The sequence below is a fragment of the Ruegeria sp. Alg231-54 genome, assembly GCF_900143525.1.
Lineage (GTDB): Bacteria > Pseudomonadota > Alphaproteobacteria > Rhodobacterales > Rhodobacteraceae > Ruegeria.
Map to the genome: position 1 here is coordinate 56,609 of NZ_FREZ01000014.1, position 54,391 is coordinate 110,999.

The 54,391-nt window shown below is 57.9% G+C and carries 59 protein-coding genes (2 of these 59 cut by a window edge); 34 read left to right on the forward strand and 25 right to left on the reverse strand.

The features are described 5' to 3' along the window. A protein-coding gene (locus tag DHN12_RS19960; protein WP_108861810.1) for a pyridoxal phosphate-dependent aminotransferase crosses the window boundary here: on the reverse strand, nt 1-367 show its start. 734 nt of this gene lie to the left of the window's left edge; 367 of the gene's 1,101 nt are visible here — the first part of the coding sequence; the start codon lies at nt 365-367; the stop codon falls past the left edge of the window. A gap of 95 nt (nt 368-462) precedes the next feature. On the opposite strand from DHN12_RS19960, the gene DHN12_RS19965 reads away from it, so the two are divergent. The 3 genes from DHN12_RS19965 to DHN12_RS19975 all read left to right on the forward strand — a co-directional run bounded on the left by DHN12_RS19965 (nt 463) and on the right by DHN12_RS19975 (nt 2,749). Continuing rightward, complete coding sequence (locus DHN12_RS19965; RefSeq protein WP_108861753.1) at nt 463-1,533, forward strand: SMP-30/gluconolactonase/LRE family protein; 1,071 nt, start codon at nt 463-465, stop codon at nt 1,531-1,533. A gap of 65 nt (nt 1,534-1,598) precedes the next feature. Continuing rightward, nucleotides 1,599-2,381: a crotonase/enoyl-CoA hydratase family protein gene (locus DHN12_RS19970; protein ID WP_108861754.1), complete on the forward strand. Its 783-nt coding sequence runs from the start codon at nt 1,599-1,601 to the stop codon at nt 2,379-2,381. Next, nucleotides 2,378-2,749, forward strand: coding sequence for a VOC family protein (locus DHN12_RS19975; RefSeq protein WP_108861755.1), 372 nt, complete (start codon nt 2,378-2,380; stop codon nt 2,747-2,749). The genes DHN12_RS19970 and DHN12_RS19975 overlap by 4 nt, the downstream gene beginning before the upstream one ends. Here the strand turns inward: DHN12_RS19975 and DHN12_RS19980 are convergent. From DHN12_RS19980 to DHN12_RS19995, 4 genes are all read right to left on the reverse strand, one after another. Beyond that, the gene (locus tag DHN12_RS19980; protein ID WP_108861756.1) at nt 2,746-3,078 is read right to left on the reverse strand and encodes a DUF1992 domain-containing protein; all 333 of its coding nucleotides are present in this window, start codon (nt 3,076-3,078) and stop codon (nt 2,746-2,748) included. The two genes, DHN12_RS19975 and DHN12_RS19980, sit on opposite strands and share 4 nt — an antisense overlap. A gap of 39 nt (nt 3,079-3,117) precedes the next feature. Then, the gene (locus tag DHN12_RS19985; RefSeq protein ID WP_199913559.1) at nt 3,118-4,281 is read right to left on the reverse strand and encodes a benzoate/H(+) symporter BenE family transporter; all 1,164 of its coding nucleotides are present in this window, start codon (nt 4,279-4,281) and stop codon (nt 3,118-3,120) included. Nucleotides 4,282-4,418: 137 nt separating this feature from the next. Further along, the gene (locus tag DHN12_RS19990) at nt 4,419-7,580 is read right to left on the reverse strand and encodes a valine--tRNA ligase (protein ID WP_108861757.1); all 3,162 of its coding nucleotides are present in this window, start codon (nt 7,578-7,580) and stop codon (nt 4,419-4,421) included. After that, nucleotides 7,543-7,974 carry a hypothetical protein gene (locus tag DHN12_RS19995; RefSeq protein ID WP_108861758.1) on the reverse strand — a complete coding sequence of 144 codons (432 nt, stop codon included), beginning with the start codon at nt 7,972-7,974 and terminating at the stop codon, nt 7,543-7,545. Before DHN12_RS19995 ends, DHN12_RS19990 begins: the two co-directional genes overlap by 38 nt. 108 nt (nt 7,975-8,082) lie before the next feature. Between DHN12_RS19995 and DHN12_RS20000 the strand changes: the two genes are divergently transcribed. Then, complete coding sequence (locus DHN12_RS20000; protein ID WP_108861759.1) at nt 8,083-10,374, forward strand: xanthine dehydrogenase family protein molybdopterin-binding subunit; 2,292 nt, start codon at nt 8,083-8,085, stop codon at nt 10,372-10,374. Beyond that, nucleotides 10,352-11,428, forward strand: coding sequence for a DUF2235 domain-containing protein (locus tag DHN12_RS20005; protein ID WP_108861812.1), 1,077 nt, complete (start codon nt 10,352-10,354; stop codon nt 11,426-11,428). Before DHN12_RS20000 ends, DHN12_RS20005 begins: the two co-directional genes overlap by 23 nt. 3 nt (nt 11,429-11,431) lie before the next feature. On the opposite strand, the gene DHN12_RS20010 is transcribed toward DHN12_RS20005, so the two are convergent. Together DHN12_RS20010 and DHN12_RS20015 are read right to left on the reverse strand one after the other, a co-directional pair. Further along, entirely contained in the window at nt 11,432-11,932 is a 501-nt protein-coding gene (locus DHN12_RS20010; RefSeq protein ID WP_234416707.1) for a hypothetical protein, read from the reverse strand. 368 nt (nt 11,933-12,300) lie between these two features. After that, a complete protein-coding gene (locus DHN12_RS20015; RefSeq protein WP_108861813.1) occupies nt 12,301-12,876 on the reverse strand; it encodes a GcrA family cell cycle regulator in 576 nt (191 codons plus the stop codon). Nucleotides 12,877-13,002: 126 nt separating this feature from the next. On the opposite strand from DHN12_RS20015, the gene DHN12_RS20020 reads away from it, so the two are divergent. Beyond that, entirely contained in the window at nt 13,003-13,806 is an 804-nt protein-coding gene (locus DHN12_RS20020; protein ID WP_108861761.1) for an ABC transporter permease, read from the forward strand. Here DHN12_RS20020 and DHN12_RS20025 read toward each other — a convergent pair. Both DHN12_RS20025 and DHN12_RS20030 read right to left on the reverse strand, forming a co-directional pair. Continuing rightward, complete coding sequence (locus tag DHN12_RS20025) at nt 13,803-15,038, reverse strand: MFS transporter (RefSeq protein ID WP_108861762.1); 1,236 nt, start codon at nt 15,036-15,038, stop codon at nt 13,803-13,805. The two genes, DHN12_RS20020 and DHN12_RS20025, sit on opposite strands and share 4 nt — an antisense overlap. 112 nt (nt 15,039-15,150) lie before the next feature. Further along, the gene (locus tag DHN12_RS20030) at nt 15,151-16,035 is read right to left on the reverse strand and encodes a DMT family transporter (protein WP_108861763.1); all 885 of its coding nucleotides are present in this window, start codon (nt 16,033-16,035) and stop codon (nt 15,151-15,153) included. A gap of 293 nt (nt 16,036-16,328) precedes the next feature. Here DHN12_RS20030 and DHN12_RS20035 point away from each other — a divergent pair, with 293 nt between their 5' ends. The 3 genes from DHN12_RS20035 to DHN12_RS20045 are packed head-to-tail and all read left to right on the forward strand — an operon-like array spanning nt 16,329 to nt 18,831. Next, complete coding sequence (locus tag DHN12_RS20035; protein WP_108861764.1) at nt 16,329-17,516, forward strand: aspartate aminotransferase family protein; 1,188 nt, start codon at nt 16,329-16,331, stop codon at nt 17,514-17,516. Between the two features lie 28 nt (nt 17,517-17,544). Further along, the gene (gene argF / locus DHN12_RS20040) at nt 17,545-18,471 is read left to right on the forward strand and encodes an ornithine carbamoyltransferase (RefSeq protein ID WP_058272227.1); all 927 of its coding nucleotides are present in this window, start codon (nt 17,545-17,547) and stop codon (nt 18,469-18,471) included. A gap of 12 nt (nt 18,472-18,483) precedes the next feature. Continuing rightward, the gene (locus tag DHN12_RS20045) at nt 18,484-18,831 is read left to right on the forward strand and encodes a 5-carboxymethyl-2-hydroxymuconate Delta-isomerase (protein ID WP_108861765.1); all 348 of its coding nucleotides are present in this window, start codon (nt 18,484-18,486) and stop codon (nt 18,829-18,831) included. Nucleotides 18,832-18,863: 32 nt separating this feature from the next. Here DHN12_RS20045 and DHN12_RS20050 read toward each other — a convergent pair whose 3' ends face one another. Both DHN12_RS20050 and DHN12_RS20055 read right to left on the reverse strand, forming a co-directional pair. Beyond that, the gene (locus DHN12_RS20050; RefSeq protein WP_108861766.1) at nt 18,864-19,421 is read right to left on the reverse strand and encodes a ferric reductase-like transmembrane domain-containing protein; all 558 of its coding nucleotides are present in this window, start codon (nt 19,419-19,421) and stop codon (nt 18,864-18,866) included. Nucleotides 19,422-19,468: 47 nt separating this feature from the next. Continuing rightward, nucleotides 19,469-19,957, reverse strand: a complete 489-nt coding sequence (locus tag DHN12_RS20055) for a twin-arginine translocation pathway signal (protein ID WP_108861767.1) — start codon at nt 19,955-19,957, stop codon at nt 19,469-19,471. A gap of 187 nt (nt 19,958-20,144) precedes the next feature. On the opposite strand from DHN12_RS20055, the gene DHN12_RS20060 reads away from it, so the two are divergent. The 3 genes from DHN12_RS20060 to DHN12_RS20070 all read left to right on the forward strand — a co-directional run bounded on the left by DHN12_RS20060 (nt 20,145) and on the right by DHN12_RS20070 (nt 23,097). Beyond that, nucleotides 20,145-20,993, forward strand: a complete 849-nt coding sequence (locus DHN12_RS20060; protein WP_108861768.1) for a phytanoyl-CoA dioxygenase family protein — start codon at nt 20,145-20,147, stop codon at nt 20,991-20,993. Between the two features lie 111 nt (nt 20,994-21,104). Next, entirely contained in the window at nt 21,105-22,055 is a 951-nt protein-coding gene (locus DHN12_RS20065) for a pirin family protein (protein WP_108861769.1), read from the forward strand. Nucleotides 22,056-22,122: 67 nt separating this feature from the next. Then, nucleotides 22,123-23,097, forward strand: a complete 975-nt coding sequence (locus tag DHN12_RS20070; RefSeq protein ID WP_108861770.1) for a 2-dehydropantoate 2-reductase — start codon at nt 22,123-22,125, stop codon at nt 23,095-23,097. 11 nt (nt 23,098-23,108) lie between these two features. On the opposite strand, the gene DHN12_RS20075 is transcribed toward DHN12_RS20070, so the two are convergent. The 3 genes from DHN12_RS20075 to hrpB all read right to left on the reverse strand — a co-directional run bounded on the left by DHN12_RS20075 (nt 23,109) and on the right by hrpB (nt 27,684). Beyond that, a complete protein-coding gene (locus DHN12_RS20075) occupies nt 23,109-24,587 on the reverse strand; it encodes an inorganic phosphate transporter (protein WP_108861771.1) in 1,479 nt (492 codons plus the stop codon). A 92-nt stretch (nt 24,588-24,679) separates the two neighbouring features. Beyond that, complete coding sequence (locus tag DHN12_RS20080) at nt 24,680-25,138, reverse strand: NUDIX hydrolase (protein WP_108861772.1); 459 nt, start codon at nt 25,136-25,138, stop codon at nt 24,680-24,682. Nucleotides 25,139-25,248: 110 nt separating this feature from the next. Further along, nucleotides 25,249-27,684 carry an ATP-dependent helicase HrpB gene (hrpB, locus tag DHN12_RS20085; protein WP_108861814.1) on the reverse strand — a complete coding sequence of 812 codons (2,436 nt, stop codon included), beginning with the start codon at nt 27,682-27,684 and terminating at the stop codon, nt 25,249-25,251. Nucleotides 27,685-27,909: 225 nt separating this feature from the next. On the opposite strand from hrpB, the gene meaB reads away from it, so the two are divergent. The 6 genes from meaB (at nt 27,910) to DHN12_RS20120 (ending at nt 32,304) form a co-directional block, all read left to right on the forward strand. Continuing rightward, nucleotides 27,910-28,887 carry a methylmalonyl Co-A mutase-associated GTPase MeaB gene (meaB, locus tag DHN12_RS20090; RefSeq protein ID WP_108861773.1) on the forward strand — a complete coding sequence of 326 codons (978 nt, stop codon included), beginning with the start codon at nt 27,910-27,912 and terminating at the stop codon, nt 28,885-28,887. Nucleotides 28,888-29,033: 146 nt separating this feature from the next. After that, a complete protein-coding gene (locus DHN12_RS20095; protein WP_108861774.1) occupies nt 29,034-30,176 on the forward strand; it encodes a Hint domain-containing protein in 1,143 nt (380 codons plus the stop codon). A 123-nt stretch (nt 30,177-30,299) separates the two neighbouring features. Next, complete coding sequence (locus DHN12_RS20100) at nt 30,300-30,599, forward strand: hypothetical protein (protein WP_108861775.1); 300 nt, start codon at nt 30,300-30,302, stop codon at nt 30,597-30,599. Between the two features lie 139 nt (nt 30,600-30,738). Continuing rightward, nucleotides 30,739-31,026, forward strand: coding sequence for a 50S ribosomal protein L28 (gene rpmB, locus DHN12_RS20105; protein WP_058272217.1), 288 nt, complete (start codon nt 30,739-30,741; stop codon nt 31,024-31,026). Between the two features lie 408 nt (nt 31,027-31,434). Continuing rightward, on the forward strand, nt 31,435-31,785 hold the full coding sequence (locus DHN12_RS20115; protein WP_108861776.1) for a hypothetical protein: 351 nt from the start codon (nt 31,435-31,437) through the stop codon (nt 31,783-31,785). 45 nt (nt 31,786-31,830) lie between these two features. Further along, nucleotides 31,831-32,304: a copper chaperone PCu(A)C gene (locus tag DHN12_RS20120; RefSeq protein ID WP_108861777.1), complete on the forward strand. Its 474-nt coding sequence runs from the start codon at nt 31,831-31,833 to the stop codon at nt 32,302-32,304. A gap of 87 nt (nt 32,305-32,391) precedes the next feature. On the opposite strand, the gene DHN12_RS20125 is transcribed toward DHN12_RS20120, so the two are convergent. Both DHN12_RS20125 and DHN12_RS20130 read right to left on the reverse strand, forming a co-directional pair. Further along, the gene (locus DHN12_RS20125; RefSeq protein ID WP_108861778.1) at nt 32,392-33,000 is read right to left on the reverse strand and encodes an HdeD family acid-resistance protein; all 609 of its coding nucleotides are present in this window, start codon (nt 32,998-33,000) and stop codon (nt 32,392-32,394) included. 68 nt (nt 33,001-33,068) lie between these two features. Continuing rightward, nucleotides 33,069-33,764 carry an NAD-dependent deacylase gene (locus DHN12_RS20130; RefSeq protein ID WP_108861779.1) on the reverse strand — a complete coding sequence of 232 codons (696 nt, stop codon included), beginning with the start codon at nt 33,762-33,764 and terminating at the stop codon, nt 33,069-33,071. Between the two features lie 28 nt (nt 33,765-33,792). Between DHN12_RS20130 and DHN12_RS20135 the strand changes: the two genes are divergently transcribed. Continuing rightward, nucleotides 33,793-34,236 (forward strand): low molecular weight protein-tyrosine-phosphatase, encoded by a 444-nt coding sequence (locus DHN12_RS20135; RefSeq protein WP_108861815.1) that lies wholly within the window; start codon nt 33,793-33,795, stop codon nt 34,234-34,236. Here DHN12_RS20135 and DHN12_RS20140 read toward each other — a convergent pair. Together DHN12_RS20140 and DHN12_RS20145 are read right to left on the reverse strand one after the other, a co-directional pair. Next, complete coding sequence (locus tag DHN12_RS20140; protein ID WP_108861780.1) at nt 34,233-35,174, reverse strand: LysR family transcriptional regulator; 942 nt, start codon at nt 35,172-35,174, stop codon at nt 34,233-34,235. The two genes, DHN12_RS20135 and DHN12_RS20140, sit on opposite strands and share 4 nt — an antisense overlap. A gap of 63 nt (nt 35,175-35,237) precedes the next feature. After that, nucleotides 35,238-35,546 carry a hypothetical protein gene (locus tag DHN12_RS20145; RefSeq protein WP_108861816.1) on the reverse strand — a complete coding sequence of 103 codons (309 nt, stop codon included), beginning with the start codon at nt 35,544-35,546 and terminating at the stop codon, nt 35,238-35,240. Between the two features lie 177 nt (nt 35,547-35,723). Between DHN12_RS20145 and DHN12_RS25170 the strand changes: the two genes are divergently transcribed. The 3 genes from DHN12_RS25170 (at nt 35,724) to lepA (ending at nt 38,233) form a co-directional block, all read left to right on the forward strand. Beyond that, on the forward strand, nt 35,724-35,879 hold the full coding sequence (locus tag DHN12_RS25170; RefSeq protein ID WP_306418418.1) for an RNA ligase family protein: 156 nt from the start codon (nt 35,724-35,726) through the stop codon (nt 35,877-35,879). Between the two features lie 18 nt (nt 35,880-35,897). After that, entirely contained in the window at nt 35,898-36,347 is a 450-nt protein-coding gene (locus DHN12_RS20150; protein ID WP_306418419.1) for an RNA ligase family protein, read from the forward strand. An 86-nt stretch (nt 36,348-36,433) separates the two neighbouring features. After that, nucleotides 36,434-38,233 (forward strand): translation elongation factor 4, encoded by a 1,800-nt coding sequence (gene lepA, locus DHN12_RS20155; RefSeq protein WP_108861781.1) that lies wholly within the window; start codon nt 36,434-36,436, stop codon nt 38,231-38,233. Between the two features lie 91 nt (nt 38,234-38,324). Here the strand turns inward: lepA and DHN12_RS20160 are convergent, their stop codons facing one another. Further along, nucleotides 38,325-39,530 (reverse strand): DUF4062 domain-containing protein, encoded by a 1,206-nt coding sequence (locus DHN12_RS20160; RefSeq protein WP_108861782.1) that lies wholly within the window; start codon nt 39,528-39,530, stop codon nt 38,325-38,327. Nucleotides 39,531-39,844: 314 nt separating this feature from the next. On the opposite strand from DHN12_RS20160, the gene DHN12_RS20165 reads away from it, so the two are divergent. Both DHN12_RS20165 and DHN12_RS20170 read left to right on the forward strand, forming a co-directional pair. Next, on the forward strand, nt 39,845-40,165 hold the full coding sequence (locus tag DHN12_RS20165; protein WP_108861783.1) for a hypothetical protein: 321 nt from the start codon (nt 39,845-39,847) through the stop codon (nt 40,163-40,165). Between the two features lie 110 nt (nt 40,166-40,275). Continuing rightward, entirely contained in the window at nt 40,276-40,728 is a 453-nt protein-coding gene (locus DHN12_RS20170; protein WP_234416708.1) for a hypothetical protein, read from the forward strand. A gap of 1,088 nt (nt 40,729-41,816) precedes the next feature. Here DHN12_RS20170 and DHN12_RS20175 read toward each other — a convergent pair. Beyond that, nucleotides 41,817-41,954, reverse strand: a complete 138-nt coding sequence (locus DHN12_RS20175) for an entericidin A/B family lipoprotein (protein WP_199913560.1) — start codon at nt 41,952-41,954, stop codon at nt 41,817-41,819. A 216-nt stretch (nt 41,955-42,170) separates the two neighbouring features. Next, nucleotides 42,171-42,512 carry a helix-turn-helix transcriptional regulator gene (locus DHN12_RS20180; RefSeq protein WP_108861784.1) on the reverse strand — a complete coding sequence of 114 codons (342 nt, stop codon included), beginning with the start codon at nt 42,510-42,512 and terminating at the stop codon, nt 42,171-42,173. Between the two features lie 344 nt (nt 42,513-42,856). On the opposite strand from DHN12_RS20180, the gene DHN12_RS20185 reads away from it, so the two are divergent. The 6 genes from DHN12_RS20185 to DHN12_RS20210 all read left to right on the forward strand — a co-directional run bounded on the left by DHN12_RS20185 (nt 42,857) and on the right by DHN12_RS20210 (nt 46,621). Continuing rightward, on the forward strand, nt 42,857-43,489 hold the full coding sequence (locus DHN12_RS20185) for an ATP-dependent Clp protease proteolytic subunit (RefSeq protein WP_108861785.1): 633 nt from the start codon (nt 42,857-42,859) through the stop codon (nt 43,487-43,489). A gap of 134 nt (nt 43,490-43,623) precedes the next feature. Then, complete coding sequence (gene clpX, locus DHN12_RS20190) at nt 43,624-44,889, forward strand: ATP-dependent Clp protease ATP-binding subunit ClpX (RefSeq protein WP_058272201.1); 1,266 nt, start codon at nt 43,624-43,626, stop codon at nt 44,887-44,889. A 63-nt stretch (nt 44,890-44,952) separates the two neighbouring features. After that, the gene (locus DHN12_RS20195) at nt 44,953-45,327 is read left to right on the forward strand and encodes a Rid family hydrolase (protein ID WP_108861786.1); all 375 of its coding nucleotides are present in this window, start codon (nt 44,953-44,955) and stop codon (nt 45,325-45,327) included. Between the two features lie 79 nt (nt 45,328-45,406). Beyond that, nucleotides 45,407-45,790, forward strand: coding sequence for an NADH:ubiquinone oxidoreductase subunit NDUFA12 (locus tag DHN12_RS20200; protein WP_108861787.1), 384 nt, complete (start codon nt 45,407-45,409; stop codon nt 45,788-45,790). 13 nt (nt 45,791-45,803) lie between these two features. Beyond that, entirely contained in the window at nt 45,804-46,256 is a 453-nt protein-coding gene (gene mlaD, locus DHN12_RS20205) for an outer membrane lipid asymmetry maintenance protein MlaD (protein ID WP_108861788.1), read from the forward strand. Beyond that, entirely contained in the window at nt 46,253-46,621 is a 369-nt protein-coding gene (locus DHN12_RS20210; protein ID WP_108861789.1) for a DUF2155 domain-containing protein, read from the forward strand. Before mlaD ends, DHN12_RS20210 begins: the two co-directional genes overlap by 4 nt. On the opposite strand, the gene aat is transcribed toward DHN12_RS20210, so the two are convergent. The 4 genes from aat to DHN12_RS20230 all read right to left on the reverse strand — a co-directional run bounded on the left by aat (nt 46,576) and on the right by DHN12_RS20230 (nt 49,794). Then, a complete protein-coding gene (aat, locus tag DHN12_RS20215; protein WP_108861790.1) occupies nt 46,576-47,208 on the reverse strand; it encodes a leucyl/phenylalanyl-tRNA--protein transferase in 633 nt (210 codons plus the stop codon). The two genes, DHN12_RS20210 and aat, sit on opposite strands and share 46 nt — an antisense overlap. A gap of 48 nt (nt 47,209-47,256) precedes the next feature. Further along, the gene (gene accC, locus DHN12_RS20220) at nt 47,257-48,606 is read right to left on the reverse strand and encodes an acetyl-CoA carboxylase biotin carboxylase subunit (RefSeq protein WP_108861791.1); all 1,350 of its coding nucleotides are present in this window, start codon (nt 48,604-48,606) and stop codon (nt 47,257-47,259) included. A 9-nt stretch (nt 48,607-48,615) separates the two neighbouring features. Continuing rightward, nucleotides 48,616-49,107, reverse strand: coding sequence for an acetyl-CoA carboxylase biotin carboxyl carrier protein (accB, locus tag DHN12_RS20225; RefSeq protein WP_058272194.1), 492 nt, complete (start codon nt 49,105-49,107; stop codon nt 48,616-48,618). A 150-nt stretch (nt 49,108-49,257) separates the two neighbouring features. Next, nucleotides 49,258-49,794 carry a LuxR C-terminal-related transcriptional regulator gene (locus DHN12_RS20230; RefSeq protein ID WP_058272193.1) on the reverse strand — a complete coding sequence of 179 codons (537 nt, stop codon included), beginning with the start codon at nt 49,792-49,794 and terminating at the stop codon, nt 49,258-49,260. A gap of 204 nt (nt 49,795-49,998) precedes the next feature. On the opposite strand from DHN12_RS20230, the gene DHN12_RS20235 reads away from it, so the two are divergent. The 4 genes from DHN12_RS20235 to DHN12_RS20250 form a co-directional block, all read left to right on the forward strand. Beyond that, a complete protein-coding gene (locus DHN12_RS20235) occupies nt 49,999-51,294 on the forward strand; it encodes a helix-turn-helix domain-containing protein (RefSeq protein WP_108861792.1) in 1,296 nt (431 codons plus the stop codon). 76 nt (nt 51,295-51,370) lie between these two features. Beyond that, nucleotides 51,371-51,751 (forward strand): response regulator transcription factor, encoded by a 381-nt coding sequence (locus DHN12_RS20240; protein WP_108861793.1) that lies wholly within the window; start codon nt 51,371-51,373, stop codon nt 51,749-51,751. After that, nucleotides 51,748-52,050: a hypothetical protein gene (locus DHN12_RS20245; RefSeq protein WP_108861794.1), complete on the forward strand. Its 303-nt coding sequence runs from the start codon at nt 51,748-51,750 to the stop codon at nt 52,048-52,050. The genes DHN12_RS20240 and DHN12_RS20245 overlap by 4 nt, the downstream gene beginning before the upstream one ends. Further along, nucleotides 52,050-54,391: the 5' portion of a sensor histidine kinase gene (locus DHN12_RS20250; RefSeq protein WP_108861795.1), read on the forward strand. It continues 337 nt past the right edge of the window; the window shows 2,342 of its 2,679 coding nt (coding positions 1-2,342); the start codon lies at nt 52,050-52,052; the stop codon falls past the right edge of the window. The genes DHN12_RS20245 and DHN12_RS20250 overlap by 1 nt, the downstream gene beginning before the upstream one ends.

Consider the following 54,391-nt stretch of genomic DNA (forward strand, 5'->3'; position numbering starts at 1 on the left):
CATGGTAGTTGAAGGTTGGGTATGCCCCATCTGAGGTGACGACCGCGTCTCCGGATCCGACCAGTAGCCGCACCAGGTAACCCAACAGCCCGTCAATGCCTTCGCCAACCACGATGTTTTCCGACCCGACTCCATGGTGATCCGCCAATGCAGCGCGCAGATCGTGGTTTTCCGGATCGCCATACATCCAGATCCCCGTTTCTGCCATTGCCGCTATGGCGTGCGGAGAGGGTCCAAACACGCTTTCATTTGCGCCCAGCCGCGCCACAAATGGCGCGCCACGCTGGCGTTCCTGCGTTTCGGGGCCAACAAACGGCACGGTTGCAGGCAGGGATTGGGCAAGCGGGGTATAGCGTGGCTCTGTCATGGGGGCAGATAAACGTAAGGTCATACGACAGGCAAGCTTGCGTTGCAGGATGCTGCTCCGCATTGTTCGCGTAACGATTAAAGGGAGGAGCGCGCATGCGCATAGTTTTGGGCTTGTTGATTGTCGGCCTCGCCTATCTGGTTTTCTGGCCGGTCCCGGTTCAACCGGTGGCATGGACCCCACCCGAAGCACCGGGTTTCACTGGTGACTTTGCGGAGAACAATGCGTTGGACCAGCTGAAGCTGATCTCGTTGCCTGACGGTGAGAAAGGCCCCGAAGACATTGCCATCATGCCCGACGGGTCCGTCTACACGACCAGCCTGTCCGGGGCTCTATACCGGATAGACGGCGAGGTCCCGGTGAAAGTTGACGACCTCGGTGGTCGTCCCTTGGGCCTGACGGTCGGTCCGGATGGGGTGCTTTACATCGCCGACAGCTTCCGCGGCATCATGCGATGGACCGGCCCCGGTACGCTGCAGTCAGTCGTGTCCGAGATAAACGGCACGCCGGTGATCTATGCAAATCAATTGGACGTGGCGAAGGATGGGACGATCTATTTCTCAAACTCGTCCGATCGGTTCGATCCCGAAACGATGGGCGGGACCAAGCCGACCTCGGTCCTGACCATCTGGGAGCAATCGGACACCGGTTACGTTGCCCGCCACGCGCCCGATGGCACGACCGAGAAACTGGCCGAAGGTTTTGTCTATACAAACGGCGTTGCGGTGTCGCCGGATGAGGATTTTCTGCTAATTGCCGAAACCGGGCGCGCTCGGGTGCACAAGCTTTGGCTGACGGGCCCGAAGACAGGGCAGCAAGAGGTGCTGATGGACAATCTGCCCGGCTACCCTGACAACATCGAGGCACAGGGCGATGGTACTTATTGGATGGCCTTTGCCAGCCCGCGCGTGCCGAGCGAGGCGCTGATGCCATACCCGTTCTTGCGCAAGGTGATCTGGCGCCTGGGGCCGACGGTGCGGCCTGCGCCGATCCATCGCGGGATGATGGTGCAGTTTGATGGCGACGGGAACATCCTGCAAACCTTGCAGGATCCTGACGGCCGGTTGGGCATCACCACGGGTGGCAAGGTGGCCGGGGGACATTTCTACGTCATGACATTGGATTCGCCCTGGTTCGGGCGCATGCCTGCGTCAAATCTGCCCTAACGTTGAGGTGGAACTGCCTGAACCATCGGGGCATTGTACCCCTAACCTGAATTGAGAGGCCTGAGATGTCACGCGTATCCGTCGAATACAAAAATCACATCGCGCACGTAACTCTGACGCGCGGCGACAAGATGAATGCTCTGGATGATGCGATGATAAAGGCCATCATTTCTGCGGGGCAGGAGGTGGCAGCCTCGGATGCGCGCGCGGTGGTGCTGTCGGGTGAAGGCAAAAGCTTTTGTGCGGGACTGGACATGGCCAGCTTTGCGAGCCTGGCCCAAACGGACCCGACCGAATGGTTGATGGCCCGCAGCCACAAAGACGCCAATGAGGTGCAGGAGGTTGCCTTGGTTTGGCAGCGCGTACCCGTTCCCGTCATTTGCGCCATTCAGGGGGCTGCCTATGGCGGCGGTTTGCAACTTGCGTTGGGCGCAGACATTCGTATTGCCCACCCCGATTCAAAACTCGCCGTGATGGAGATGAAGTGGGGCCTGATCCCCGACATGGGCGGGATGGTTCTGCTGCCCAAGCTGGTCCGGTCGGACGTCTTACGCCTGTTGACCTATACGGCCCGCCCTATCGGTGCCGCGCAGGCCGCGGACTGGGGGCTGGTCACCAAGCTGTCGGATGATCCACTGACCGAGGCATTGGCCTTGGCCGAAGACATCGCCGGCCAAAGCCCATCGGCCATCCGCGCGGCCAAACGCCTGATTGAGTTCGCCGAAGCCAAACCCCGCGCCGAGGTGCTGCTGGAGGAATCCGCGGAGCAGGCCGAACTGATTGGCAAACCGGATCAGATGGAGGTCATTGCGGCGAATTTGCAAGGTCGCAAACCAGAGTTCAAATGATCTCGGCACCTGTCACACGATTGATCCTTTACGCCAAGGATATCGAGAAGATGGCGCGTTTCTATGAGACACATTTTGGCTATGCAGCGCGCCAACTGGAAGGGGACTGGATTGTTGAGCTTGTACCTGTCGAAGACGGGTTGCGCCTGTTGTTGAATCCGGCCAGCAAGGCCGCCCCGCAGGGGCAAGCAGCGGTCAAAATCGTTTTTGATGTCGTGGACGTTGCCGGGTTTTGCAAACAAGCCGCGCAGCACGGGCTGAAATTTGGTTCGATCCACACGGCGGATGGTTACAGTTTCGCAAATGCCAAGGATCCATCGGGAAACTCGATTTCCGTGTCAAGCAGGGCATTTGCGCCCGGCAATTAACGCATAAAAGCCCGTCGTGCATCACGGGCCATATTGTATCGCATCTCAAGCTCAGCGATCTTAGCCATAGTCACCTTACGCTTGTCAGCGTCGGACTGCGACGCATAGGTTTTGCGCGCGGCATCTAATTCTTTCTTGATGCTGAACTCTTCGGGCAGAACGCCTGCTTGCGCCATGATCCGATGACCGGCGGCGACGGCCGGATCGGTCTGAGCCTCGGACGAACGGTCTGGCAGCGGCTGGCCTTCGCCTTCCAGCCCCTCTAGCTGACCTTCGGCTTGCGCCTTTTTGATCTGGCGTTCCACCAGTTTTCCGAGCGATCCAAACATAGGTTCATAGTACCCGACCAGCACAGCGGGGGAAAGCTGTCATCTGGATCGGTTGGTAACCAGATAGGCGATACCACCTGCGGCCAAACCCCAGACTGCAGCGCCCAGGCCGAAGACGGTGATTCCTGATGCGGTGATGGCGAATGTCAGAATCGCCGCTTCGCGCTCGGCGGAAACCTCTAATGCTGCAAAGGTCGCGTTTGCCATCACACCGATCAGGGCAATGCCGGTCAGTGTACCCATGAGCAATGGGTCGGCGTGGGCCGCGAACCCGGTGATCGCCACGGCAAAGACGCCAAAGACGCAGTAAAACAGACCCGCCATAACCGCTGACCAGTAACGCTGGTTCGGGTCCGGGTAGCTGTCTTCGTTTGAACACATCGCAGCGGTAATTGCGGCAAGGCACGTGGCCGGAGCGCCAAAGGGGGCAGACAGAATACTGGCACCTCCGACGGCTGAGAACAGCTTGCCAGCAATTGGCGCATACCCAAAGCTGCGCATGACGGCGATGCCGGGGATGTTTTGCGTAGCCATGGTGACGATGAACAGGGGGATGCCGATCCCGATCACCGATGCGACAGAGAATGTCGGCATGGTCAAGACGGGCGCGGCGACCAGATGCTCGGGCCGGACCGAACCGTCACCGGCGTTCAATACAACGACGATTGCCGAGGCAACCACTGCGGCAGGAACTGCGATCAACCGATTGATCCGCCCGGCGATAAACCACGTCAGAATGACCGGCAGCGCTTGCCAGGGCAGCTCAACTGCCGCCTTGAACGGAATGATGCACAAGGGCAGCAAAACCCCGCCCAGCATGGCCTGTGCAAGTGTTGTCGGGATTGCGGCCGCAAGCCGTCCAAGCGGACGCCACAATCCGGCAACAACAGTCAGGGCTCCGGCGCAAAGAAATGCACCAACTGCATCAGAAAATCCGACCAATGGGGTCGCTGAGACCGCCAGCAGGGCGGCACCAGGTGTTGACCATGCCACGCTGATCGGCTGCCGGTACAAAAGGCTGACCACAATCGCCGTTAACCCCATTGCAACCGCGGCCATCATCAAACCAGAGGCCGCCTCAGCCTCCGAGGCACCCATTGCAATAAGGCCCTGCAGCACGATCGGGAAGGAGCTGAAAAACCCTACGACCGCTACCACAAGCCCGGTCGAAATTGTCTGCACGGGAGGGAAAGGGCGCGCCATGACTTCCTCGGAGTTGTCTGCAGAGATTGCTAACAATCGCAAGCGGATAGAAACAAGGTGAAATGCGACACCGCACAAAAAAACCCGCCGGGTGACCGGCGGGTGTTAGGTTTTGAGTATTTGCGAAAAGACGAAAATCAGGCGATTTCGGCCAAACGGGCGAGGGCCTCGTTCAGTTTCGCCTCTTCCTCTTCGCGGGCGGCAAGGTTGGCTTTGGCTTCCGCGACAACCTCTTCCGGGGCCGAAGCCACGAATTTCGGGTTGTTCAGACGCCCGCGCAGACCGCCCAGTTCCTTGGCCAGTTTGCCCTTGGCTTTCTCCAGCCGTTCCTTTTCCGCGCCAATGTCGATGATATCCGCCAATGGCAGGCCGAAAGATGCGCCGGGGGCAGCAATCGAGATCGTACCTTTGGGCAGCTCATCCGCCTTGGTCAGGCTATCGATCCGCGCCAGACGTTTGATCAGCGCCTCGTTGCGGTCCCATGCGGCTTGGCCATTGGCGTCGATCTCGGTCACCAGCATCGGCACATAGAGGCCGGCAGGTACTCGCATCTGCGCACGGGCCGAGCGGGTGTTTTCGATCACCGATATCACCCAGTTCATCTCACGATCCGCTTCGGCGTCGATCAGATCAGCGGCGGCATAGGTCGGCCAATCGGCGTGGACGGCCATTTTGGCACGGTCGCTGGTCAGACCCCAGAGTTCTTCGGTGATGAAGGGCATGATCGGATGCAGCAAGACCATGCACTGATCCAGAACCCAACGCATGGTGGCGCGGGTCTCGGCCTGCGCCTCGGCATCGTCGCCTTGCAGCAGCGGTTTGGAGAGTTCCACGTACCAGTCACAAACCTTGCCCCAGACAAAGGCATAAAGTCCGTTGGCGGCGTCATTGAAGCGATAGCTTTCCAGCGCTGCGTCGACTTCTTCGCGCACGCGGGCGGTTTCGCCGATGATCCAGCGATTCACGGCGGCTTTGGGTTTAAGGTCGGCCACATCCAGTTGCGGGACAGCGTCGGTGAAGACCTCGTTCATCTCGGCAAAGCGGACGGCATTCCACAGTTTGGTGCCGAAGTTGCGATAGCCGGTGATGCGTTCGCGGGATAGCTTCAGCACACCGCCGATCGCCGCCATCGAGGCGTTGGTAAAGCGCAGCGCGTCGGCGCCGAATTCGTCCACGATTTCCAGCGGGTCGATGACGTTGCCGGTGGTCTTGGACATCTTCTTGCCCTTCTCGTCGCGGACGAGCTGGTGCAGGTAGACGGTATGGAACGGTATCTCGTTTACCACGGCCAGTTGCATCATCATCATCCGGGCGACCCAGAAGAACAGGATATCTGCGCCGGTGATGAGCACATCAGTCGGGAAATAGCGCTCCATCTCTTCGGTCTGCTCGGGCCAGCCCAGGGTGCCGATTGGCCAGAGGCCGGAGGAGAACCATGTGTCGAGGACGTCGGGGTCGCGCCAGACTGGATAGATCAGTTTGGTTGGGTCTTGTTCGACCGCATACTGGGCGAGACTTTCGGCAAACCGATGGATTGCCTCATGTTTGTCTGCAACTTCCACAACGGTTGCGTGGCTCAGCGGGCTGGGAATGTTGGCGTTGTCGTCCAGGAACTTCTCAGTGGCTGCATCCAAGCTGGTTGCGCATTCCATGACATTGCCACGCTGCAGCATGCCACCTTCATTCAGCAGACGACCCAATTCGACCAAATCAAGGTCTCCGTCGTTCTCGTCATCGATGAAGTCTTCCGCAGACAGATCGAGACCATACCAAACCGGAATCTGGTGCCCCCACCAAAGCTGTCGCGAAATGCACCAGGGCTCGATGTTTTCCAGCCAGTGGTAATAGGTCTTTTCGCCCGACTCAGGGATGATCTTGACCGTGCCGTCCTTCACCGCATCCAGCGCGGGGCCGACGATCTTTTCCGCGTCCACAAACCATTGGTCGGTGAACATCGGCTCGATCACAACTTTGGAACGGTCGCCGAAGGGCTGCATGATCGGTTTGCTCTCGACCAGAGGGACCAGCTCATCGGCGCCCTCAGCGTCAGGCTTCAGAGCGGCAGAGCCCAGACGCGGATCATCCGCGCGGGTCATGACGGCCAGACCATCGTTGTTGATCTCTTCCACGACCTTCGCGCGCGCCTCAAAACGGTCAAGCCCGCGCAGGTGATCGGGAACGAGGTTGATCGCGTCAATCTCATTCTCGGTGAACGCGCGCCCACGCGCGTATTCCTGCGCCTTGCCCGCCTCTTCGGCGTAGGGCGCACCATCAGCCCGCATCGCGCCTTTGGTATCCATCAGGCGGTACATCGGAATGCCGCCGCGCTTGGCGACCATGTTGTCGTTGAAGTCATGCGCGCCTGTGATCTTCACCGCGCCCGAGCCGAAATCGGGATCGGGGTAGTCATCGGTGATGATCGGGATCTGACGGCGATGCTCTTTCGGTCCAACCGGGATTTCGCAGAGCTTTCCGACAATTGACGCATAACGCTCATCCGACGGATGAACGGCCACCGCACCGTCGCCCAGCATCGTTTCGGGGCGGGTGGTGGCAATCGAAATGTAATCCCGCTCTTCACGGAAGGTTACATTCCCATCTTCATCTTTTTCCAAATACTCATATGTCTCGCCGCCCGCCAGCGGGTACTTGAAGTGCCACATATGACCGGGCGTCTCAATATTCTCGACCTCAAGATCCGAGATCGCGGTCTCGAAATGGGGGTCCCAATTGACCAAACGCTTGCCGCGATAGATCAGGCCCTTTTCATACATGTCGACGAAGACCTTGATGACCGCGTCGTGGAAGTTGGCCGAGTTTTCATGCCCGGTGCGCGGATCGCGTGGTGCGCCCGCCATGGTGAAGGCATTGCGCGACCAGTCACAGGAGGAGCCGAGACGTTTCAGCTGCTCGATGATCGTGCCGCCGTATTCGCCCTTCCATTCCCAGACCTTGTCCAGAAAAGCCTCGCGACCCAGCTCGTTTCGGCTGGGCTGTTGGGTGGCGGCCAGCATCTTTTCGACCTGCATCTGGGTGGCGATACCGGCATGGTCTTGACCGGGCTGCCAAAGCGTGTCGAAGCCGCGCATCCGGTGCCAGCGGGTCAGGATATCCTGCAAGGTGTTGTTGAACGCGTGGCCCACATGCAATGCGCCCGTCACGTTGGGAGGCGGGATCATTATGGTAAAGCTTTCGTCGCGCGATCTGTTCGCGCCTGCCTTGAAGGCCCCGGCCTGTTCCCAGGCCTCATAAATGCGGGCCTCAGCCTCGGCCGCGTTGAATGTCTTTTCCATCGCCATTGGATGCGTCCTGCGTCAACAAATTCGGGTCAGCGCCTGCAATAGCGAATGCGTAAGGGAAGGGGAAGGGTTGTATGCTATTCGGCCTGGGCAAAGCGCGCGCGAAAATAGTCCTGAACACGCTGGTAGGCCGGTTCGTGGAAATCCAGAGTCTGCAATGAGTGGTCGTTACCGTCAATTCCACCGTCTCAAGATGATCACCGAAAGCATCCTTCAGGGCGCCCATATGCCGTTCTGAGGCAAGTTTGTCATCGGCGTAGCGCATGACGAGGCCGGGGCCCTTCCGTGCCATGCCCGCGCGGGCGCTGCCATCGACATACACGTCGTGGGTGGCTTCGCCTCCGCTGGTCAGCAGGGCAGTGAATGGAAAAACGCTGTTATGTGCCCATGTCATGGCCTGTAGGTTAACCAAAAAAAGACTGGCAAAACACGGGGAAGCTGCCTCTTCGACTGGACATCGTCTTGGGCTGGGCTACGGTCGCCATCGCAGGAGGATCATCGCATGGAAAAGTTCGGCAAAAGCCAGCCCGTAAAACGGACAGAAGATCAGCGGTTTCTGACCGGGCATGGACGATACATGGATGATGATGTGCCCGAAGGGGCTCTGTTTGCGGCCTTTTTCCGCAGCCCGGTTGCCCATGGTCGGATCACGGCGCTGGATCTGGATGCCGCGCGCGAGGCGGAAGGGGTGCGCCTTGTCATGACGCTGGATGATCTCTCGACGGCGGGGATCGACACTGTGATGAACGCAGCAACTGTGCAGAACCGCGATGGCTCTCAGACCCTTGCGCCCGACAGGCATATGCTGGCCCAAGACCGCGTCCGGTTTGTTGGCGAACCTGTGGCCGTCGTGATCGCAGACACGCTGTTGCAGGCGCGCGATGCGGTTGAGATGATCTGGATGGACACGGATGATCTGCCGGCAAAACTGGATGTCGAAGCCGGTGGCGAACCGCTGCATGATCAGGTGGCTGACAATCGTGCTTTTGATTGGGGGTTGGGCGATGAAGCAGCAACCGATGCCGCCTTTCAGGCTGCCTCGCATACCGTTTCGCTGGATGTGGCCGACAACCGCGTGATCATCACCTCAATCGAGCCACGGGGATGTCAGGCCAATTGGATCGATGGACGTTTGCACTTTGCCTATGGTGGGCAAGGCGTCTGGGCGATGCGGGGGCAGTTGGCGCAAAAGCTGAAGCTGGAACCCGAGGCGATCCGTGTCACCACGCCGGATGTGGGTGGCGGATTCGGCATGAAGGTCATGCCGTACCCTGAGTACTTTTGCGTCTCAGTTGCCGCGATGAAACTCGGGCAGCCAGTTCATTGGATGTCTGACCGATCCGAGGCGATGCTGTCGGATCATCACGGTCGCGACCTGACCTCATTGGCTGAGCTCGCCTTTGACGAGGACCTGAAAATCACGGCCTACCGTGTGCAAAGCAAGGTAAATCTGGGTGCGTATAGCAGTCATTTCGGGCAAGCGATCCAGACTAGTCTTTTTAGCAAGGTGTTGATGGGGGTTTACGACGTTCAAACGACGTATCTGCGGGTTGAGGGGTTCTATACCAACACCACGCAAGTCGACGCCTATCGGGGGGCAGGGCGGCCCGAGGCGATCTATGTTCTGGAGCGTGTAATGGATCGCGCCGCGCGCCAACTGGGCGTCGATCCTTGGGAGTTGCGCCGCAGGAATTTCATCCAGCCGGAAAACTTCCCCTACAAGACCGCGACCGGCGAAATCTATGACGTGGGTGATTTCGATATGGTCCTGTCCCGTGCAGATGCCCAGACCCAGGGGTTCGCGACACGAAAAACTGCAGATGCGGAACGTGGTCTGATCCGGGGGCGCGGCTTGTGTTACTATATCGAAAGCATTTTGGGTGACCCTTCGGAAAACGCGAAAGTCCAGTTCTGCGAGGATGGCACGGTGAACCTTTATGTCGGCACCCAATCGAACGGGCAGGGGCATGAGACGGTCTACGCGCAATTCCTGTCAGACCAGACCGGAGTTCCGATGGACCAGATCAATGTGGTCCAGGGTGACAGCGATCAGTTGCCACATGGCGGCGGGACTGGCGGGTCGCGTTCGGTCACGGTGCAAAGCACGGCCACGTTGGCGACAATAGATGTCATGATCGCCCAATTCACGCCGTATCTGGCGGGTAAGATGGGGGTGGAGGAAAGTGATGTGCGTTTCGACCATGAAACCTTCCGCGCACCGGGATCAAACCTGACGCCGACGCTCACCGAGGCTGCGGAGATGGCCCGCGCCGATGGGCGCGCTGACCTGCTGAGTCACGAGGCCCGCGCCAATCTGGATGCGCGGAGTTATCCCAATGGCGCACATGTTGCCGAAGTCGTGATTGATTCTTACACCGGTGAAACCTGGGTGGATCGCTATACTGTCGTCGACGACTTCGGTAATCTTATCAACCCGATGCTGGCCGAAGGGCAGGTGCATGGCGGGGTGGCACAAGGTATCGGTCAGGCATTGACGGAGCGTGTTGTGCATGATGCGCAGGGGCAACTGCTCACGGCTTCGTTGATGGATTACGCCTTGCCCCGCGCGGCCGAGATACCCATGATTAAGTTTACCTCGGCTCCGGTTCCGTCAACTTCCAACCCGATGGGGATGAAAGGATGCGGAGAGGCCGGCACCGTGGGCGCGCTGGCCGCAGTTGCAAACGCGGTTCAGGATGCGCTCTGGGATCACGGGGTGCGGCAGGCGGACATGCCTTTCACACCTCAAAGAGTATGGGAATTGCTGACGCATGGTTCTGTCGCGGCTGAGTAGAAAGGTACTGGGATGGCTCGGACGGCCCTTACGGTCCGAGCATTCCGCCGAGGCGCTTCACCGCGAGCCCGTCAGCCACGTGATTATCTTGGACGGCACCATGTCGACGCTTGAGCCGGGCTACGAAACCCATGCGGGCCAGACCCTGCGACTATGCCGCGAAATGGGCAGCAAAGTGTCCGTCTTTTACGAATCTGGTGTGCAATGGGAAAACTGGAAGTCCTCGCTAGACGTGATGATGGGGCGGGGCATCAACCGCCAGATCCGCCGCGCATATGGCTATCTCGCTTCACGCTACAAACCCGGCGACCGTATCTACTTCATCGGCTATTCACGCGGCGCTTACGGTGTGCGCAGCTTGGCTGGTGTGATTGACATGATCGGTCTGCTCAAGGCCGAACATGCCACTGTGCGCAACATCAAACAGGCCTACCGGCACTATGAATGCAATGCCAGCGGGTCGGCTGCGGCCGAGTTCCGGAGGCAATTCTGTCACGAAGATGTGGCGATTGAGATGGTTGGCGTCTGGGATACGGTCAAAGCGCTGGGCATGCGTCTGCCGCTGCTGTGGCGCTGGGCCGAAGAGCGTCACGCCTTTCACACCCACCAGCTTGGACCGGCGACGCGCCACGGGTACCACGCAATGGCACTGGACGAGACTCGCGAAGTGTTTGAGCCGGTCTTGTGGAAATGTACCCCCGAATTCAAAGGCCATGTCGAACAAGTTTGGTTCCGTGGAACTCACGGCGATGTGGGTGGCCAGTTGAACGGCTTTGAAGAGGCCCGTCCCCTCAGCAACATTTCTCTGGTCTGGATGCTGGATAAGGCAGAACTGCATGGTCTTCCGCTACCTGAGGGCTGGTGTGATCGGTTCCCGACGGATACCTCCGCCCGTTCCGTCGGAACCTGGCGTGGCTGGGGTAAAATTTTTCTGCTGCGAAAGCACCGCAAGGTGGGCCGCGACCGGTCAGAGAAGCTCCATGTCTCGGTCTCGCCGGATGAATTACCACGCTGGGTGCCGATGCCGGATTTGCCGTCGCACCCGGCGCAGTAGAACTTACTTTGCGACGCAGGCGTTTCTGACCGGTTCGATCAGTGCATCCGGGCGTTCTACAAGATCGAAACGCCAATGTCTTGGAGACCAATTGTAAACCCTTTGGTCGTCCGGATGATCTACGATCATCAAACCGTGAAAGTACCATTCAGACGTCGATTTGTACCCGGTTTTTGTTGTGTAGAATGAGAATCCACGTAGCTCGTGCAGGGTTTCGATCGGAGAATTCTCTGAATGCTCGGCGATGCAAGAGGGTGAACCGTCCGCGATCAACCGTGCTTGAAACAAGAGCATCGGAATCGTCAGCAGGGACCAGAGCGCGATCAGAGTCGAGATCGATATCCCGATTTTCGCAGTCCGTGATGGATTTGGCTTCCCATCACGACCCGACCAAATGAGAAAGCTCGATGCAATCGCGATCGATAAGCTGATCCCATGCAATAGCTGAGTGTCCGAAAATAAGGCGAGCACGCCGGATGCCAGTGTCAGCAGTAGTCCAATCACAACTGACGAGATCGCCAGAAATACTGCTAGAAGACGCGGGATTGGACACATCCCCAGCAAGCCAAGTCCACCAATGCATATGGGTGCGGCTGGGATGAGCCAAACGAGCAGAAACAAGCATTGAATGAACAATAAGAGGGCTTTTCTGTCCGTGTTTGGTTCGAACAATTGCGGATCTAACGGCTGCATGTAGGCAATAAAGATCAGCACAGCATAGGCGAAGAATAGGACTTTGTATCTCAATCTTGGTGGAATAGCAGAATCTCTCTGGTCAAAAAATGCCTGACCACCCGCCTTTCGATGGGTGGTCAGTTAAGAAAACAAGTCGCCCGTGTCACACCAAGAGACCAGCGCGCACGCCTAAGAGTTTACCGCCGCCGGTCGCGACGCGAGCTCATTGGCTGGAAGGCTACGCCAACATGCGCTTCGCAATAAGGTTTACCCGCTTCAACCGGCAGGCCGCAGAACCAGAAATCCTCGGTCGCGGGGTCGCCAACGGGCCATTTGCAGGTCTTCTCGGTCAGTTCCATCAGCGTCAGCTTCTTGGCCTTCTTCTCGATCTCGTTGACCTTGGCCAGCGCCTCGGGGCTGATTTCGTTGGCCGAAGGCTGCGGCGGCAGTGGCTGACCAGCCGGTATGATCTGGCGGCGCGCCGGAACGGCCGGTTTTGTCTCGGCTGCAGGTGCCGGCGTTGGGCGCGCCGGTTCGGTCTTAGGCGCGGGCCTTGGCTTGGCCTCGGCCTTGGGCGCGGGTGCCGGTTTTTCCTTGGGTTCGGATTTAGCCGGCGAGGCACCGGTTGCGCGGTTCGACAGACCCAGACGGTGCACCTTGCCGATCACCGCATTGCGGGTTACGCCGCCCAGTTCCTTGGCGATCTGGCTGGCCGACTGGCCCTCGCCCCACATTTTTTTCAGCAGTTCTACGCGCTCGTCAGTCCAGGACATCATTTGCCTTTCAAAAGCGGAAAGCGGCCCCGGATTCGGGCCGCCTTGGGAATTCGTCTCAGCCCCCTATTTTAATCACTGCGAGCCGAGTTACAAGCGGTTCTCGAATCAGGATGAGGGCAGGTGATGCAGATTTCCGCAGATCAGAGCGAACGGCGTTTCGGAACAGTTAACTGGATGGGGCTCTACACGCTGGCCCAACGCGAAACATTGCGGTTTCTGGCGGTCTGGACACAAACCCTGTTGGCGCCGCTTGTGACGGCCGGGCTGTTCCTGCTGATCTTCAATATCGCCATCAGTCCGGGGCGTCCGGATGTAATGGGGGTGCCGTTCCTGACCTTTCTGGCGCCCGGCATTATGATGATGACCGTGATCCAGAATGCGTTCGCCAACACTTCTTCGTCGATGGTGATCGCCAAAGTGCAGGGAAACATCGTCGATACGTTGATGCCGCCTTTGTCCCCGCTTGAGATCCTGCTGGGCTATCTGGCCGGTGGCGTCGCACGCGGCGTTCTGATCGCTTGTGTGGTTGCGGTCGCACTTGCGCTGGTTTTGGGCATATACCCGCAAAACCCGTTATTTGCCCTGATATTCGTAGTTCTGGGTGGCGCATTCATGGGGGCCTTAGGCCTGTTCGCCGGTATTTTTGCCAACAAGTTTGATCAGATGGCGGCCATCACGAACTTCATCGTGACACCATTGGCTTTCCTGTCGGGTACGTTTTACTCGGTCCAGGCGCTGCCTCCTATCCTGAATCGGGTGAGTCATGTGAACCCGGTCTTCTATCTGATTGACGGTCTGAGGTATGGTATGATCGGCGTGTCCGACAGCTCACCCTGGTTGGGAATTGCCGTTTGCACCGGTGCCACTCTGCTGGTCGGCGTGCTGACTTGGCAGATGTTGCGGACGGGGTATCGCCTAAAGGCTTAACCCGTCTCGGCCAGTGAACCGGGTTGAAAAGTCATTCTGGGCTTTCCCAATCGGGGGTGCAGATTTGCGGCCACGGCCCAGGCCCCGAACAGGGCCAAACCTCCGACAGCAAAAACCCCGGCGACGGGTAAGATCAGAAGGACCAGTGAAGCAACTCCGGGTGTCAGAATGCCGGAAACGTCGCGGTAGCTGGAATATATCGCTGACATTTCGGTGCGTTCGGGCGGTTTCACGGCCATGAGGAATGGCAGCCCTGCGCAAATGTCCAGAACGATCAGCCAGGTGGACCCAAGAACCAACGCCGCAACCGCCGCGATCGGCCAACCTGCGATTGCCCCAGCGGTTACAAAGCAGGTTCCGCAGGCAGCAAAACCCACGCGGACTGCTATGCGAATCGAACGCCCCTGCACCCAGCGCAGAATCAGCGGAGCTGCGAACAGCATCGCATTGGTTGTGGACAGAAGGATGCCGCCCAGTTGCTCACCCAGCCCGTTTTGAATGGCGAAGATGGGTAGATACACTACGTAGATCCACCAGCCGCAGGATCGGATCATGGCGAAAAGGTACCCGGCCACCAACCGCGGCTGGGCGAAGAAGCGCGGCAGAAAGGCCAGCGGGTTTTTTGCGGTGCCTCGCGCCTTGGTGATCAACTTGCCATTGCCCAACCGCATGCGCCAGAACTGTATCAGCATGACCGCACCTGCCACCGCGCTGATGACAAAGGGGGCAGGGGCCCATACCTCCAGCAATAAGACGCCGGCCATCGGGCCGCCCGCCCAGCCGAGGGCGCTGTAAAACATGCGGCTGGTCTCGCATTTGCCCAGCTCGATTTTGCTGATGTAATCTAGGACATAAGCATTGAAGCAAATGAATGTGACCACTGTCGCGACCGTGTTCAGGGCAAGGGCACCGACCACTGCCGCCGGGCTGCCCTCAATCGCCAGAAGGGCACCACCGATGAACATGAGGCAACCAACAGTGTACGCCCATCTGCGCGGTATGAAGCGGATCAGGAACGGCACCATCAGCCCCGCAATCAACGAGATAACGCCGACCAGAAAATACAGGAATGATACCGAAGACGCATCACCCAATGCTCGGTACATGGCCAGTGGAAAGACCGATATCAGAATTCCGCGGACAATCGCCTCGAACCCGGCAAGGATACCGAAGTCGCGGACTGAAGGTGCTGGGGCATGGCGCACCCATTCGGGGATACGGCGTTCGTGCATGGGTAAACTCTCAAATCAACTGAGGTTACATTGCGCCAGATCAATCCGCGTTCTTCCGGGTTTGCGACATACAGGTCGCCCTCGGGCCATGTCAGGAAAACTTTTTAGAGTTTCAGGCTTGCCGCGCCCGCGCTTCACGCCAGACAAGAATAAGTCCGCCGGTCAGAATTATGGCTGAGCCGATCATGCTGATCCCGTCCGGAATCACGCCGAATATCGCAAAATCGTAGAATGCGGCGAAAATCAGCGTCGCATAGCTGATCGGGGCAACGAATGAGGCGTCCGCCCGCGCCATTCCGTTCACAAAACACGCCTGCGCGCAGGCCATCAGCGCGCCAATACCCGCCAGCGCTGCCCATTGTTCTAAAGTTGGCATCTGGAGTACAAAGCTCACCGCGACAGAGGCAATCGTCAGACCCATCGCGTTGTTGATCAGCAGGATCTGGATTGGGATTTCACGACCCGAGAGTTTCTTAATGAATATCAACTCCATACCGATGACTGCGGCTGCGGTCAGTGCCAGAAGAGCGGCAGGTTGAAAGCTATCGGGTGTCGGGCGCAACAGAATCAGCGCCCCAATCAGCGCCACCGCAGCCGCCAGCCAGCGCCACGGGCCGACGCCTTCTTTCAGCAGCGGGATTGCCAACACCATTGCAAAGACTGGGTTCAAAAAAGAAATCGCCGTCGCATCAGCGATCGGAATGAACGCGACCGAGGCGAACATCAGCGTAATCCCGACCCAGCCGAAACTTGTGCGCCCGACATGCAGCCCCCAATGCGGACGTTGCAAGCGGGGCCGCATCACGCCTACGGCTGTGACGATCACGATAAAGGCAAACAGAAACCGCCCATGGCTGATCTGCATTGGATGCAGCGCGGGACCCAACGTGTCCGTCCCCAAGGCTTTGGCCAGCAGGGTGGTCCCGGCCAGCAAGGCACTGGCGGCGGTGATCAGCACGGCCGCAAGAGGCGGATTGTGGGCTTTGGCGACAAACATATGTCAGCGGTGCGTCAGCATGGGGTAAATGGCAAGCGACAAATGTCGTGCACACAAGTATTTTCAGCGTCCGCAAATTTCAGGGTTTTCAGACGCCTCGGACAGCGCTATACGGCGGCTTATGATCAAAAACGCACATATCCTGCGACTCCGACGCCGACGCTTTGCCGCGTAACCGGCCTCTTTGATCTATTTGCGCTGTTCAAATCGGCGCAATTTCCACCAAATCAGTTGACGAACACAGGCCGAGTGTATCACTCACAAGGCTCAAACTACCTGAAAAGGATGATCCCATGATCCCGTCCGTTCTGCCGACCTACAACCGCGCGCCCCTGACTTTCGTGAAGGGTGAAGGCGCCTGGCTGACCGAGGCGGATGGCCGACGTTTTCTGGATCTGGGCGCAGGGATCGCCGTAAATGCGCTGGGCCATGCACATCCCGCACTGGTCAATGCCCTGACCGAGCAGGCGCACGCGCTGTGGCATGTTTCAAACCTCTACCACATCCCGCAGCAGCAGGCGCTGGCCGACAAACTGGTCGAGCACACCTTTGCCGATACCGTGTTCTTCACAAACTCGGGCACCGAGTCTTGCGAACTGGCCGTGAAAATGGCCCGCAAGTATTTCTATGACAAGGATCAGCCTGAACGGGTCGAGATCATCACTTTTGACGGCTCGTTCCACGGCCGGTCATCGGCTGGTATTGCCGCTGCCGGGTCTGAGAAGATGATCAAAGGCTTCGGTCCACTGCTGCCGGGCTTTGTTCATGTCATGTTTGGCGACCTCGATGGCGTCACCAATGCGATCACCGAAAAAACCGCCGCGATTATGATCGAACCCGTGCAGGGCGAGGGCGGCATCCGTCCGGTCCCAGACGCCGAACTCAAATCCCTGCGCCAGATTTGCGATGACAACGGCCTGCTTTTGATCCTCGATGAGGTGCAATGTGGCGTAGGTCGTTCCGGCAAGCTGTTCGCCCATGAATGGGCTGGAATTACCCCGGACATCATGATGGTCGCCAAAGGCATCGGCGGCGGCTTCCCTCTAGGGGCGGTTCTGGCCACGGAAGACGCCGCCAGCGGTATGACGGCAGGCACGCATGGCTCTACCTATGGCGGCAACCCGCTGGGCTGTGCCGTGGGCTGCGCCGTTATTGATCAGGTGGCGACACCAGCATTCCTGGATGGCGTCAACCGCAAGGCCGGGATGCTGCGCCAGAAGCTCGAAGGGCTAATCGCCGAGCACCCGGAGGTCTTCGAAGAAGTGCGCGGAACCGGCCTGATGCTGGGCCTGAAGTGCAATGCGCCCAATATCGACATGGTCAACGCCGGTTATGACAATGAGGTTATTACCGTCCCAGCCGCCGATAACGTGATCCGCCTGCTTCCGCCGCTGACATTGACCGAGGATGACATCGCCCAGGCCGTGATCCGCCTCGACAAAGCCGCTGCGCAGGTCGAAGAGTCAATGGCCTCGGCCTAAGTCACACCCGAATGAAAAGTGAACTGAAATGAACCATTTCCTCGATATCCATAAAACCGACGCGGGCGATCTGCGGACCATGATTGATCAGGCGGGCGCTATGAAACAGGCGCGCCTGGGCCGTCCAAAGGCAGCGCTTGATGACGAACAGCCTCTGAAAGACCGCATGGTCGCGCTGATCTTCGAAAAACCGTCTACCAGAACGCGCGTGTCATTTGACGTAGGCGTGCGTCAGATGGGGGGGCAGACCATGGTGCTGTCCGGGAAGGACATGCAACTGGGCCACGGCGAAACCATCGCCGACACCGCCCGCGTCCTATCGCGCTATGTCGACATGATCATGATCCGGACCTTCGATGAGACCATTCTGACCGAGATGTCGGAATACTCGGACGTGCCAGTCATCAACGGCCTGACGGACCGCACCCATCCCTGCCAGATCATGGCGGATGTGCTGACGTTTGAGGAACACCGCGGCCCGATTGCAGGCAAGAAAGTAGTCTGGACCGGTGACGGCAACAATGTTTGCGCCTCGTTCCTGCATGCTGCGGGTCAGTTCGGGTTTGATTTCACCTTCACCGGCCCGGCCCAGCTTGATCCGGAAGAAGAGTTCATGGGGCTTGCCCGTCAAAAGGGCTCGAAAATCGTGGTCGAACGAGACCCGTACAAAGCGGTTGAGGGTGCGGATCTGGTGGTCGCTGATACCTGGGTCTCAATGCACGATTCTCAGTCCGCCAAGGAGCGTCGCCACAACATGCTGCGCCCCTATCAGGTAAACGCCGAGCTGATGTCCCACGCAAAACCGGACGCGCTATTCATGCACTGCCTGCCTGCCCACCGCGAAGAAGAGGCGACATCCGAAGTGATGGACGGCCCCAACTCGGTCATCTTCGACGAGGCCGAAAACCGTCTGCACGCGCAAAAGGCCGTGATGCGCTGGTGTCTGGGCGTCTGAACGGAGCCCACCATGCCTCATATCACACTGGAGTTTTCGAAAGGCATAGAGCAGGTCCATGATGTTCAGGCAATTTGCGATCAGCTATTTGCCTTGCTGGCTGAACATCGTGAATTCGACGCTGAAACGATAAAAATCCGCGCCATTCCGGTAGAATACTACCGTATCGGCACAGATCCCCAAAGCTTTGTCCACGCCACGCTTCTGCTGATGCAGGGTCGTGACGAGGCGACGCGCTCTGAGCTTAACGCGGCCATATTGGAGGTTCTGTCGGCGGCCTTGCCCGACGTTGGCAGCCTTACGGTGCAAGACGTTCAGATGAACCGCACTTCCTACGCGAAACGGCTGGCCGGACCATAACCAGTGCCCGGCTGCTTTCGGCGATGTGTTGTTCAGCTGGGTCGCCTGATATCCCAAATTCGCACTTTCGCGAGCGTCGCGACGCTCGCCAACACGACCAGACCGCATAGCGCCCATTTAGTCATGACCTCCATAGTGCCTTCAATCAGCAGGGCATGTACGACGCTGCCTAGAATGGTGATGATCGCAAGGCTCGCATGACCCAACCTCCAGACGCGAAACCGCCAGCCAAGGCGCGTGCGAGAAAGACCTAGAAACGCGGCTCCGAACGTGGCCCACATCGCAATCACACCCCAAGCCGAAAACGGTGTCGGTGAAACAAATAACAGAGCGTCAATAACGTCGGGCGGGCTGGTGATCCACAAACCACCGACATGGATCAGAATGGCTGCAACTAATGCCAGCCCACACCACCTATGCCAATGGCGGTTGGCAACCGGGGTCAGCCCCGGCAACAAACGGCCCGCAAGCAGCGGCTGCATCAACAGCAGACACATTGAAATAACACCGGCAAATCCGGCCGTGATGTAGATCGGTTCACGCCATGCCAGCTGAGGGCTCGCCGCCGCCGCGATAATCGGTACGGCCATGGCAAGGATCACAAAGGTCCAGATTACTAGGCTTCGACGCACTGCGGTTAGGCAGGCTGCAGAACGAAATGCGCGGCCAAGGTTTTGTCCTTGGAGCTGCCCATAATTGGGCGCAGGAAAACCGTTTCGAACTCACCACTGTCATAAGCTAGATGGCCGTGTGGCTGGCCAAAGGCGGGTACGATCTGCGGCATCTCCAGTCGGAACTCACCATTGGCATCGGTCAGAGTTGCGCCGTGGCTCTGCGGATCGCGTTCGTGGCCTTCTGTCGTATGCGCCCAGATCTGGATGCGCTGACCGGGCAGGGGGGCACCGTCCCCGGCGCGTCGCACTGTTCCGGTCATCCAGAACCCGCCGCTGCCAATCCGGTCAACGATGGGCGCGCCGGGACGGTAATTGTTGGACCCTCCGCGCATGGATGCGATGGGGGCCACGCCACTTGCGCGCGCTGGCACCAAAAAGCCTGTCGCACCCGTTGCCAGAACAGCCCCAGACGCCAAAACCAAAGAACGACGAGAGAACGTAAGACCAGGCATGCAAACCTCTCTTTTCAAGTGTTTCACCACGCCTCGACAATGCCGGGCATCCTTTCAGCGGAAAGATAGCACGATTGTTTCAGTTTCCGAGGGGTCGCGCAGCGGGGGTGACAAATTGTGAATTCCTTTGACCGTGCCCCCGCGCAGGTGCCATCCTGAAATCCGTCAGTTCGGGGAGTCCTGCACTATGATTGTCGAAGACGTTGTCTCAGACGAAGAAATCAAGGCGTTCAAGCGCGACGGTGCGGTTGTGCTGCGCTCCAGGTTCTCAGAGGATTGGCTGGCAATTTTGCGAGACGGCATCAACGCGGATTTGGCCCGCCCAACCGATAATTTCACCCGCCATACCAAGGACCCTCGCGCACCTGCCTATTTCGAGGACTACTGGGCTTGGAATAAAATCCCGCAATTCACGCAATTCGTTCACAACTCACCTTGTGCTCCGCTTGCCGCACAGTTGCTGGGTGCACCATCGATCAATCTTGTTATGGACAACTGGTTCCTGCGCGAGGCTGGATCAACTTCGCGTCCACCGTTTCATCAGGACCTGTCCTATTTCGACTTCGAAGGCACGATGTGCGTCCTGTGGTTGCCGCTTGAGCCGGTTACCAAAGAAAACGGTATCGCCTTCGTCAAAGGCTCGCATCTGTGGGACAAGCTGTTCATGCGGGTCAGGTTCGCCGACGGGCATCCCAGCTACGAACCCACCGAGGTTGCAGGGTTGACCTATCACCCGCCGCCTGACGTCAATGCCGATCCGGGAGCATTCGATCTTTTGCAATGGGATATGAATCTGGGCGACTGCATCTTCTTCGACATGCGCACCTTGCACGGTGGGCTGTCATCAGTCACCCCAACGGAAACGGTACGCAGGTTTACGCTGCGGATGACCGCTCCGGATGGCAGGATCCGGTATCGGGGGGATTGGGCCAAGGATGAACGGGTGCAGTTCGAAGCCGAAGGATATCGCGAAGGTGATCGAATTGATGGGGCGTTTTTCCCGCAGCTTTGGCCGCGCGGGCTGGGTCTTGCCTGATTTAAGGACCGGGCTCGCACCAGTTCTGTGCATTCCTGCAAATTGAATGGCTGGTTTGTCAGTCCTACTCTGTATCAGTGAACTGAACGGACCGATCACAGGAGAGCAATCATGAGTTGGAACCCCACCCAACACCCTGAGGATTCGCCTCTGGAAACGCTGATCATTCCCCGCGCACGCGATCTGGGCGGGTTCGAAGTGCGGCGTGCGCTGCCTTCGGTCAAACGGCAACTGGTCGGCCCGTTCATCTTTTTCGATCAGGTGGGCCCCGCCGAGTTCATCACCGACGGTGGCATCGACGTGCGGCCGCACCCTCATATCGGCTTGGGTACAGTGACCTACCTGTATCAGGGCGAGTTTGAGCATCGCGACAGCCTTGGCACCCATCAGATGATCTATCCCGGTGAGGTCAATTGGATGGTGGCTGGCCGCGGCGTGACCCATTCGGAACGTACCAGTGAAGAAACGCGGGCCAAGCGGCACAGCCTGTTCGGTGTTCAGACCTGGATTGCACTGCCTGAGGTGTACGAGGACATGGCCCCGGATTTTGAGCACCACAAGCAGGGCGCGCTGCCGCATATCAAGGACAATGGCGTCAGTGCCCGGCTAATCCTTGGTTCGGCTTATGGCGAAACCAGCCCGGTGACGATGCTGTCGGAAACCTTCTATCTGGACGTGCAACTTGAACCCGGTGCCGCCTTTCCATTGCCCGACGACCACGAAGATCGCGGGGTTTATGTCATTCAGGGATCGGTTGAGATTGCGGGCGACACGTTCGAGGAAGGTCGCATGATGGTGTTCCGCCCGGGTGATCGTCTTTCGGTCAAGGCCGGTCCACTCGGTGCGCGGCTAATGCTTTTGGGCGGGGCCACGTTGAACGAGGATCGCTATATCTGGTGGAATTTCGTGTCCTCTTCGAAGGAAAAAATCGAAAACGCCACTCGCGAATGGAAAGCCGCGGATTGGGCCAACGGTGCCTTCCACCTGCCCCCCGGCGATGATCAGGAGTTCATTCCGATTTCCGACGAGTTGGAGCGCACAAGCCCAAGACGGGCACGTTAACCAGACGTCAGGGGGCCTTGTCCGAACTTGCGATACCGGCAATCCTCGCCTCAACGGGAGGGTTGCCATGAAGATCATAATAGCAGGCGCGGGCAGCATTGGATGTTATTGCGGAGCCTTTTTGGCTGATGCCGGTCACTCGGTCACGCTGTTGGGTCGCCCACGCATTCTGGACCCAATCCGTGAGGAGGGCCTGACCGTCACTGATTTTTCCGGCCTGCACCTTCATGTGGCGGCCGAGACGCTGACGATTTCCGAAACCCCCGATTGCCTGAAAGACGCAGAGTTGGTGATCGTGGTCGTCAAGGTCGCGGCCACGGCGGATATGGCAGAACAGATCGCGCGGTTCACCCCGGCCTCTGCGCCAGTGTTGTCCTGGCAGAACGGGATGGAAAATGCCCGGGTGCTGCGGGCAGCGCTTCCGGATCATGACGTGCGCGCGGGAATGGTGCCCTTCAACGTTGTGCCGCCCCAGCCCGCCAGCTTTCACCGCGCCACTTCCGGCGAAATCGTGATCCAGTCCGGCCCCGGCAATCTGGGGAAAGTGCTCAGCTCGCCCAACCTGCCGGTGATCGAAAGCGACGACATCGAATCTGTGCAATGGGGTAAGCTGATCATCAACCTGAACAATGCACTGAACGCGTTGTCGGGGCTGACGTTGAAGGATCAATTGCTGGATCACAGGTGGCGTCGCCTGATGGCCGACCAGATGGCCGAGGCTTTGCGGGTACTTCAGGCCGCAGGCCACCCTGTCGCATCAACCACGCCTTTGCCCGCTTGGATGACGCCGAATATCCTTCGACTTCCTACGCCACTGTTCACCCGGATCGCCGCGCGCATGCTGACCATCGACCCCAGCGCGCGCACGTCGATGGCCTATGACCTCGCGGCGGGGCGCGTGACGGAAATCGACAGTCTGCAAGGTGAGATTGTCCGATTGGGCAAGCAATATGGGCGGCCTGCACCGATTTGCGAAAGGGTACAGGCTCTGATCGAACAGAAGCCGAATGTAAGTCTGTCACCGGATCAGATCACCCCGTGACTTGATTACATTCAGGTGAATGCGGTCAGTATCCAGAAGATAACGGCTGACATTGTAGCCGCCGCTGGGACGGTAATCACCCACGCGGCAATAATGGTCATGAAATGCGACCGACGCACGAGCTTGCGCCGCCGCTGCTCTTCACGGGCCAGCCGCAACTCGGGCGGGCGGCGATCATTACTTTGCTTGCGTCGGCGATCCTGATTCCATTCACGGTAAAATCCGACGCCGAACACCGCACCCACCGCGATGTGGGTCGAGCTGACCGGCAACCCAAGCCAGCTTGCAACGATCACTGTGATCGCTGCCGACAAAGCGACGCAGAATGCACGCATCGGGTTCAGTTTGGTGATCTGGCTACCGACCATCCTGATCAGCTTGGGACCAAACAGAAACAGACCGAACGAAATACCAAAGGCACCGATCACCATTACCCATGTCGGGATCGTGACCTTCGAGGCAAAATCGCCAAATTCAGCGGCGTGCACAATCGCGGCCAGCGGGCCGACAGCATTGGCGACGTCGTTGGCACCATGTGCAAAGCTCAGAAATCCGGCCGAGATGACCAGAGGCAACCCAAACAAAACTTTCAGAGATTTGGTGCGGTTTTCCAGCCCTTCGGATTTACGTCGAACCCAAGGCACAGTCACGGCCCAAGCCAGAATGCCCGAGGTCAGACCGATCAGTAGCGCGATTTCCAGATCGATTTTCACGATCCGCTTCAGGCCTTTGACAGAGAGATAGGTGGCAAATGCACCGGCCATCACGGCCACCAGAATAGGAACCCAGCGACGGGCCGCCGCGATCTTGTCGTCCTGATACTGGATTTTGGCCTTGATCAGCGCCAGAAATCCGGCAGCAATCGCGCCGCCCAGAACCGGAGAGATCACCCAGCTGGCGGCAATCGCGCTCATCGTGCCCCAGCTGACCGCGCTAAGGCCTGCTGCTGCGATGCCAGCGCCCATCACGCCGCCCACGACCGAATGCGTTGTGGAAACGGGCGCGCCGACCCAAGTCGCCAGATTGACCCACATCGCCGATGAGATCAGCGCCGCCATCATCGCCCAGATAAAGACCGAGCTATTCTGGACTGAGGCAGGGTCGATGATGCCCTTGGAGATGGTTGAGACCACGTCTCCGCCGGCCAGCAGGGCCCCCGCGCTTTCCGCGACTGCGGCGATGGCGATTGCCCCACCCATGGTCAGGGCGTTAGCTCCGACGGCAGGGCCCATGTTGTTGGCAACGTCGTTGGCGCCGATGTTGATAGCCATGTAGGCACCAAAACCGGCAGCCGCGATGACGATCAGCCCACCGTCTGCCCGACCGAATAGTATCGCAGCAATCAATCCGGCAATGACTATAAAGGCCAGAGCGATGCCCGGCGCAAGCAGCGGCCGCGCCACGTGCACGTTCGCATGCTCAAGGCGGGAAATTCGGTGCAGATCGCTGTCCAGGGCTTGCCAGCGGTTTTTTTCGTTCGTGTTCGACATCGGTTTTCTGTGGGTAATAAGGTTTAACCGGCGCGGTTAACGGCTGGCAGGTCTTGTGGCAACCGGCCTCACAGAAGTTTGTTGCGAAAGCGTTACATTTGCCGCAGCATTTCGCGCAGTTCCGGCTCTTGCACCAGCTCTGCGGCCTCTTTCGGCGAGAACCAGCGCCGTTCACGTTCGCTGACCTCGGGGAATTCCTCGGCCAGATCTTTGACATCTATGCGATACACATTGGTGCGCACGGGTTGGGCCGTTCCGTCATCCAGGATCTTGTCATAGGTGAAATGGCCCACCGCCTTGCGGCCCAGGTGTTTCACTTTTACGCCGGCTTCTTCCCATGCTTCTTCTTTGGCAGTCTCGGCCCCGTCCATACCGTCAATCGGCCATCCCTTTGGGATGACCCAGCGACCTGTGCCACGGCTGGTGATCAACAGAACTTTTTTGTCGTCGCCGGTTCCGCGCACGCACAAGGCTGCAAACTGTACCCTGTGTGGGCGTTGGAAGAAGGGTTTGCCAACTTCTTCCCAGATATTGTTCAGCCAAGATGCCATCGATTAAGTGCCAGTACTTTTCTTAGGTTCAAGGAAAAGTGACATAACAACTATGAACCGGGGCTTCAATGCATCTATTGAACGAACGCATTTTCTGAAGCAAACGAACGTCAGGTTCGCCGCTTGGCCCGCAAGGTTGGATCGGCCTGCGTCGGATCCTCGGGCCAGGGGTGTTTGGGATATTGCGCGCGCATGTCCTTGCGCACATCCGCGTAAGATCCAGCCCAAAATCCCGGCAGATCGCGCGTGATCTGGATTGGTCGCCGCGCAGGCGACAGCAGAGTGATCTTGAGCGCCTCGCCCCCGATAAGCGGATGCCGGGTGACACCGAACAGTTCCTGCAGGCGGACCGATATCTCGGGCACCGCCCCGCCGTAATCAATCGGCACCTTGCGACCCAGTGGTGTTTCAAACGATCCCGGCGCGCGACGGTCCAATTCCTGCGTCTGGGACCAGTCCAGCCGGGCGCGCAGGGCGGGCAGCAGGTCGAACTTTTTCCAGTCGTCTGCACTACGCTGACCTGACAGCATGGGTAGCAGCCAGTCGTCCAGAGCGGCCATCAGCCCGCCCAATGAAAAGTCCGGCAGGTCGATCCCTTCGGCGCGTACCAGTTCCACCCGTGTCGCCAATCGTGCCGCGGCGCCGTCCAGCCGCAATCCCAGATCACGCACTCCGTCCAGCATGGCGCGGGCGATGGCCTCGTCCGGCGCGTCCTTCCAGATACGGTCATCCAGAGTGATCGCGCCAAGGCGTTCCTGCGTGCGCGCAATGACCCGGCGTTCGCGTTTCGACCACGCGCAGCTGTCGACCCATTCGATCTGATCCGCGAACAGGTCCCGGATTTCACGTTCCGAGATTTGTGCGGCCATGCGCACCTTGGCCTCGCGCGGGTTTCCGTCCGTATCTGTCACAACAAGATACGGCGCGGCCGCCAATGTGTCACCGCTGTCCAGCACGACGCCCTTGCCGCCGGACAGAACGTAACGCGGCACATCGCCTTTGCGGCGTTGCCCAATTCGATCGGGATAAGCCAAGGTGGCCATCGCGGCTGGGCTCAGGTCTGTCTTGCTGCTTCGCGCTTTCAGCCGCTTGCTCTCGGCTTTGATCCGTGCCAACGCGCCCATGTTGATCTGCCACACTCGGTTGCGTTGAAAGGCGCGGGTATCGCGCAAAGCATCAAGCCGCAGCAACAGATCTACCGGAGCGCCCTTTAGCGGATCACGTTCCGCCATCAGCGCAGCCAACGAAGCGGCACTCTCCCCGGCAGTCACCAGCATATGCCCCAGCCGAGGATGCAGGGGTAGCGAAGCCAAGGCCCGTCCGTGGTCGGTGATCCGCCCTTTTGCATCCAACGCACCCAGCATGTTCAGCAATGTGCAGGCCTCGGCCATCGTTCCTTCGGGTGGTGGTGTCAAAAAGGCGAGGTCATCCGGTTCGGCCCCCCAAAGCGCCAGTTCCAGCGCAAGGCCCGTTAGGTCGGCGGCTTCGATTTCGGCAGGTGGGTAGGCGGCCAGCGCACCTTCTTCACCTTTAGACCAAAGCCGGTAACACACGCCCTCGGCCACGCGCCCTGCACGACCTGCGCGTTGGGTTGCTTCGGCCCGCGTCACCCGTTCCGTGACCAGCCGCGACATGCCAGAGCCCGGATCGAACCGCGCCCGGCGCGCCTGACCCATATCCACAACCACGTGGATGTCGGGAATGGTCAGCGAGGTCTCGGCGATTGACGTCGAGAGCACGACCTTGCGCCCTGTCTCGGCTGGCGAGATCGCTGCGCGCTGGGCGGCAAAGGGCATTGCTCCGAACAGAGGTCTAACAGCGCAATCGTCAGTCAACCGTTTGGATAATGCGGCTTCGGCCCTGCGGATTTCGCCCTCGCCGGGCAGAAAAACGAGCATACCGCCCTCAGTTTCATGCTCGGCCTGGACGACCAGATCAATCAGCGCGTCCAGTCGTCGCGCCTGTGCACCCAGCGGCCGGTCCAGCCAACGTGTTTCAACCGGGTAACTGCGCCCTTCGGACGTCACCACCGGCGCGTTCATCAGTTGGCCGACGGGTTCGGCGTCGAGTGTGGCGGACATCGCCAGCAGGATCAGGTCGTCGCGTAGTGCGCCCGTAACCTCAAGGCACAGGGCAAGCCCGAGATCAGCGTTCAAAGATCGTTCGTGAAACTCGTCAAAAATCACCGCGCCGACGCCGGGCAGATCCGGTTCAGATTGCAGCATTCGGGTCAGAATACCTTCGGTCACCACTTCGATGCGGGTTGTTTTTGAGGTTTTCGCATCGCCCCGCACGCGGTAACCGACGGTTTCGCCTGCACGTTGTCCCAGTGTTTCAGCCATCCGCTCTGCCGCGGCACGCGCAGCAAGCCTTCGGGGTTCGAGCATTATGATCTTGCCGTCGCACAACCCGGCCTCGAGCATCGCAAGAGGCACCCGCGTTGTCTTGCCTGCGCCCGGAGGGGCTTGCAAAACGGCCCGGCCATTGGCCTTCAGGGCGTCAAGCAATTCGGGGATAGCGTCATCGATGGGCAGGCGTGTTGTCATTGGCGCCTTATCCGCCAACCAAGGCGCAACGTCCAGTTCTGCTGTTTCCCAATGACGATGATCGCGCCGCTGCAGCATAGAACCAGCGGCGGTCCGGTCAAAGAGGATCAACAGCAACACATAGATGCGAAATGCAGGTATCGGGCAGGTTTCCTTCGCGGTCCGGTCTGGACAAATCACCTGTCGGGGCGGCAAGTAGTCGTGCCGCAAAAGATCGGGGTCGGAATGGATATGGACAGCCTAGGTGATAAGATTTTGAACGGAGACCGGCGTGCGCTGGCCCGGGCAATCACTCTGGTCGAAAGTGGCCGCGCCGATCATCGGGCGCAGGCGTCTGAGTTGCTGGCGCATTTGGCCAAAGCCGGGCGGCAATCCCTGCGCGTTGGGTTGTCCGGTACTCCGGGGGTGGGCAAATCCACCTTTATCGAAAGCTTTGGCATGATGCTGATCGAGCAGGGCCTCCGCGTTGCGGTCCTGGCCGTCGACCCCAGCTCGACCCGTTCAGGTGGATCTATTCTGGGTGACAAAACCCGGATGGAGCGGTTGAGTCGCGAGAAGAACGCCTTTATCCGCCCATCCCCCAGCCAATCCCATTTGGGCGGCGTGGCTCGCCGTACACGTGAGGCGATTGCCCTGTGCGAGGCGGCGGGATTCGACGTGGTGCTGATTGAAACTGTAGGGGTCGGGCAGTCCGAGACCGTCGTCTCTGAAATGTCCGATCTGTTTCTGCTGCTGCTCGCTCCTGCGGGCGGTGATGAATTGCAGGGGGTCAAACGCGGCATCATGGAAATGGCCGATATGATCCTTGTGAACAAGGCGGATGGAGATTTGAAAGCCACGGCCACCCGCACCTGTGCCGATTACGCGGGGGCTTTGCGCCTGCTGCGAAAGCGCCCGCAGGACCCAGAAGGTTTTCCCAAAGCGATGACCGTTTCCGCGGTCGAGGAACATGGACTTGACCAAGCCTGGGACGAAATGACCACCCTGTCAGGCTGGCGGCGTGAAAACGGCCATTGGGATGGCAACCGCGCGGCGCAAGCGCGGTTCTGGTTCGATCAAGAGGTGCGTTACGCGCTGCTATCGCGGTTGGATACGCCGACCGCCCGCGCAGAAATGGATCGCCTTGGGGCCGCCGTTGGCGCAGGCAATCTCAGCCCGACGGCAGCTGCGGATCGAATGCTTAGTATCCTGGCAACACACTAGACGCCTGTTGGTGTCAGTGGTGGAGGGTGCGCTAAAATCATGTATTATGGGCAAGGATGCAATTTCTGATTGTGCAATTTCGAGAGCAAGGCGGTAGTCTCGATGGTGCGCAAGTCAACAAATGAACGCGTCGGAGAAAGCCGTACATGCCCAATATCCGTGGGACAAATGGTGACGACGATATCGAAGTCACCGGCGACGAAGGTACGCTGAACGGTACGCCTCAGGGCACACCCATTGATGATATTCGCGCCCGTGGCGGCGACGATGAGATCACGATTGTAAGCAGTACTATTTCCGGAAGTGTAAGCGGCAATGCCGGAAACGATGAAATCACAGTGTCCAACGCCCAGATCGATGGGCAGATCAATGCGGGCCGCGATGCGGATACCGTCTCGGTTTTCGACGTTGGCGTCGGCAATATCCGTTTGGGGCAGGGTAATGATACCCTGAACTTTATCCGAACCCAAGTCGCCGGGGATGTACGGGGCGGCGGCGGGCAGGACGCGCTGAACCTTCCGGTTGGCACCACTGTAACAGACGACAATTTCGGTACGCTCACCGTTGTTGTCGGACAATCCTATTCGCTGTCCAGCGGCAGCTTCGAATTGCCCTCGGGGATCGTGGTCAACTATAGCGGGTTTGAATCCGGCACAGGTTTTTTGTGCTTTACCCGCGATACAGTAATTCAAGCACAACGTGGTCCGGTCCTTATTCAGGATCTTCGGCAGGGGGATATGATCCCAACGCAGGGCAACGGGATGCAACCGATCCGCTGGATCGGGCGTCGTAAATTTGACTCGGTGGCATTGGCGGGCGATCCGAAACGTCGCCCCGTCCGCATATTGGCAGGCGCGCTGGGCAATGGGTTGCCCAAACGAGACCTGCTGGTGTCACGGCAGCACAGAATGCTGGTGCAGTCAAAAATCGCTGAACGGATGTTTGGCGAGACCGAAGTTCTGATTCCAGCGATGAAACTGACCGCGCTGCTGGGGATATTCGTTGATGATACGGTGGACAGTGTCGAATATTACCACCTGCTTTTTGATAGGCATGAGGTTATTTTTGCCGAAAACGCCCCAAGCGAAAGCCTTTTTACCGGGCCTGAGGCGCTCAAGACCCTTAGCCTGGAAGCCCGACGTGAAATATTCGATATCTTTCCGGAATTGGCGGATATGAACCACAATCCCAACCCGGCCCGGCACATCCCCAAAGGCCCCCAACAAGCGCGCCTCGTGGCTCGGCACCTGAAGAATGAAAAGCCACCGCTGCAGGGCTATGAGGTATAGGGAAACGCCCCTTGGATGTTTAAATCCCAAAAAAGCAGTTATGTAGAACCCGCTCTGAATACGTGACTGAATGAAATAACCCGATCAGACAGGCGATTCTGGTCAAAAAAGGGCAGTTGAAGAATGCAGCAACGTCGGATTTTTGATGGAAATCGACTGCGTGCCACGCTTTTCAATCCAAGTCAGTCTCGCTTGTATGTCACCTTTCGCCACCGGGTGTCTGATCCGGGACAGTTTTCGGAACCCCGGTCAGCGGCAACTTTCATACAGGCGGGGTATGCGCATTTGCATCGTGCAGCACGACTGAAAAGCTCCCACTATTGGGCGCGTCTGGCGGCGGCAGCGGCAAAAACAGGTCGCCCTGAGTTAGAAAATCACGCCCTGAAACGGCTGGGAGAATTAAATGAAAACTTGGTGCTGTGAATCCTTGGCATATGGCTTGACCCCGTCTGTGATTCCCACTACATGCATCCAACCAGTTTTCGGGCGCGACTTCGGGTTGTGCCCCTTGTGATTTGGCCGAGGGTGTAATGCCTGGCCTCCAGAAACAAAGGAAGAAACCATGTCGCGCCGTTGCGAACTGACCGGAAAAGGCCCGATGACTGGCAACAATGTCAGCCATGCCAAAAACAGAACTCGTCGTCGTTTTCTGCCCAACCTGAACGACGTTACGCTGCAGTCGGAAACGCTGGGCCGTGGCGTCAAGCTGCGCATCTCGGCGGCTGCCCTGCGTTCGGTCGACCACCGTGGTGGTCTGGACGCGTTCCTGGCGAAAGCCAAAGACGATGAGCTGTCCAACAACGCATTGAAAGTGAAAAAGGAAATCGCCAAGGCGCAAGCTTCGGCCTAAGACCTTTTTCCTGCAAGAATTCAGGCCCTGTACCTTATGGTGCAGGGCTTTTTCGTTTTGTGCAGAGTGCTGTTTTCAATTTGGAATTAAATTTTCGCATTGGGTGAAATTGTTCACATACCGTTTGCTCTACCCGTATTATGTTTAGGCATATTCATCTGGCGGAGTTCAACCTCATGTCTTTCAAATCATTACCTTCTTTCTCCCTTCTGGCCGGCTTTTTCGGCAAAACGTTTGGGGCATGTCTGCGGATGCAGCGTCGGGTGAATCGGCTGCATACAAGCCTGACAAAAGGGTCCGTCAAGCGTCCGGAGCTGGACCGCTGACATTGTCCGCCCGGCCCTGGGCTTCAGGCATGTCTGATTGCGCTTGAAGCCCGTTTTGTCTCTGGCCTATATCGGGGACAGGATGAAACCCGTTCTGAACAAAATTCTGCCGTTTGTGCTGTCGCTGCTGGTCGTTTTGACCGGGCAGGGCGTTGCTGCATCGCGCGGTGTGGACCGGGCGGTCGGACATATGGTGTTGTGCACCGGCTCGGGACCGGTTGTGGTCTATATGGATGCCGAAGGGCAGCCGACAAAGGCCCTGCACTTCTGTCCGGATTACGCGCTGAACCTGTTGGGCGCGGTGAGCATTGCGGAGCCATCCTTGCCGGATGCCCCGGAAATCGATCGACCCATGCCATCGCGTATGGCGGAGAATCTGATCGCTCTGCCGTTACCATCTCAACCAGCCCGGGCACCTCCTGCAAGCGTTTGATTCATAATCAATTCTTATCAAACGCCAAACTACAGGAGAGGCGCTATGTCCCTCACATCCAGACTGCTGACCACCCTTGCCGCCGCAACCATTGCTACCGCCGCTTTCGCGCAGGACACGATCACCGTCGATGACGCTTATGCTCGGTCGTCGGGTAAATCAGCCAAAGCTGGCGCGGCCTTCATGATGATTCAGAACACCGGCGCGACCGATGAACGTTTGATCGGTGTTGAATCGGACGCTGCGGCTCGGGTCGAGCTGCATACACATATTGTCGACGAAAATGGCATTGCCAAAATGACCCATGTCGAAGAAGGCATTGCCATCCCGGCGGGTGAAACGCACATGCTGAAGCGCGGCGGCGACCACGTGATGTTCATGGGCCTGACAGCCCCGTTTGAACAGGATGCAATGGTTCCCGTTACGCTGATCTTCGAGACAGCAGGCGAAGTCGAGATCGAAATTCCGGTGGATTTGATGCGTAAGGACACCGGCGGTCACGGTTCGCATTCGAACTAGGGCTACGCCTGAACTCGGGCCGCGCTGCGGCCGTCATCTATACGACAGGCCGGGAAATTCCCGGCCTGTCGTGGTTGTGGAAAAGGTTCAGCGGTTGACCACCCGCATTGCCACGCGATCATGGGCGCGTTTGAAGCGCATAGCCAGCCAGAGCATCACGGCAGCAACAGCCAGCGCCGAGAAGGCAATCGCCCAACCGAGCGCCACCATGCCGCTGCCGGGCCAGAACAACAAAACAAGGCCGATCAACAGCGCGACAATGCCGGAGTTGCGCATGGTGGATGCGTCCGGATGTGCATCGGGCAATTGCCGCCACGCCATCAACGAGCCAATCCCGACAATCAAAGCCCAGGCACCCAGCAGGAAGAACGCGAGGCGCGCGACGCCTTCCGGCCAGATCAGCAGGATCAGTCCGATCAGAAGCGCCCCAATGCCGAAACCGCCGATCAGGCCACGCCGGCCAAACCCCAGCAGCGTCAGGCCACCATCGAGGACCAACAGCAGGCCCACCAGACGGATCAGCAACGAGATACTGCCCGTCGGCCAGAATAGCGCTGCGATCCCGAGCGCACCGGCCAGGAGTCCGCGCAGGAGGAATGTCCACCACAGGTCCGTTAGCTGATCACCAAGTGCGCCACGCGTATCGAGCCTGTCATCGTCAAGGACTTCACCTTGTTGGTTTTTTGGGTCTGTCATGGGGACCTCTCGGGTTGTTAGGGCACTAGTATAGCAAGGAAATTCGCCACTTGTCTGCGGGTTTCGCCCTATTGCGATTTCAGGATCTGATCGACCCAGCGCGGAATGGTTTCTGTTGCGGGGCCTAGTATGACTTCGTCGAAACTGGATGCGCCGGTCGACGGCTCGAGGTTCAGTTCGACAGTTCTTGCTCCGGACATCATGGCCTCGTGCACGAAAGCCGCGGCGGGATAGACCTGACCCGAAGTGCCGATGGCGGCGAAGATGCTCGCGCCTGCCAGATGATCATAGATGGCGTCCATGTGATAAGGCATCTCACCAAACCACACCACATCCGGCCGCGCGGTTGGGGCTGAGCAGGTGGGGCAGGACTCGCCCACGGCCATCTCGGGCGGTGCCGTCCAGCGGTGGCCACAGGTCGCGCAAAGCGCCCCGGCCAGCGTTCCGTGCATGTGGATCACATCCTGCGCGCCACCGGCCTCGTGCAGGCTGTCGACGTTTTGTGTGACGATCACAACCTCGCCGGGCCAGTCCTGCTGGAGTCGGGCAAGTGCATCGTGGGCCGCGTTAGGTTGCGCCTCGGCGGCCTGTACGCGGCGGGCATTGTAGAACCCGTGCACCAGCGCGGGATCGCGCGCGAACCCCTCGGGCGTGGCAACGTCTTCGATCCGGTGCTGGGCCCACAGACCGCCCTCGTCGCGGAACGTGCCCAATCCGCTTTCGGCGGAAATCCCGGCCCCTGTCAGAATGACGATCTTTTCCATCTTAGCCCTTCGCGTTACACCGTGGTTCATGACCCACCGTATCCTGTTCGTCTGTCTGGGCAATATCTGCCGTTCACACGCCGCCGAGGGTGCCTTTCGCGCCCGTGCCCCGCATCACACCACCGATAGTGCCGGAACCTCTGGCTGGCACATCGGTGACCCACCTTATGGGCCGATGCAAATGGCAACTCTGTTGCGCGGCATTAAACTGGATGACTTGCGGGCGCGGCAATTCACGGCCAGGGATTTTGACAGGTTCGATCTGATCATCGGGATGGATGCCGACAACATCGCGGATATTGAGGCATTGAGGCCAGCCGGGAACGAAACCCCAGTACGTCTGCTGACGGATTTTGCGCCAAATATCGGCACAGACCACGTCCCGGATCCATACTATACTCGTGACTTCGATGGAGCATTGGATCTAATCGAGGCAGCGGTCGAAGGTCTCGACGCGCATCTACGCAGCTAGCTCATCAGCTTTAGGCGATTGTTCAGCCATGGCAACTGCGCAAGGGCCGGGTCAACAATCTGGCTGCCCATTAGGCGGCGCATCATGCCTGCGACCTCTTGCGGGACCTGACCTGACCAGTCGGTGCGGGTGAACAAGGAAATCGTCCGCGAAACGTCTCCGATCGGGGCAGGGTGTGCCTCAAGCCCGTCATGGAATCGCGCCGCCCGCATATAGCCCAGCGGCGTCGTGATCACCCAGCCGAGGCCGCGCGCGACCATCGCCATCAGCGCCAGATGAGAACCGATTTCGAACCGTTCTTCAAATTCCAGCTGCTGGCGCGCCAGATGGGCCTCAATCTGGCGGCTGATCAACTGCTCGCGGGCATAGCGTAGGAAGGGCAGATCCTGCATGGCGTTTTCGGCCCCTTTGGGCGTCACCAGAATGAAGGGATCGCGCACCAGCGGGTATTCAACAACGCCTTCCAGCACCTCGCCGCTATGGGCTGACACCACAAGCTGAAGGCGCTGCGCGTCAAGTTCTTCGAACAGGTCGAGGCTGGGCAGTGTGATCAGTTTGAACTTTGACCGGGTCAGACTTTCGGCCAACAGAGTGGCCAGTCGCGGGGTCAGGTCATTGTCGAAATCGTCAATCAGGCCAACAGACAGGGTTGCGAGGTGACCCAAGTCCATCACGGTCAGCTCGCTTTGAGCCATCTGAAGCTCGGCCAGAACCGCCTGTGTGCGGGTCAGAAAGCTGCGCCCAGCTTGGGTCAGGCGCATTGGACGTCGTGCGTGATCCACCAAATCGGTGCCCACTGCCTTTTCCAGATTGCGTAGCTGCTGGGACACTGACGGCTGGCTAAGCCCTGTGATCTCGGCGGCTTGCGCCACCGATCCGGTCCGCGCCAACGCCTCGAACACTTCGAGGCCGCGCAGGGTCATCCCTTTCATAACCATCAGATATCCCTTTCACTGCGCCTTTCTGGGGCGCAGTTCGGGTCAGGTCAAGGATTGATCAGCCTAGTTGCAGATCGCCTTCGCCATCTGACCAAAGTTCCGATACCGGTCCCACAGCGCATCGTCGCGCTGGGTCTTCGACATCTTGAGCTCTTGCGCCTGATGCGGGTCGCGGAACCATTTTGCAACGGTCTTTTGATCACTGCGGGTCAACGCCTGATTGGCCACTTGCTGAATGCAACTGCACCGATCTCGCGTCGCTGCCGACCGGTCAGACGCCAGACACGCCCGTTTGATCTGCGCCGCGTCCACAACCGGAGCCACTGCCGTCAGCGATGCCGCACAAAATGCGATTAAGAGGAACTGTTTCATGCTCATGCCTCGTTTTTTGCCTGCCCGGACGGGTCTTATGCCCCTCTCGGTCTGCGCGGGAGTATGAATCAAAGTGGATTCGGGATCAATCATGAGGTTCGAAAAAGTGATTGCAAGCAGCTGGGATCTCGCGTTTTCTGTCCTGACTTTGCATAGAAATTCTTTTTTGAGACCATAATGCTTAAGAAATACGGACGTACTTTCCACCTGCCACAATCTCCTGGCGCCACCAGTGATGACAAGATCATGTCCAGCGTCGATGAGCTGTCATCGGCAGATGAGGTCGTCTTTACTGAAAAGATGGACGGCGAGAATACGACAATTCATAGCTAAGGCTGTCACCCGCGCAGCATCGACGCAAGATATCATCCGTCGCGAGATTGGATGAAGGCGTTCGCAGCCGGTATCGCGCCTCAGCTTGCCGAGGATGAGCGCATTGTCGGTGAGTATTTGTTTGCGCGTCATTCCATCGCGTATTCAGAGTTGCCGAATTACTTTTTAGGTTTTGCGTGGATTAAGGCTGAGGTGGTGCAACCGTGGGTCGCGACGCTTACACGCTTTGCCGAACTCGGAATCACTGCGGTTCCCGAACTATATCGCGGTCGGTTCACAACTCAGGTCGTGGCGGACGTAATTGCTGACCTGAACCTCGACAAACAAGAGGGGTTTGTCGTTCGCACGTCAGCGGCTTTCAAGGAAGAAGACATGCACACGCACCTCGCGAAATACGTGCGTGAGGGCCATGTGCAAAGCGAGATGCATTGGATGAATGCGGAACTGGTCAGAAACGGACTGGTCTGACTGGGCGGAGGGCTCGGAAACAAAGGGTTTCCCCGCATGTCGTCCCACCTTGACCACAGCCCAATTCCGACGCATATCCCCAACCCATGACAGACCTCGCTCATATCCGCAATTTCTCCATCGTCGCGCATATCGACCATGGCAAATCCACCCTTGCTGACCGGCTCATCCAAGAGACCGGGACAGTCAAGGATCGTGACATGAAGGAGCAGTTGCTCGACAGCATGGATATCGAGCGCGAACGCGGCATCACCATCAAGGCCAACACGGTCCGCATCGATTATACCGCCGACAATGGCGAGCAATACGTGCTGAACCTGATCGACACCCCCGGCCACGTGGACTTTGCTTATGAGGTCTCGCGGTCCATGCGCGCGGTCGAAGGATCGCTGCTGGTTGTGGACTCGACGCAGGGCGTCGAGGCGCAGACGCTGGCGAATGTCTACCAGGCCATTGACGCCGATCATGAGATCGTGCCGGTGCTCAACAAGATCGACCTGCCGGCGTCTGACTGTGACCGGGTCGCCGAACAGATCGAGGATGTGATCGGTATCGACGCGTCCGAGGCGATTCAGGTTTCGGCCAAAACCGGGCAGGGCATTCACGAGACATTGGAATCCATCGTAACCCATCTGCCTGCACCGCAGGGCAATCTGGACGCGCCGCTCAAGGCGATGCTGGTGGATTCGTGGTACGATGCCTATCTCGGCGTTATCGTTCTGGTCCGGATCATGGACGGCACGCTGAAAAAGGGCATGCGGGTCAAGTTCATGTCGAACAACACCCTGCACCATGTGGACCGCGTCGGTGTCTTCCGCCCCGAAATGGAGATGGTCGACTCGCTGGGCCCCGGTGAGATCGGCTTTCTCACCGCCTCGATCAAACAGGTCCGCGACACCCGCGTTGGTGACACCATCACCAATGACCGCAACGGCACCGAAGAGGCTCTGACAGGCTTCAAACCCGCGCAGCCGGTGGTGTTCTGTGGTCTCTTCCCTGTCGACAGTTCCGAATTCGAGGACCTACGCGACGCGATCGACAAACTGGCACTGAACGACGCCAGCTTCAGCTTTGAAATGGAAACCTCGGCTGCACTTGGCTTTGGCTTCCGCTGCGGCTTCCTGGGCCTGCTGCACCTTGAGGTCATCCGCGACCGTATCGAGCGCGAATATGATATCGAGCTCATCACCACCGCGCCGTCGGTGATCTATCACGTCTACATGAAAGACGGCGAGATGATCGAGCTGCACAACCCCGCCGACATGCCCGACCCGTCCAAGGTCGACCATATCGAGGAACCGCGCATCAAGGCGACCATCTTGGTTCCGGACGAATTCCTCGGCGACGTGCTGAAACTCTGCCAGGACCGCCGTGGCATCCAGATGGACCTGACCTATGCGGGCAGCCGCGCCATGGTCGTCTATGACCTGCCGCTGAACGAGGTCGTCTTTGACTTCTACGACCGCCTGAAATCGGTGACCAAGGGCTATGCCTCGTTCGACTACCAGATGACCGGCTATACCGAGGATAATCTGGTCAAGATGTCGGTGCTGGTGAATGACGAACCCGTCGACGCGCTGTCGACCATGGTTCACCGCGACCGGGCCGAGATGCGGGGCCGGGCGATGTGCGAAAAGCTCAAGGACCTGATCCCGCGCCACATGTTCAAAATCCCGATCCAGGCCGCCATCGGAGGCAAGGTCATCGCCCGCGAGACCCTCTCGGCGCTGCGCAAGGACGTGACCGCGAAGTGTTACGGAGGCGACGCCACGCGGAAACGCAAACTGCTGGACAAGCAGAAGGCGGGGAAAAAGAAGATGCGTCAGTTCGGGAAGGTGGATATTCCGCAGGAGGCATTTATTTCGGCATTGAAGATGGATGGCTGACTTGGTTCATTGCCAGATGGCGAAAGCAATTGGTTACCAGAACCGATTGCTTCGCAAAATGATACGAGTCAACTAACGCAACTAATCTGTCTCAATACTCGTTGAGGATCTCTATGATTTCGTCAATTTGTTCTATGGCACTAGAGGTTAGGCCGCAGATGCCGTCGACAACTGCTTTGGTTCTTTTCTTGGCGCGGTTGAAGAATGAGGTGGCCCGGGGAAGTGAAGCCAGAGTTTCTGAGAGCCCCACAAAACCATCTAATCCACTTTGCATTCCATTTCTCATGTGCACAAAACTGTCTAACAACTCTTCGCGCTCTTCTCTTGTTCCGATGTTGTCTTGAGACAGAATTATGATCAGATCACGTGACAATCTAATACCTTCAGATAAGTGGTTGTGAAACAAAGGAAGCACTGCTGCTGATGTTTCGACAAACGCTTCCATGGAGCGGCTTGATTCCTTATATGATGTGCGGATGTCAGCCTGAGATGGGCCATTCGGATTGGCGTTGAGCTTGGCCGCTTGCGTTTGAATCTCCTCAGCCATTTTGGTTACCGCAGAGTTTAGAGAACCTAGTTGAATGCTAGCAGCTGACAAAGCATCAGAGGTTTGTTCCGACAGTTCAAAAAGACCTGGTTCTTCGGCATCATCTAGACCGGTTAAAAAAGACAAAGGGTCAGCCAATGGTTGGTTGGGTAAGTCCTTTTTGTTGTTTTCCGTGTTCTCTCTATTACTAGAGACAGGTGAAGACGCACCTAACTCGTTCTTTTGAACGACCCGATCCATTATCTTCGAAAGATGGGCAGAAACCTTAGTCTTAAACTCTTCGGTGGATTTGTAGAGAGCATAGAGTCCTTTGTCTGAGATATTCGACTTGAATTTTTCAACCTTTGCTAGCTCTTCGATATTGATCGACCGACCAGAGTGACCAGGTTCTTGAAAGTAGAACATAATTTCTAGTGAATTTGGTTTCTGTATCTTTCTAGCGTAGGCTTTCTCAAACTCGTGTTCGGTTCCTGAAGCAGCATCGTCGGTGGGGGTGCCGAACCTTGTGCTCATTATTCCTAAGAACACGTCGTACTCATCGCCCACATCCTTATCAATTACCGCCTGTGGAGTTTCCCCGAAGGTGGGGATCACGTCGTTTTCCCAAGTTACGGTCCTCATTTGGTATCCAAGTGTGTCACCTTTGAGCCTGTTGATGTCTTCAATAACCTCGCCAACGATTGAGCGTTCGATCGAGACGTCACTTGGCGAAGAAATAAATACGGTGATTACTTTGTTTTGCCTTACCATTTAGAGAATGAGCCCCGTAGAGTTTTGTTGTGTGTTTCAGCGAAAAGCGTGCAATTTCAGGTAGCTGATGTAATTTGTGCTCGCAACTCAAAATTGTAGGCATTTTGAATAGCCTAATAGTTCTCTCCCTGTACCATCATTTCTAATTTTACTACTTAACAAGTATTTAGAAACATGAGGCAGGCTGAAGACAGCCCTTTAGGGAGGAATTGGTGGGCGTGTACACCCATCACCCACACTGTGACCCACCTCACAGCCCCAACCGCACCCTCCTGCTACATTTGACCCGACGGAACCCTCGGCAGGAGGCCCCCATGTCCACATCCATGATCCCCATCATCGCCCTCGGGTCGGCGGGTCTCTATTCCGTGGCCATGATCGCGATGAAGTTCTGGTGGAAACTCCCCGGCGTGGGCCTTGGCCTGCTGATCGTCGCGACCCTGCTAGCCGGGGCAACGCTCGAACTCGCCGCGCTGCGTGACGAGCGGCTGGGCATCATCTATACCGGCATTCTGGGGGCCGAGGTGGTTCTGATCGCCATCGCCTCGTTCTTTCTGTTCGGTGAAAACTTCTCGTATCGCGAGGCGGCAGGCATTGGTCTGGTCATCCTCGGCACCGCGCTGGCCTGGGCCTGACGCAAACATTACCGGTTTGTGAAGTTTCCCTTAGGTAAGTTGCAACCTGCGCGCTCCCTTCCAATCTGTTCAACAGGCCAGCAACGGCCCTGAACTTTGGAGGAGAGCCCATGACCAGATATATGACTGCCGGAGCAGCCGCTCTGGCCACGAGCCTTACATTGGCCACGGCTGCGATGGCCGAAACCACACCGGATCTGCGCGGTGCCTGGACAGGCACCTATACCAAGGTTTCGCCGTCTCGGGTGACCACCGGCGATGCACCGCGCTTTCATCAGGGAGAGTGGCTTCTGGATATTCAGCAGCAGCAGGACAACTTGTTCTGGGGGCCCAGCATGTGGCGACCGGATGCTGGCACAGATTGGCGCGTGTTTGACGCCACCGGCACCATCAGTCTGGATGGGTCGGGCACCATCGGCATCGTCGAAAGCTCGGCCGATCCGCAGGTGGGTGTGAATGCGCTGGTGGATGCGCGCTATCAGGACGGCAAGATTTACGCGGATTTCCGTAGCCTGCGTCGCGGGACAACGTACAGCGTTGTACTCGAACGTCAGGTGAACTGAAGCGTCTCCGGCCCGACCGGCCATAGGGGGTACTGGCTGCACCGTGTTGCAGCGCGTAGTAAGTAATCTCGGTCGGGTCGGAACGCTTCTCATAAACGGACACAACGTCTCCTCAGGGGGGACGGGTCGGGCGGCATCTTGGCTGCAAGTGACAGGGTCCTGAACACACGGTGCCGGATTGCGGCGTTCCCTGGCATCTGTGGTTTAGGATCTCGCGAACCTTCAGCGCGGCTTTGCTTGTGGTCTGAGGGCCGTCCGGCCCCGGATTCTCTGGTTATCTCTGGCTGGGCAATCACAAGATACGCCTGATTCGATGCTCTGAGGCTGTGAATATCCACAATTGGCAGCAAAATGGCTTTTGCAGGTGCAGAAAACGGGGAAAATCGGGTCATTTCGTCGAATTCAGCGTTTTCCATTGCCAAGACCGCACGGCGTTTCGATTTCCGGAGTTATCCACAATTTTCTCCCGGCGGATATCAACACTTTATCCCCGTCTAATTCTCATGCTGCAGTGCTATTTTCTTGTCGGAACATGACCCGGATGTAACAGTTCCTTTACCGCAACGGTTCTTAGGAACCAGGGTGGGACGCAAAGACCAAAGGGGGTCGAGGCAATAAAGGCAAGTCTTAGGATTAGCTTTTGTATGCAAAGGCTTACCGGTGGATGGTCAGCTGAAATGGGTGTCAGACCCGGGTCAGATGATCAGACTCTCAGAAGGTCGATGCGTGCTGCAAAGCATCTTAGGATGCCGAGCAGCGGCCGTGGCCTGTAACAGGGTCAAGGCAACTGGATCGGGGCGTCCCTCGGATGCATCGACCCGGCAAGGCGTCAGGAGTATCCGAAAGGGTACATGCATGGACCGCGTCTGCGCACCTGACGCCTTTTCCTTTTCTCTGGTTTTTCAAGGCTGCCACTCTGCCCCCTGCAAAACGGGAATGGGGTTCTTGTGGATGCACAAGAACCCCGAAGTGTCAGATATGCAATGCCGCGTCTATGCACCTGTGCCAAGGAGTGTACCTTGCTTGGCTGCGATCTTCAACCATATCTTGTATCTGGAAGTCACGCGTTCGCAACATCCTGAATCGCGTCAGATATTCTGCTGAACGTCCGTTGCCGCGCCTTGAATAGCATCACCTGCTTTTTCGATATCCTTGCCTGCACCTTTGGCTGTCTCGCATGCGGCGAGAGAAAACAGTGCCAACCCTACCAGAATTGCTCGGATCATCAGTACCTCCATTTGATCTTCTAAGCATGGCCTAGCAGTTTTTATTTGCTGGAACCAGTATTTTACCCAGCTTGCTAGGGGCGTGGAAACACGAAGCTGCAGACCAATTGACCGCATGGATTGCGAAGGCTGGGGGGTGTGGCCGCACCGACGTCACAATGTTCGGGTCGGAGTGACTGGAACAACGCGTCAGGTGCGGTGGAAAGATAAACGAGATCAGTCCTTCTGGTCGCCACAAAACAGCTCGTACACCACTTCAAGCATACGGCGCGGTCTGTCGTCTGCAAGACGGTAGTAAATAGCCTTGCCTTCGCGTCGCGGAATCACAAGGCCTTCCAGACGAAGGCGGGACAGCTGCTGCGAGACAGCCGCCTGTCGTGCGGACAGTAGATCCTCAAGCTCGGTCACGGATTTTTCGCCAGAGACTAGATGGCACAAGATCATCAATCGGCCTTCGTGACTGATCGCCTTGAGGAAATTCGATGCGCGGGTCGCATTTCCCGCCATCCGGTCGAAATCGTCAGACGTCATATTCTGTGAAATCTGAGGCAATGCCATTGGTGTTTTCCTTTTGGGCCCTGGTGTGGGGGCACTTTTGTGAGTGGGCACATTTGTGAGTGGTTCGCTAAAGCGGTTCGCATTGCTACACGTTCTGCGCATGAATTTCCATATGCATGGATCAAAATGCCGTGATGGGAAAAGGGGAACTTATTGGTTAGAGCATCAAACCGCGCATTGACATCGGCGGCTTCGGTACGTTCGACATCAGACTATCCACCTATTTTGGACAGTTGGAGTGCGATCTGTTGAGCCCCCCTTGCAGCCCCCCCGTGGCGACACTAAGACTCGGGTAACGTTTCTTCGGGTAATGTCCCGATCCATAGCAAAACAGGCAGGTTCTCATGTTCGATCCCGTTGACACCTATATGAATACGCTCGTTCCCATGGTCGTCGAGCAGACCAGCCGGGGTGAACGCGCGTATGATATTTTCTCGCGCCTTCTGAAAGAGCGGATCATTTTCATCAACGGTCCGATCCACGACGGGATGAGCCACCTGATCGTCGCGCAATTGCTGCATCTTGAGGCGGAAAATCCGAACAAAGAAATCTCGATCTACATCAATTCGCCTGGCGGCGTCGTCACCAGCGGTTTGTCGATTTACGATACAATGCAGTATATTAAGCCGAAATGTTCCACTTTGGTAATCGGTCAGGCGGCCTCGATGGGGTCGGTTTTGCTGGCCGGGGGCGAGAAGGGAATGCGTTTCTCGCTGCCCAACAGCCGGATCATGGTGCACCAGCCCAGCGGTGGCTATCAGGGCCAGGCCAGCGACATCATGATTCACGCGGCCGAGACGCAAAAGCTGAAGGATCGCCTTTATGACATATACGTGCGTCATACCGGCCAGACCAAAAAGGCGGTTGAAAAAGCGCTGGACCGTGACAATTTCATGAGCCCGGAAGAGGCGAAAGATTGGGGCCACATCGACGAAATCGTCGAAAATCGCGCCAAAATGGACGGTGACGAGGCCTAAGAAAATCTCCCCACGTCCTGGGCGTGGGGACCATTTTTGAGATTGTAGCCGCCCCGGTGGTGGCCTAAGCTGCACCAACATGTGGCATGCGCGGTTCGACATGGACCGCAGGGACGAAGCCCGAAAGGTAGAACATGGCGACGAATTCAGGCGGTGACGGCAAAAACACGCTCTACTGCAGCTTCTGCGGCAAGAGCCAGCATGAGGTACGCAAGCTGATTGCCGGCCCGACCGTTTTCATCTGCGACGAATGTGTCGAGTTGTGCATGGACATCATTCGCGAAGAGACGAAGGCCAGTGGCCTGAAATCCAGCGATGGCGTTCCGACACCCAAAGACATTTGTGAGGTGCTGGACGATTACGTAATCGGCCAAGCCACCGCTAAGCGGGTTCTGTCGGTTGCTGTTCACAACCACTACAAGCGTCTAAACCATGCCCAAAAGGCCGGCAGCGATATTGAGCTGGCCAAGTCCAACATTCTGCTGATCGGCCCAACCGGCTGCGGTAAGACGCTGCTGGCTCAGACGCTGGCGCGTATTTTGGATGTTCCGTTCACAATGGCGGACGCAACCACGCTGACCGAAGCCGGGTATGTGGGTGAGGACGTTGAAAACATCATCCTCAAGCTGCTCCAGTCCAGCGAATACAATGTCGAACGCGCGCAGCGCGGCATCGTCTATATCGACGAGGTCGATAAAATCACGCGCAAATCCGAAAACCCGTCCATCACGCGCGATGTGTCGGGTGAAGGTGTGCAGCAAGCGCTGCTTAAGCTGATGGAAGGCACCGTGGCCAGTGTGCCGCCGCAAGGCGGGCGCAAGCATCCGCAGCAGGAATTCCTGCAAGTGGATACCACGAACATCCTGTTCATCTGCGGTGGTGCTTTTGCAGGTCTGGATAAGATCATCGCACAGCGCGGCAAAGGCTCGGCCATGGGCTTTGGCGCGGACGTGCGGGACAATGATGAACGCGGCGTAGGTGAGATTTTCAAGGATCTCGAGCCCGAGGATCTGCTGCGGTTCGGCCTGATCCCGGAATTCGTTGGTCGTCTGCCGGTTTTGGCGACGCTGGAAGATCTGGACGAAGATGCGCTGGTGACCATCCTGACCAAACCCAAGAACGCTCTGGTCAAGCAGTACCAGCGCCTGTTCGAACTGGAAGATGCAGAGCTGGCCTTTACCGATGATGCGCTCAAGTCGATCGCCAAGAAGGCCATTGAACGCAAAACTGGCGCACGCGGGTTGCGCTCGATTTTGGAAGATATCCTTCTGGACACCATGTTCGAACTTCCGGGCATGAAGAACGTAACCGAAGTGGTGGTGAACGAAGAGGCGGTGTCGTCTGACAAGCAGCCCTTGATCATCTACGCGGATGCCGCGGAATCAGCTTCGGCAGGGTAAGGCACAACAAGAATTACCAAGACGGCGCGGCATTGACCGCGCCGTTTTCATTTGGAGGGAAGCATGAAAATCAGGCGCATTTCATCTGGCGGAGAATTTGAGGCCAAAGTTGGCTATTGTCGTGCTGTGGTTGCAAATGGCTTTGTCTTCGTAGCCGGGACCTGCGCCCAGGGTGATAACGTGCCCGAAGATATCGTGGCACAGTGCAAATCGTCCCTGGAGGCTATTGGAAAAGCGCTGGCCGAGGCAGGAGCCGGTTTTGCAGACGTGGTTCGGGTAAACTACTATTTGCCGGATATGAATGAGTTCGAACTTTGCTGGCCGTTGTTGGTTGACGCATTTGGTGACAAACCACCTGCAGCGACAGTTGTCGAATGCAATCTCATAACGCCAAAAGACCGTATCGAAATTGAAGTGACCGCGGTTCTGCCGAAATAAGGCGTGCGGTTCTCGTGACACTGGACCTTGGGACGCCTTTGGTCCATATCTGCGGGTACAGAAATGCCGGAGGCAGCTGATGGGAATCCTGAACAGTCTTTTGCGGGCCGTGACTTGGTGGAACGGATCCACATTGAATACGCAGATTTACACATCGCGTAAGGGTATCAAGGTCGGTGAGGACGACGAAGGCAACGTGTTTTACCACAATGCCGACGACAGCAGACGTTGGGTGATTTTCAATGGTGAAGCCGAGGCAAGCCGGGTTGATCCGGACTGGCATGGCTGGCTGCACCGCACCTGGGATGAGCCGCCGACGGACAAACCGCTGAAACACAAATCCTGGGAAAAACCGCATCAGGAAAACCTGACAGGCTCTGCTTTGGCTTATACGCCGGCAGGTTCTTTGCGCCGCCCGGACCCGGTCGAGCGTAAGGACTACGAGGCCTGGAGCCCGGAATAACACGAGGCGAGCAATGTCGAGCTATAATGCAACCGAAGTTCTGGTCGGTGGAGCCGTTCTGGCCTGTGCCATCGCCTTTGGCGTTTACGCCAGTCAGTCCACGGGGCTGTCCCAAAGCAGTGGCGGCTATGAACTGGGGGCTTCTTTTCGGTCCCTGGAAGGGGTGGGCGTCGGCACCGACGTACGCCTTGCGGGTGTCAAGATTGGCACTGTAACCGGTGTTGACCTGAATCCCGAAACCTATCGCGCCGATACCACCTTCTCGATCTCTGACGGAATTCTGGTGCCGGACGACAGCGCGATTGTCATCTCCTCCGAAGGGCTGCTGGGCGGCAACTTTGTTGAGGTTATGCCGGGTGGTTCGCCGTTCTACTTTGAAGCGGGCGATCAGGTCGAAGATACGCAAGGTGCCGTCAGCTTGATTTCCCTTTTGGTCAAGTTTGTCGCCGGGGACGGAAGCGAATGAAGCGATTTGCCCTGATTGCAGCGTTGCTGGTCGCGACGGGTGCCACGGCCCAGCAAAAAGCCCAATCTGGTCCTGGCGCAATGCTGCGTGGCCTGGACAAGGTCAGCGGTCAGACCGTCGATGTTGAAATGCGGAATGGTCAGACACTGCCGGTTTTTGGGTTGGATGTGGCCTTGGGCGATTGTCGCTATCCAGCGGACAACCCAACCGGTGATGCGTTTGCCTATCTGACGATCTGGGAAAAAGGCAGGACAGATCAACTGTTTGACGGTTGGATGATTGCCACGTCGCCCGCATTGAACGCGCTGGACCATGCGCGTTATGACGTCTGGGTGATGCGCTGTATCACTGCATCGGGCGACTGAGGCACTGCTGCTACGAAATCCGCACTGGCATTGATCGCCTCTTCAAGCGCATGCCGATATTGCGTGCGCGGAATTTCGATCGCCCCCAGAGACGCCAGATGAGCGGTCAGAAACTGGGTGTCAAACAAGCGAAATCCGGTTTGGCGCAAGCGGTCCACAAGATAGGCCAGCGCGATTTTCGAAGCATCCTTTCGGCGGGAAAACATGCTTTCGCCGAAAAACGCCGCACCCAGCGTAACGCCATAAACGCCGCCGACTAGTGCGCCCTCATCCCAGACCTCCAGCGAATGGGCCCGGCCCGCGAGGTGGAGTTGTTGATAAAGGTGGCGCAATTCTGCATTGATCCAGGTGTCTGGCCGATCAGCGCAGCCATCGACCACTCCGGCAAAATCGCTGTTGATGCTGATGGAATAACCGGGCTTTCGAATGCGGCGTGCAAGGCTGCGCGAGATATGAAAGCCATCTAACGGAAAAACGCCACGAAACTTGGGATCGACCCAGAACAGTTCCGGGTCATCGCGGTGTTCGGCCATCGGGAAAATTCCAATGGAATAGCCGTGTAGCAAAAGTTCCGGGGTCAGGCTCATGCGCGATACCTAGGGACCAGAGCGCAAGCGCTCTCTGGTCCTGTGGTTTTATTGGGCCATATTCGCCGCAAGCCAGTGTTCCAGCCAGTGAATGTTGTACTCACCGTTGTGGATTTCCGGCTCTTGCAGCAATGCATGAAACAGCGGCACGGTTGTATCGATACCGTCCACGATCAGTTCGCCCAATGCGCGATCTAGTCGTGCCAGCGCTTCGGCCCGGTCGCGGCCATGTACGATCAACTTGGCAATCAGCGAGTCGTAATATGGTGGAATCGAATACCCATCATACAGCGCCGAATCCATCCGCACACCCAGACCGCCGGGGGCATGAAAGGCCGAGATCCTGCCCGGACAGGGTGAGAAGTTTGGCAGCTTTTCTGCATTGATCCGGACCTCGATGGCGTGGCCGTTGATCACAAGATCGTCCTGACCAAACGACATCGGTTCGCTAGCTGCGACGAGAATTTGTTCGCGCACCAAATCGACGCCAAAGATGCCCTCGGTCACCGGGTGTTCTACCTGCAGGCGGGTGTTCATCTCGATGAAGTAGAACTCGCCGTTCTCATACAAGAACTCGATGGTTCCGGCGCCAATATAGTTGATCTTGGCCACGGCGTCCGCGCAGACTTTACCGATCTTGGCGCGCTCTTCCGGGCTGATGCTGGGGCCGGGTGCCTCTTCAAACACCTTCTGGTGGCGGCGCTGCAGCGAGCAGTCGCGTTCGCCCAGATGCACAGCCTTGCCCTTGCCGTCGCCGAAGACCTGGATCTCGATATGGCGGGGCGTGGTCAGGTATTTCTCGATATAGACCTCGTCATTGCCAAAGGCGGCTTTGCCCTCGGCGCGTGCGGTCATAAATGCGCTTTCCATCTCATCCGCGCTCATCGCGACTTTCATGCCGCGACCGCCGCCACCGGCGGTGGCTTTGATGATGACGGGGTAACCAAATTCCTCGCCGATTTTCTTGGCCGTCTCCAGATCGGGCACGCCGCCGTCCGAACCCGGAACACAAGGCACACCCAGCGCCTTCATCGTGTCCTTGGCGGTGATCTTGTCGCCCATGACGCGGATGTGCTCGGCGGTGGGGCCGATAAAGGTGATGCCGTGGTCTTCGACGATCTGCACGAACTCGGCATTCTCGGACAGGAAGCCATAGCCGGGGTGGATCGCCTGCGCGCCAGTGATTTCACAAGCCGAGATGATCGCTGGCACTGACAAGTAGCTTTGCGGGCTGGGCGGAGGGCCGATGCAGACCGATTCGTCCGCCATGCGCACATGCATCGCGTCGCTATCGGCGGTGGAGTGGACGGCGACCGTCTTAATCCCCATCTCGCGAGCAGCGCGGATGACCCGCAGGGCGATCTCGCCTCGGTTGGCAATTAGGATCTTGTCGAACATGGGACCGCCTTACTCAACGATGACCAGAGGGGTGCCGAATTCTACCGCATCACCGTCACCGACCAGAATGCGTTTGATGGTTCCGGATTTGGGCGCGTGAATGTGGTTCATGGTTTTCATCGCTTCGACAATCAGCAGTGTGTCGCCTTCGGACACCGATGCACCGACGCTGATGAAGGAAGGTGCGCCCGGTTCGGGCTGCATATAAACGGTTCCAACCATGGGCGAGGTGACAGCGCCTGGGTGGCTGGCCGGATCTTCCTGTGCCGCTGGGGCTTCGACAGGTGCGGCGGCTGCTGCTACTGGTGCTGGTGCCGCTGCCGGTACGGCCATCTGAACAGGGGCGGGCGCGACCTGCGACATACGGCTGACGCGGACATTCAAACTGTCGTCGTCACCATATTCGCGCATGACTTCCAGTTCGGTCAGGTCATTTTCGCGCAGCAGTTCGGCCAGTGCCTTGATGAATGCCACATCCGCTTCGTGTTTGGTATCTGTCATGAGTGTCCTCGACGGTTCCCCTTTGGCCCGTCTGTTCTCGCGGGCTTTGGTCTGATTACGCAGCGTTATAAGCTATGCGCACGGTCATGAAAAGCGCAGTCTCGGCATGTCAGATGGGGGTTTTGCCCAATATTTCGAGGGGGAAACGGATTAAAGGGGCATGCCTGAGAGTTTTGCCACAAGTTCCGGTAGTTTGCGTGCGCCGAACTTCTCTAGCAAACGGGCGCGGTAAGCCTCGATCGTGCGATAACTCAGCCCCAGCTCGACGCCGATTTCCTTGGCGGACAGACCGCGGCAGGACATGATCGCAACTTCGCGTTCGCGGGTTGTCAGTTCGACCAGCGGACGGTCTTCTGAGATGTCGGAAAAGCTCCAGATGCCATGGCGAAACGGGTCGTCCGGTGTCAGGGATCGTCCGCGTGCACGGCACCAAAACAGGTCACCGTCGCGACGGCGCATAACCCGTTCGTCTGTGTAATATCCTGTGTCCTGCATCGCTTTCAGGCCGCGCTGTCCGATCCTCTCCCAATCCGCGACCGACGGGTAGAGGTGCAGCAGAGGCATATTACGATACTCTGCCTCCTCGCCGCCAAAGGTGCGGGCAAATTGCAGATTGCAGCGTCGGATGATGCGGTTTTCCAACTCGACCAATCCGATGGGGGCATATTCGAAAGCTGGATCGCTCATCCGGCTATCGTGCAAGGAATTCGGGAAAATTAGAAGAGGGTGGATGCAGATTTGGCAGATTGGGCACCGATTGGTGGGGTGGAAGGTAAGGGCCATCCGTAATTACAGTTGTGAATGCTGTAAACGGACTATGAAAAATGGCCATTAAGCTTTAGAAATTTAATGGGAGTTTTGAAAAGACTGGATCAATTTGGGTGATGGAACATGCGCGACACGCTGACGGGTAGCCGCATTCGCGAGCGACGCCAAATCTCAGGTTTGCGGCAGGCCGAGCTTGCGCGGCAGGTTGGAATTTCGGCGTCTTACTTGAATCTGATCGAACACAATCGCCGTCGGATCGGGGGCAAGCTGCTGGTGGATATCGCCAATGCGCTGTCTGTTGAACCTTCGCTTCTCACCCAAGGGATTGAGGCTACGCTGATTTCGGCGCTGCGCGAGGCTGCTGCAGATGCGGTTGGACAACAGGCCGAAGTGGACGCGCTGGAAGAGTTCGCAGGCCGGTTTCCCGGGTGGGCCGGAGTTCTGGCGCAGATGCACCGCCGGGTCGTCTCGCTTGAGCGCACGGTTGAAACCCTGTCCGACCGACTGACGCATGATCCACATCTTGCCGCGTCGATGCACGAGGTGCTGTCCACGGCCGCTGCCATTCGTTCAACGGCAGCGATTCTGGCCGACACGCAGGAAATCGAGCCCGAGTGGCGCGATCGGTTCCACCGCAACCTACACCAGGATGCCGAACGGCTGGCCGACAGTTCCAAGTCTCTGGTGGCATATTTGGATGATTCTGAGGCCGCGGATGACCGTCGTGGTGTGCCCTCGGAGGATGCTGAGGCTTTTTTTCAGGCCAACAGCCACCATTTCCCGCAGATCGAAGCAGGTGGAAGCAGTGCGGACATTGACCTGAGCGCGATTGAATCGGCGGCAGCGCGGACTGTGACCAAGGGATATCTGGATACCTACGCCACAGATGTCAGAGCCATGCCCCTGGACGACGTCCAGAAGGCGCTGACCGAGGCCGAGCCTGATCCGCTGGCTCTGGCCGCACGGTTTTCAGTAGATATTCCGACAGTCCTGCGGCGGCTGGCGACATTGCCAGAAAGATATCTGGGGCGGCCAACCGGGCTTGTGGTCTGTGACGCGTCGGGCAGTATCCTGTTCAGCAAATCCGTGCCGGGTTTCGCCATGCCACGCTTTGGCGAAGCCTGCCCGTTCTGGCCCGTCTTTCAGGCGCTGAACAGACCATTGGTTCCGATCCGCAAACGCGTTGTGCAATTGGGGCGAACGGCGGCCGAGTTCGACTGCTATGCCTACGCGTGGCCGCAGGCGGTTTCAGGATATGATGATGCGCCGGCCTATCATTCAGTCATGCTTGTCCGAGCGGTGGAAGAGGGGGCTCCGAGCGCGCAATCCGTGACCCGGGTCGGCCCAAGCTGCCGGGTCTGCCCGAATGACGCTTGCGCATCGCGCCGCGAGCCGTCGATTTTGAGCGAAGGTTTTTGACAGTTTCCTGACAGAGGGCTTAAGCTGACGCCGACAGGTTCACGGACGGAATCTGTCATGGGGAGGGATGAAACATATGAGCCGTAAGGTTCTGTTAATTGAGGATGAGCCTAACATTGCTGAGGCCATTCGATTTTTGCTGACCCGCGAGGGATGGCATGTTGAAACGCACGCAGAAGGGTCGGATGCGATAGAAGTCATCCAGGGCGCAAATCCTGATCTGGTCATACTGGACGTTATGCTGCCCGGCAAAAGCGGGATGGAGATTTTGCGCAACCTGCGCCAGCTTGAGGGCATGCAGCATTTGCCCGTTTTGATGCTGACCGCGCGCGGGCAATCGCGCGACCGGGAAATGGCCGAAAATGCCGGGGTCAGCCGCTTTATGACCAAGCCCTTTTCCAACGCCGAAGTACTGACAGCTGTGCGAGACTTGCACGCGCAGGCAACACGGTCATGAACTCGGGCGAAGATCGTAAACCCCAAGGGGTCCGGCCTTCGCTATTTCTCGAGCGTCAGAGTTATCGCCGCCGCAGGTTGATGGATGCCGCGCGTCTTTTGCCCATTCTGGGGGGCGCTCTTGTTGCCATTCCGCTGCTCTGGCCAAGCCAAGGCTCATCTGAAGATGGTGTGCCGCTGTCTTCAGCAATTCTGTATATCTTCACGTGCTGGGCTTTGCTGATCGTAATCAGTCTGATCTTTGGATTTGCAGCCAGACGAATGGTTGTAAGTGACGATGCCGAGGCAGAGTCGGATTGATGGCCACATTAAACGTTCTGATCCTGGTTTGCCTCGGCTATGTCGTTCTGTTGTTCGGGGTGGCTTTTGCCGCTGACCGGATGGCGGCCGCTGGCCGAGGGGCGTGGTTGCGGTCTCCGCTAATCTATACATTGTCGCTGTCGATCTATTGCACGGCCTGGACCTTTTATGGCGCGGTCGGAAATGCTGCGCGGTCCGGGTTGGAATTTGTCACGATCTATCTTGGCCCGACGCTGGTAATGCTCAGCTGGTGGTGGGGTTTGCGCAAGCTCGTGCGGGTCGGACGCACCCAGCGGGTAACATCCATCGCAGACCTGATTTCGTCGCGATATGGAAAATCCAACACGCTGGCCATTTGCGTGACCATTCTGGCCGTATTGGGTGGAACGCCTTACATCGCGTTGCAATTGCAATCCATTACCCTGTCTTTTTCCATCTTTGCCGAGGCTGATCCCTCGGGCCTCTACCGAGAAGGTTCCAGTGTGTTTTGGGTGGCTGCGGGCCTGGCGGTATTTGCGATCCTTTTTGGTACTCGAAACCTGGACGCGAATGAGCGTCACCACGGCGTTGTCACCGCCATTGCGTTGGAATCGGTCGTCAAACTGTTCGCCTTGCTTGCGGTCGGCGTCTTCGTTGTTTGGGGCGTTGCGGGTGGGATTGGCCCGATGATGGATCGCATCGATGCTTCAGAAATCGGGCAATGGAATGTGGATGCCGGGCGTTGGACGACCTTCATCTTCCTCTCGGCCGCCGCTTTCATCTGTTTACCGCGAATGTTTCAGGTGATGGTGGTTGAGAACGCGGATGAGGGGCACCTGAGAACCGCTGCCTGGGCTTTCCCGTTATATCTGCTGTTGATGAGCCTGTTTGTGGTGCCCATCGCCGTCGTGGGGCTGGATTTGATGCCCGAAGGCTCGAACCCAGACCTGTTCGTGCTGACGGTGCCCTTGTCGCAGGGCAACGACTGGCTGGCGATGCTGTCGTTTATCGGCGGGTTTTCCTCGGCCACGTCTATGGTCATCGTGACGGCAATGGCGCTGTCGACCATGGTGTCGAACCATCTGGTCATGCCGATCTGGCTGAGCACGCAAGGGGGCGCGGGTTCGGTCTCGGGTGATGTGCGTAACGTGGTGCTGATGGCGCGGCGAGTGTCCATCGCGGTCATCATGGCGCTGGGCTACTATTACTACCGCTTGTCGGGCGGTGGGGCTGCACTGGCGTCGATCGGACTGGTGGCCTTTGCGGGCATTTCCCAGATCCTGCCAGCGCTGGTTGGTGGGTTGTTCTGGCGTGGGGCCACGAGAACCGGGGCGTTGGTTGGGCTGACGGTTGGTTTTGTGCTGTGGATTTACACCTTGTTACTACCGGGGATGGGCGGCGCAATAATGCCCGACTCGGTATTGCAAAACGGCCCCTTCGGGTGGGGCTGGCTGCGTCCACGGGCCCTGTTCGGGATCGAAGGAATGGACCCCATGGTCCACTCGGTTATGTGGTCATTGGCGTTGAACACGGCTGCATTCTGCGCCGCGTCCCTGCTGAGCTTTCCCAGCCCGTTGGAGCGTCTTCAGGGTGCGCAGTTCGTCAATGTTTTTGACCACTCGGTCTCACCGGCTGGCTGGACCGGGTCGGTGGCGCAAAGCGAAGACCTGATGATCATGACACAGCGCATTCTGGGCTCTGGCCCGGCGCAGGAGTTCTTTCAGCACGAAGCCGAAGCACAGGGTGGACGGACAAGCCTGCCGGAACCTACGCCGGGATTTTTGGAAAGACTGGAACGTGAACTGAGCGGCTCGGTCGGCGCGGCCACCGCCCATGCGATGATCGGGCAGATTGTCGGTGGATCGTCCGTTTCGGTTGAGGACTTGCTTGCAGTGGCTGATGAGTCGGCGGAACTGTTGGAGTATTCCAGCCAGCTTGAGGCCAAATCCGCCGAGCTCAGCCGAACCGCGCGCCAACTGCGTGAGGCGAATACCAAGCTGACGCAGATCTCCGAACAAAAAGACGGTTTCCTCAGTCAGGTCAGCCATGAACTTCGGACGCCGATGACCTCAATCCGGGCCTTTTCCGAGATCATGCGCGATACGGATGGTTTGAGTGCCGAAGAGCAAACGCGCTATGCCGCGATTATCCATGATGAGGCGCTACGGCTGACACGCCTGCTGGACGATTTGCTGGACCTGAGCGTTCTGGAAAGCGGTCGTGTGAGCCTGAATATGGGTGGGGATACCCTTGGTTCGATCCTGGATCGGGCGGTCTCAAGCTCATTGGCGGGGTCGCATCCAAAACTAAGGATTCGCCGCTCGCGACCGTCCGAGCGTATTCCGCTAAACACTGATCTTGA

Excerpts from the sequence above, each read along its gene's own strand:
- DHN12_RS19965 (WP_108861753.1), top strand. The coding sequence starts at position 463 with ATGCGCATAGTTTTGGGCTTGTTGATTGTCGGCCTCGCCTATCTGGTT.
- DHN12_RS19970 (WP_108861754.1), top strand. The coding sequence starts at position 1,599 with ATGTCACGCGTATCCGTCGAATACAAAAATCACATCGCGCACGTAACT.
- DHN12_RS19975 (WP_108861755.1), top strand. The coding sequence starts at position 2,378 with ATGATCTCGGCACCTGTCACACGATTGATCCTTTACGCCAAGGATATC.
- DHN12_RS19980 (WP_108861756.1), bottom strand. The coding sequence starts at position 3,078 with ATGTTTGGATCGCTCGGAAAACTGGTGGAACGCCAGATCAAAAAGGCG.
- DHN12_RS19985 (WP_199913559.1), bottom strand. The coding sequence starts at position 4,281 with ATGGCGCGCCCTTTCCCTCCCGTGCAGACAATTTCGACCGGGCTTGTG.
- DHN12_RS19990 (WP_108861757.1), bottom strand. The coding sequence starts at position 7,580 with ATGGCGATGGAAAAGACATTCAACGCGGCCGAGGCTGAGGCCCGCATT.
- DHN12_RS19995 (WP_108861758.1), bottom strand. The coding sequence starts at position 7,974 with ATGACATGGGCACATAACAGCGTTTTTCCATTCACTGCCCTGCTGACC.
- DHN12_RS20000 (WP_108861759.1), top strand. The coding sequence starts at position 8,083 with ATGGAAAAGTTCGGCAAAAGCCAGCCCGTAAAACGGACAGAAGATCAG.
- DHN12_RS20005 (WP_108861812.1), top strand. The coding sequence starts at position 10,352 with ATGGTTCTGTCGCGGCTGAGTAGAAAGGTACTGGGATGGCTCGGACGG.
- DHN12_RS20015 (WP_108861813.1), bottom strand. The coding sequence starts at position 12,876 with ATGTCCTGGACTGACGAGCGCGTAGAACTGCTGAAAAAAATGTGGGGC.
- DHN12_RS20020 (WP_108861761.1), top strand. The coding sequence starts at position 13,003 with ATGCAGATTTCCGCAGATCAGAGCGAACGGCGTTTCGGAACAGTTAAC.
- DHN12_RS20025 (WP_108861762.1), bottom strand. The coding sequence starts at position 15,038 with ATGCACGAACGCCGTATCCCCGAATGGGTGCGCCATGCCCCAGCACCT.
- DHN12_RS20030 (WP_108861763.1), bottom strand. The coding sequence starts at position 16,035 with ATGTTTGTCGCCAAAGCCCACAATCCGCCTCTTGCGGCCGTGCTGATC.
- DHN12_RS20035 (WP_108861764.1), top strand. The coding sequence starts at position 16,329 with ATGATCCCGTCCGTTCTGCCGACCTACAACCGCGCGCCCCTGACTTTC.
- argF (WP_058272227.1), top strand. The coding sequence starts at position 17,545 with ATGAACCATTTCCTCGATATCCATAAAACCGACGCGGGCGATCTGCGG.
- DHN12_RS20045 (WP_108861765.1), top strand. The coding sequence starts at position 18,484 with ATGCCTCATATCACACTGGAGTTTTCGAAAGGCATAGAGCAGGTCCAT.
- DHN12_RS20050 (WP_108861766.1), bottom strand. The coding sequence starts at position 19,421 with ATGGCCGTACCGATTATCGCGGCGGCGGCGAGCCCTCAGCTGGCATGG.
- DHN12_RS20055 (WP_108861767.1), bottom strand. The coding sequence starts at position 19,957 with ATGCCTGGTCTTACGTTCTCTCGTCGTTCTTTGGTTTTGGCGTCTGGG.
- DHN12_RS20060 (WP_108861768.1), top strand. The coding sequence starts at position 20,145 with ATGATTGTCGAAGACGTTGTCTCAGACGAAGAAATCAAGGCGTTCAAG.
- DHN12_RS20065 (WP_108861769.1), top strand. The coding sequence starts at position 21,105 with ATGAGTTGGAACCCCACCCAACACCCTGAGGATTCGCCTCTGGAAACG.
- DHN12_RS20070 (WP_108861770.1), top strand. The coding sequence starts at position 22,123 with ATGAAGATCATAATAGCAGGCGCGGGCAGCATTGGATGTTATTGCGGA.
- DHN12_RS20075 (WP_108861771.1), bottom strand. The coding sequence starts at position 24,587 with ATGTCGAACACGAACGAAAAAAACCGCTGGCAAGCCCTGGACAGCGAT.
- DHN12_RS20080 (WP_108861772.1), bottom strand. The coding sequence starts at position 25,138 with ATGGCATCTTGGCTGAACAATATCTGGGAAGAAGTTGGCAAACCCTTC.
- hrpB (WP_108861814.1), bottom strand. The coding sequence starts at position 27,684 with ATGACAACACGCCTGCCCATCGATGACGCTATCCCCGAATTGCTTGAC.
- meaB (WP_108861773.1), top strand. The coding sequence starts at position 27,910 with ATGGATATGGACAGCCTAGGTGATAAGATTTTGAACGGAGACCGGCGT.
- DHN12_RS20095 (WP_108861774.1), top strand. The coding sequence starts at position 29,034 with ATGCCCAATATCCGTGGGACAAATGGTGACGACGATATCGAAGTCACC.
- DHN12_RS20100 (WP_108861775.1), top strand. The coding sequence starts at position 30,300 with ATGCAGCAACGTCGGATTTTTGATGGAAATCGACTGCGTGCCACGCTT.
- rpmB (WP_058272217.1), top strand. The coding sequence starts at position 30,739 with ATGTCGCGCCGTTGCGAACTGACCGGAAAAGGCCCGATGACTGGCAAC.
- DHN12_RS20115 (WP_108861776.1), top strand. The coding sequence starts at position 31,435 with ATGAAACCCGTTCTGAACAAAATTCTGCCGTTTGTGCTGTCGCTGCTG.
- DHN12_RS20120 (WP_108861777.1), top strand. The coding sequence starts at position 31,831 with ATGTCCCTCACATCCAGACTGCTGACCACCCTTGCCGCCGCAACCATT.
- DHN12_RS20125 (WP_108861778.1), bottom strand. The coding sequence starts at position 33,000 with ATGACAGACCCAAAAAACCAACAAGGTGAAGTCCTTGACGATGACAGG.
- DHN12_RS20130 (WP_108861779.1), bottom strand. The coding sequence starts at position 33,764 with ATGGAAAAGATCGTCATTCTGACAGGGGCCGGGATTTCCGCCGAAAGC.
- DHN12_RS20135 (WP_108861815.1), top strand. The coding sequence starts at position 33,793 with ATGACCCACCGTATCCTGTTCGTCTGTCTGGGCAATATCTGCCGTTCA.
- DHN12_RS20140 (WP_108861780.1), bottom strand. The coding sequence starts at position 35,174 with ATGGTTATGAAAGGGATGACCCTGCGCGGCCTCGAAGTGTTCGAGGCG.
- DHN12_RS20145 (WP_108861816.1), bottom strand. The coding sequence starts at position 35,546 with ATGAAACAGTTCCTCTTAATCGCATTTTGTGCGGCATCGCTGACGGCA.
- DHN12_RS25170 (WP_306418418.1), top strand. The coding sequence starts at position 35,724 with ATGCTTAAGAAATACGGACGTACTTTCCACCTGCCACAATCTCCTGGC.
- lepA (WP_108861781.1), top strand. The coding sequence starts at position 36,434 with ATGACAGACCTCGCTCATATCCGCAATTTCTCCATCGTCGCGCATATC.
- DHN12_RS20160 (WP_108861782.1), bottom strand. The coding sequence starts at position 39,530 with ATGGTAAGGCAAAACAAAGTAATCACCGTATTTATTTCTTCGCCAAGT.
- DHN12_RS20165 (WP_108861783.1), top strand. The coding sequence starts at position 39,845 with ATGTCCACATCCATGATCCCCATCATCGCCCTCGGGTCGGCGGGTCTC.
- DHN12_RS20170 (WP_234416708.1), top strand. The coding sequence starts at position 40,276 with ATGACCAGATATATGACTGCCGGAGCAGCCGCTCTGGCCACGAGCCTT.
- DHN12_RS20175 (WP_199913560.1), bottom strand. The coding sequence starts at position 41,954 with ATGATCCGAGCAATTCTGGTAGGGTTGGCACTGTTTTCTCTCGCCGCA.
- DHN12_RS20180 (WP_108861784.1), bottom strand. The coding sequence starts at position 42,512 with ATGGCATTGCCTCAGATTTCACAGAATATGACGTCTGACGATTTCGAC.
- DHN12_RS20185 (WP_108861785.1), top strand. The coding sequence starts at position 42,857 with ATGTTCGATCCCGTTGACACCTATATGAATACGCTCGTTCCCATGGTC.
- clpX (WP_058272201.1), top strand. The coding sequence starts at position 43,624 with ATGGCGACGAATTCAGGCGGTGACGGCAAAAACACGCTCTACTGCAGC.
- DHN12_RS20195 (WP_108861786.1), top strand. The coding sequence starts at position 44,953 with ATGAAAATCAGGCGCATTTCATCTGGCGGAGAATTTGAGGCCAAAGTT.
- DHN12_RS20200 (WP_108861787.1), top strand. The coding sequence starts at position 45,407 with ATGGGAATCCTGAACAGTCTTTTGCGGGCCGTGACTTGGTGGAACGGA.
- mlaD (WP_108861788.1), top strand. The coding sequence starts at position 45,804 with ATGTCGAGCTATAATGCAACCGAAGTTCTGGTCGGTGGAGCCGTTCTG.
- DHN12_RS20210 (WP_108861789.1), top strand. The coding sequence starts at position 46,253 with ATGAAGCGATTTGCCCTGATTGCAGCGTTGCTGGTCGCGACGGGTGCC.
- aat (WP_108861790.1), bottom strand. The coding sequence starts at position 47,208 with ATGAGCCTGACCCCGGAACTTTTGCTACACGGCTATTCCATTGGAATT.
- accC (WP_108861791.1), bottom strand. The coding sequence starts at position 48,606 with ATGTTCGACAAGATCCTAATTGCCAACCGAGGCGAGATCGCCCTGCGG.
- accB (WP_058272194.1), bottom strand. The coding sequence starts at position 49,107 with ATGACAGATACCAAACACGAAGCGGATGTGGCATTCATCAAGGCACTG.
- DHN12_RS20230 (WP_058272193.1), bottom strand. The coding sequence starts at position 49,794 with ATGAGCGATCCAGCTTTCGAATATGCCCCCATCGGATTGGTCGAGTTG.
- DHN12_RS20235 (WP_108861792.1), top strand. The coding sequence starts at position 49,999 with ATGCGCGACACGCTGACGGGTAGCCGCATTCGCGAGCGACGCCAAATC.
- DHN12_RS20240 (WP_108861793.1), top strand. The coding sequence starts at position 51,371 with ATGAGCCGTAAGGTTCTGTTAATTGAGGATGAGCCTAACATTGCTGAG.
- DHN12_RS20245 (WP_108861794.1), top strand. The coding sequence starts at position 51,748 with ATGAACTCGGGCGAAGATCGTAAACCCCAAGGGGTCCGGCCTTCGCTA.